Raw genomic sequence first — 57,671 nt, 5'->3', positions numbered from 1 at the left:
TGCGATAAGGTAAGGATAACTTATGCAGTTAGCAGGGCTTCGATTTCCGCCTTTCAGTAAGAATATCTTTCGATATATTGACGCTACGGGTGATATGATGACTACAGATAACAAGTCTCCTTCCAAGCGAATAGAATGCGAGGAAACCGGGATACTGACGGAACGGGCGGATTTGCCCAATTCGAAACCAGGTGCCAAGGATAAGGCAGAGCATCAGGCCCTGTTGCCGCATGAGCGCGACGAGACAACTCGGCCAACCGGCACGAGCCACCGGGGGAACGAGCATACACGCGAAGTAATCGGACAGGCACATGAAGATACGAAGCAGGGTCTGAAGGACACAGACCGGCGTGGAATACCATCCGATATAGTTGATTCTGATATCCCGGCTGCAGATGATATTCCCGGAGTCTCCCCCGACAGAAACGTAAAGAAACATTGAGAAACATTAATATGCTTGCATTTTGTGCTCATGCAACAGCAGATGAGCAGAACAGGAAAGACAAAAAGCTATCATTTCAGCGTTCTCAACCAGACAAGCTGAAGCCAAGCCTGAGGCAGCTTAATGAAAATTGTTAAACACATTCTCGCAGCTGCAATTGTATTTGTGCTCGCAAGTATTGTTTCAAGTCCTGGCTTTGCTCAAGCAGGATCAGATTCATCCTCTACTCCTGCTGCGCTCCCACCTGTGCAATCACAAGGCCAGACCGAATATCTGACAGGAGGGATCGGAGCGGATGAGTCGGAGGCAATATTGAAGGAAGCACGCACCTGGCCCCTGGTGCTTCAACTTGTCCAGAATGGCCCGACTCGTGCTGCCTACATCAGCGATGTTCGCGTTACGATCAAGGACGGGTCTGGCACTATGATTCTGGATACAGTTACCGAAGGTCCCTTTCTGCTTGTCAGGCTCGTACCCGGAAAATATTCGATCGATGCTTCGTATGAATCGAAGACGCTTCATCGTGATGTGAGCATAGGGAAAGGGGGCAGCAACAAAATAATGTTGCTATGGCCTGCTCCCGGGAATGAGGAAGACAGGTAATGGTAAGTTCAGAGGATGCCATTAGGGATTTATCACCAAGGATCCTGGAGAGTACACCCCTTAACCCATGAACGGCAGAAGCTACGGGCAAAGCCTATAACCTAGTTTGTTCAAGCGGTTCTGAATGTCGGTAGAGGCAATGGCGGCATGTGCCGCAGCAACACTGATCTGATTCAGTTCATCAACCACATCTCCCACCGCATATACCCCGGCCACAGTGGTACGCTGGTGCCGGTCGACAATCAGTTTTCCTTGCCTGTTGCAGCGCGCCCCGAGCTGAACCGCGAGCTGGGATCTGGGGCTCTCGCCCAGCATGGGGTAGATTACATCGAACTGAAGCTCTTCTCCATTTGAAAGGCGTACCGAAGGTTTCGATTCTCCCGTTATATGGAGGCTGCCGAGCGCGTCCTCAATCACCTCGACATTGACCTTACGAAGCCTTCTTTTTTCGGCACTCGTCAGTTCAGCCTTGGCCTGATAGAGCAGTGTCACGTTCCGGCTGTATGTTCGCAGAAACAGCGCGTGCTTTACACCCTCCCGAGGGGAAGAGGATATCAGGGCGATGTTCTGACCCTTCGCTTCGTAAGCGTCACAAACGGGGCACAGGCGAATAAGCCCTTTTTGTATGCACGTTTTCCAGTGCTTCGTATCCAGTCTCAAGTCAGCAGTTCCCGTTGCCAGCAATATCGTAATGGCACGGATTATCGACATTCCGCCACTCCCACCCTCACCCCTATGGCGGCTAGTTCCGCTGTTGGCACTATTGCTCACATGTGCCTCAAAAAAATTTTCAACCTGCTTGAGTCGCATGACCTCACCGGCCTGTACTTCAACGCCGTACTGCGCCGCCTGTAAGCGCAGCCGATTCAGAAATTCCTTTCCCGAGATACCCATGGGAAAGCCGGGGCAGTTATGGGTGGTAGGGATGAGCGCTGCGCGGCTGAATCCACTGTCAACAATTGCAATATTGCGCCGAAAGCGAGCGAGATAAATTGCTGCGGTAAGTCCACCCGGACCAGCCCCGATGATCAAGCAATCGACTACTCCAGGTGATTTCAGGTTGCTAAACTCCATGGCGCGTTTTAGCGGAAACTCAGACCGCTATTTATTTTTGGGTGTGGAGAATAAGAACACCATTTCAATACTTTCGAAACAGTACCGCTGGATTCTTTTCGGTTCGGTTCGTGACAACACATAGCGGATGCAAATGAAGGGGCTTGACCCATGCTGCGACATTCTGCAGTGGAAGAAAAATTAGCTTATGTATGATGGCGTACCGAAAAAAGCCTCGTGAGGCTTCACTATGGATCATCAGTCTAATTCAGGGGGACTAGTGATGGGAACGAGTAACGAAAAGGACAATAAATCTACCATTGGGGGACCCGCTAACCCGACTGGTTCACCGGCGAACGATTTCACCAGAAAGCTCTCCGCTACTGACGAACTCGCATCGGCAATACCTTATAACGCCAACAAGGCCGGAGAACATGGAGAAGCTTCCACTTCTCCCGAGAAGGGCCAAACGGTAGCGCCTTCCGATCCATTTGTTACTGGGAGTACGTTAACTGAAACAGTTGCGTCACCGAAAGTCGGGTCGGGTGAACCTCGGCTACGTTTCAACGCCGGCAACGAACCGTTGGACCGTGTAAGAGCGGATTCGAGTAATCAGACTCTTACCACCAACCAAGGTGTTCCTGTCGGTGATAACCAGAACTCGCTGAAGGCGGGTTATCGTGGTCCGGCGCTGCTGGAAGATTTTATTCTGCGTGAAAAGATCACGCATTTCGACCATGAACGCATACCTGAGCGTGTGGTTCACGCCCGCGGATCTGCTGCGCACGGTTATTTCGAATGTTACGAATCACTTGCCCAGTATACGTGTGCTTCCCTGTTTGCCGAGGCGGGGAAGCGCACTCCTGTTTTCGTCCGTTTCTCCACAGTGATCGGGGAGCGGGGCTCTGCAGACACTGCGCGCGATGCCCGAGGCTTCGCAACCAAGTTTTATACAGACGAAGGCAACTGGGATCTGGTAGGAAATAACATTCCCGTATTTTTTATACAGGATGCCATCAAGTTTCCCGATCTGGTGCACGCAGCCAAACCTGAACCGCATTTTGCAGTTCCACAAGCTTCCACGGCGCATGACACATTCTGGGATTTTGTCTCGCTCATGCCCGAATCCACGCACATGCTGATGTGGTTAATGTCCGATCGGGCTATTCCACGTAGTTTCCGAACAATGCAGGGTTTTGGCGTCAATACATTTCGCTTGGTAACAGCGGAGGGCGAGTCGCGATTCGTCAAGTTTCACTGGCAGCCACTCGCAGGAACCCATTCTTTGGATTGGGATGAGGCGGTTAAAATATCGGGCGCCGATCCTGATTTTCACCGACGCGACTTATGGGAAGCAATAGAGTGTGGCGCATACCCTGAATACGAGTTGGGCATGCAGATTTTTACCGAGGAACAAGCGGAACAATTCAGCTTTGACGTACTCGATGCGACGAAGATTGTTCCGGAGGAACTGGTCCCGGTCAAGCCGGTGGGGCGTATGATTCTCAATCGAAATCCCGACAATTTTTTTGCAGAAACGGAGCAGGTAGCCTTTTGCGCGGCGCATATCGTTCCCGGGTTGGATTTCAGTAATGACCCCCTCCTTGCGGGACGCATTCATTCCTATGTCGACACCCAATTGACACGCTTGGGCGGGCCGAATTTTCACGAGATTCCAATCAATTCGCCCATTGCACAAGTTCACAATAACCAGCGGGACGGGATGCATCGCCAGAGCATCAATAGAGGCCGGGTTTCATACGAGCCGAATTCCCTTGCGGGAGGTTGCCCCTTTCAAGCGGGTGCGGCCGGCTTCAGGTCATTTTCCGAACCTGTGAAGGGAGATAAGGTACGCGGTAAACCTGAGCGGTTTGCAGACCACTACACGCAGGCGACCCTGTTCTGGAACAGCCAAAGCGCTGTGGAAAAGGCGCATATCATTCGTGCCTTTCGTTTCGAACTCACTCGCGTCCAATCCCCCGCCATAAGGCAGCGGGTGGTGGCAATGCTCGAAAATGTTGCAAGCGATCTGGCAGAGTCTGTTGCTCGCGGGTTGGGCATGGATGCTTTGCCGCCACCCCTACTCAAAGCCCTGGAGAAAGATGTTATGCCCGAGGTTTCTTCATCTCCCGCTCTGTCACTTTTTGCTCGTCCCGGCGATGGTGGCATCCGTATGAGAAGAATAGCGATTCTCGTTGCGGATGGCATAGATGGAAGGATTGCGACATTGCGTGCCCGCCTGCTGGGAGAACAAGCGGTGCCGCGCTTCGTTGGGGTACGGCTGGGTTCAATCCGGACCACAGAGGGAAAAATGGAGGTGGATGTAACGCTGGAGGCCATGCCGTCAGTCCTTTTCGACGCTTTGGTAGTGCCTGGTGGAGGCGAGGGTATAGACGCGCTCACTCGTCTGGGTCAGGCGCTGGAATTCGTCAAGGAGCAATATCGCCATTGTAAACCCATACTGGTGCTGGGCGATGGCAGGAAATTGATCGAAGCTTCCGGTATAAAATGGACATTGCAGTCAGGCGGACAGGATGGCGGGCTTCTCCACTTCGAAGATGAAGATATTGGAAACGCGTCAACCCGCTTCATTGAGGCTATAGCAGCACATCGTCATTTTGAAAGGGAAATGGACCCTTCGCCTGTTTAGGGCGCTTATTTATTTTATTTTGGCCGGAAGGCCGAAATCCTTACGGCGAGTCTTGTAGCTTTATAGAATGTCGTCGTCGGAACAAGCAATTCGAATTGTTGTTCCTGCCTCCCTGCATCATCAATTGTATCCATAGCCGACCAATGTTCGATCGACTTGATCGACGTTGCAAACCAACACCGTTTTACCATGTCACTGAACAAAATCCTTACCTTTGTGGCAATCGGTATGCTGCTGCCGATTATTTCAGTAAATCAGGCTGGGGCGGAAGAACAAGCCACCCAATCCACACTTACTCCCGCTCAAGCCAGGCGGACGCTATCGATTCTTCAGGACGATGCAAAGCGTGCGGAGCTCGAACAGACGTTAAGGGCAATCGCACAAGCGACGGCGGAAGCGCCACTGGCAAACACATCAGACGAAGTTTCCGCACCCGCTGCAACTTCTGATTCCGACCAATCTCCTGCTGCCGTACAAACCAATGGAGCCTCGTCCTCCGGTGTTCCACCGGCAGGGGGTGTTCCTATCGAAATCGCCAAGGGTGGACTTGTCGCCCAGGTATTCGATCTCATCGGCGAGCGACTGCACATCGTTGTGAATCAGTTACGGGCAGCCGTTCAAACACTTCTCCAGATAAGAACGGTGGGCGATTGGTGGCAGAACAATCTGGGTGTGCCGGAACGCCGTGCCATTGTCCTGGAGGCATTATTGGAGGTTGCTCTCATACTTGGCGGGGGGCTATTTACCGAATGGGTACTGAGACGGGCCCTGCGGCACCCGCGGAGAATGATTGAAGACCGTGCGGCAGTCCGCCAAAACACGATTGATCGACAAAAGGACGACGAGGAAAGGGCGAAAGAAAAAGTGGGGCCGGAGAAGGAGGTGAACCAGGCTGCTCCTCATCTTCAATCTGCAACGAGCATGCATGTTGCCCCTGGCCCTGGTCCTGGTACGGGCAGGACAACGGCTGTCGACAGGTATTGGAGCCTGTTGCGTCGCTTTCCATTTGCTCTGGGTTATTGGTTGCTCGAATTGGTTCCAGTGGGGGGGTTCGTGGCAGGAGCCACTTTGCTCCTGACTGCCTTTGGCGGAAGATCGTCAATATTCTACACAACCACGATTCCGCTCATCAGCGCTTATGCTACTACGCGAATCGCGTTAAGTATCGGTCACCTCATGGCATCGCCAATCGGGCAGCGCTTGCGCCTGATGCATATCAGTGACGAGGCGGCAAATTTCCTGAATCTCTGGTTGCGACGCATTGTTATCGTCGCTGTTTTTGGTACTGCCATTGCTGATATCGCCCTTGAAACTGGAGCGACCCTCGACACTCATGACGCGCTTTCCAAACTGGTGGCTCTCATTGTCCATATCATGCTGCTGATAATGATTTTTCGCAGTCGCAAGGAAGTGGCAGCAGTGATCCGTGGTTCCGCCGAGAACAGTCAAGTCCTGGCCGGGCTACGGAGACTCCTGGCTGATAGCTGGCTTTTCGTGGCAACGTTTCTTATCGTAGGCGCTTGGCTGTTGTGGTCGATGGGAACGGAAAATGGGTTTCAGCAGGTGCTCCACATCTTTGCGCTATCAGCCGTGGTTATTATCAGCGCGAGCCTTGTGTCGATTTTTGTTCTTGGCGCAATCGACCGCGCATTCATTGCCGACCGGAAAAATACACCGGAGCAGCAAGGACAGCAGCTGTTCGAAGGATCAATCGAAGCTGGAACAAAAAGCCCCTATCACCTCCTGATACATCGTGCGGTCTCATTGTTGATCGCTGTTGTTACCGGGCTCGTATTGCTTTGGGTTTGGGGCGTGGATACTTTGTCCTGGTTTGAAAGCGGATCAGTTGGCCGACGTGTGGCTTCGGCTGTTGTTACAATCACAGTTACCTGTGCTTTGGCACTGGCGGCATGGGAGTCATTGAATACGGCGATCTGCCAACGCATCGATCGTTGGGGGAAGGCTGGCGATATTGCTCGTGCCGCCCGCCTGCGTACCCTCCTGCCTATGCTGCGCACGACCATGTCCGCTGTCTTTATCATGATAGTGCTGCTTGCAGCACTGGATGAGCTCGGCATCACCATTGCGCCCCTGTTGGCCGGCGCCAGTATCATCGGAGTTGCATTGGGTTTTGGTTCACAGAAGCTGGTGCAGGATTTCATCACCGGAATTTTCCTGCTCATGGAAAATGCCATCCAGGTTGGCGACTTCATCACAGTGGCTGATCTTTCAGGATCGGTCGAGCATTTGTCGATTCGCACTGTCCGGTTGCGCGCTCCGGACGGATCACTGCATGTGGTTCCGTTCAGCTCTGTTTCAACCGTCACCAACACCAATCGGGGTCTTGGGAATGCTTCGATCAGGGTCAGCGTGACTGCTGATTCAGATGTCGAAAAGGTATTTGCTGCCATCAGGAGTGTGGTCGATGATATGCGAACCGATCCACGTTTCAAGGACCTCATCCTGTCGGAAGCTGATATCTGGGGCGTCGACCAGATGGATGGGTTCATGATTACCATTCTTGGACAGATACGGACTCTGGATAAAGGCCGATGGCCAGTACAGCGCGGCTTCAACTTACGGATTCTGGAGCGTTTCCGTGAATCGAACATCCGGTTCGTCAATCCTCAGAAACGGCAGGTTGTGATGGAGAGTAACGAAATCCAAGCTGGCAGCGAGCCATCTAAGCCCATCATTCAAGCCCAATAAACATTCGATTACTTCAAATTTTAGGCTGACGAGATACTGGAATCTCAACCCGTAATTGCCCCTGCTGGAACAGAAGCCATTGTCTTTCCCCGTTTTCCTGCTGCCCTTCCCGATTACAGTAATTTTGCCTTGTTTGATACAATCGCCGCTTTCATTAATAAGCCGCTCGCGGGGAATTTTAGGCGAATAATCAACTAAAGGGGGAGTCATGACAAAAAGATATCTGATAGCGGCGCTTTGCCTTCTGCTATCAGCTTGCGCGTCAACAACGAAGCTCGTAAGTGAGCGTGAATCTGCCATAAAGAGTGTGAGTTTTGACAAAAATGTGCAGATTCCGGAAAAAGCACACTACCATGGGCCGGCACAAACGGCAGGCGGCGTTCTATTTGGACCGTTAGGCTACCTGGTGGCACATGCGATGATGACCAACGACAAGCTGATAATGGATCACATGAAAAATCATGAGATCAATATTGGGGCTATCGTTCTTGAAGAGTTTGAGAGACAAGTAAAAACGCACCCCAAATTTCTCAACAAACAGTTTACTTCTGACCCTGCTTATTCTGATGCCAAGTTCGTAGTAGAGGTACGAATATACGGCTTCACCCAGAAGCATGGATATTCCAGTGAGTATCGCCCTGTTCTGGGCGTTGCTGCTCGACTGGTTTCAGCAAAAGAGGAAAAATTATGGGAACGCTACGACTACATTACAGCCATGAATGACGGTGTTCCAGGTCGTCCATTTGAGGAATACTTTCAAGATGCGAATACTATGCGCGAAGCATATGCGGTTATATCCAAGCATGTGGTAGCGCTATTGATGGAAAACCTTTGACTCGCGCTGACAGCAGTTTCCCAAAGTTGGACGAACATTAGCTCTCCCTATTCCTTTTGAAGCTTTCGACAAAGGGTAGCACAAGCAAGGGATAGTTCAGCATGAGTGCGTTACCGAACAGAGAGGAATGCCTGTTATTTTTAAAATAACTTCTAAATTGATTAAGTTGAGAAAGATGCAAGAGAGATATCAATCTAGCAGGAGAATAGCATGAGCTATGAACGGTATGAACATAACGCGCAGGGGTTGAACAAAGTTATAGATGGCACGGGCCCTATGCCCCGGTTTATGGGTGCGACATGGCCAATAGGAGAGGACGTCTACAATAACAAAGGCGAGAAACTGGGTGATATCAAGGAAGTCATGCTGGACGTGGAAGAGGGCCGTGTGGCCTACGCTGTCTTATCTTTCGGAGGATTCCTCGGAGTCGGCGACAAGCTCTTCGCCGTGCCCTGGAATGTCCTGACATTGAAGCTGGAAACGCTGGACAAGCGTTTCATACTCGACGTGGAGAAGGAACGTCTGGAATCAGCACCCGGTTTCGACAAGGACAACTGGCCGGATATGGCTGATGAATCGTGGAACAGCCAGATTAACGCATATTATGATAATCAGCGCGTTGGATGAGGGAAATTCTGGCAGCGTTTGCTCTTCACTTGCAGCAGTAAATAGTGAGGGATTACATGAAAAATAATAGGGGTATCCTGGGGCGGGCCGTAATATCCGGAACGGTAAGCGGTCTTGCAACAGCAGGTGTCGCTTCGTTCGCCGGAAAATATGAAAATGGCTCTTATGCGGCACCTCTAAACGCAACGAGCCATATTATCTGGGGGGAGGAGGCCGCCTACCATGACCGCCCATCGCTAAAATATACCCTGACGGGTTTTCTCTTGAATCACGCATCCACCATTTTCTGGGCGTCATTTTACGAGAAACTGTCTGGCAGCCACGGTGCCAGGCAGCGCATGGGAAGACTTCCTTTCACTGTATCCCCTGGACCAGTGTCTCTCGTCAAACCCGTTTGCCGCGGAGCCGCAGTAGCAGCTGCGGCTTACATTATTGATTATCACCTCATTCCAAAGCGGTTTACGCCAGGATTCGAAAAGCGGGTTTCAGGAAAATCTTTAACCGCAATTTTCGCCGCGCTTGCGGTCGGCCTTGCTGCGCGCGACGTGATCGATGCGGGAGTCGAATTTCATAAACGGCACTGATTTAAGAATCTCTCAAATCTCTCGCAAGACGAATTCCGGAAAACTGCCAGCATGTATCCGCGGGGAAGAAGTTGCGAAAACTTGCCCGTATCCGCTCTTTTGGATTCGCGCATGACCCGCCGCGCAGCACATACTGGTTCACCATAGACCGACTGTTATATTCGCCTACCGCCTCATCCCAGACAAAGGACATCGGTTCGTTCTCGTTAGGTTTTGCAGGATTGTAACCCGGATATGGGGAATAGCTCGACTGCGTCCATTCCCAGGCATCACCATAGAGTTGAGCGAGGCCTCCGGCATTTGCAGATGGGGTAGCCTCGCCTGCGGAGGAGGGATGAAAACGGTTGTTATCAGCGAAGCAACCTTCTATCTCCTGTTGAGAAGCAGCATTTTCCCATTCGGCTTCCGTGGGGAGCCTGGCGCCTGCCCATCGCCCAAAGGCATCGGCTTCGTAGAAGGACACATGAATGACCGGCAGATTCAGGTCCAGTGGCATGGGACCACTGAGGGTGAATTCCTCCCATCCCTGATCGCTTTCCCGCCAGTAAAGAGGATGCGACCGGCGGTTGGCTTTCATCCAGTCCCATCCTTCGGAAAGCCACAGCTCAGGATTGTCATATCCGCCGGCCTTCATGAATTCGAGGTATTCGCGATTGGTGACAAGCCGGGATGCGAGCTGGTAGGGTTCCAGGTATTGCTTGTGACGGGGCGATTCATTGTCGTAGCTGAACTCGTCTCCCTTATAGCCTATTTCAACGAGACCCCCGTCAAAACGACACCATTCGAGGGGCGGGGGGACAGGGGAATCAAGGAGCGGATTCCTATTATAGGAAGGGTTCAAAGGGCTTTGGGAAAGCAGATGCTTGACGTCGGCCAGCATAAGTTCCTGGTGCTGCTGCTCATGATGCATTCCCAGCACCGCGAGCATGCGCAGCATTTCGTCTCCTTCCGAGCGTTTCAGGACCTGCTCCATACGTTCGTTGACGTTATTGCGGTATTCTCGAGTCAAGGACAAGGACGGGCGGGTGAACAGCCCGCGTTTCGGATCAGGGTGGGTCTGACCGGATTTATTGTACGAGCTGAACATCGTGAGAAAAGCCGGATGAAAAGGCGTGAAGGACTTTTCGTAGTGCTGCAATACAAATTTCTCAAAAAACCATGAAGCATGCCCCAGATGCCACTTTACCGGGCTTGTCTCGGGCATGGATTGTACACAGCAGTCCTCGTCGATCAGTGGCTCGATCAGACTCAAAGTCCGGTCGCGGATCGAGGAATATTTTACGTACAACGGCGTTGTCATGGCAGTCCTCCGAAGGATAGCGATCTACACCCAGAACACTTGGACAGTTCGATGTTCTAATCAGGATGAAAGGGCTTTATTCCCGGCAAGCTTACAAGGGGGATGCTGTAATAGCAATGAGCCAGTTTGTGCAGCTTGCTTGTGAAGTCGCCCAATCGTTTGATGAATCTGCTTCCAGCATAAGGAAATAAATGAGCCAAAGCAATCTTCAGAGGAGTATGCCGAGCGTCACGCTGTCAGATCTGTCCGATGCACGGTTCGATAACCGCTTTGTGCGCGAGCTACCGGGCGATCCGGAAACGCGGAATGTTCCCCGTCAGGTGCTCAATGCCGGTTATACACGTGTGAGTCCTACGCCTGTTCGCTCACCGCGACTCCTCGCCTGGGCGGATGCAGTCGGCGAAATGCTGGGTATTGCCCGCCCGGCATCTCCAGTTTCGCCAGCAGTGGAAGTGCTTGCCGGTAACAGAATCCTTTCGTCCATGCAGCCTTATGCAGCACGTTATGGCGGACACCAGTTCGGACACTGGGCAGGGCAGCTTGGCGACGGGCGTGCCATCACTTTGGGGGAATTGATCAGCCCAAACGATAAGCGCTACGAGCTGCAACTCAAGGGTGCAGGGAAAACGCCCTATTCGCGCACCGCGGATGGACGTGCGGTCCTGCGTTCTTCCGTGCGCGAGTTTTTGTGCAGTGAGGCGATGCACTCCCTTGGGGTGCCTACTACGCGGGCATTAAGCCTGGTTGCGACAGGGGAACCGGTGATACGAGATATGTTTTACGACGGGCATCCGGAGGCGGAACCCGGCGCGATCGTCTGCCGCGTCTCGCCCTCGTTCCTGCGCTTTGGCAATTTCGAGATACTTGCTGCCCAGAAGGAGCCAGAACTTCTCAGGCAGCTCGCCGACTTCGTGATAGGCGAACATTTTCCAGAACTGGCCTCATCCTATCGGGCACCTGAAGTTTATGCGAAATGGTTCGAGGAGGTTTGTCGCCGCACAGGTATCCTCATCGCGCACTGGATGCGTGTCGGTTTCGTCCACGGTGTGATGAATACCGATAATATGTCCATATTGGGGCTGACGATAGACTATGGTCCTTATGGGTGGCTCGAAGGTTTCGATCTGCACTGGACGCCTAATACCACTGATGCACAGGGGCGGCGTTATTGCTATGGTAACCAGCCCAAGATCGCGCAATGGAATCTGACTCGCCTGGCCGGCGCGTTGACGTCACTGATCGAGGATGACGGTGCGCTGGAGCAGGGGTTGGCAGTCTTTGGTGAAACATTCAATAACACCTGGAGTGGCATGCTGGCCGCCAAGCTGGGGTTGGCCTCACTCGAACACTCCGACGATGACTCGCTTTTGAGCGACCTATTCGAAACGCTGCAACAGGTTGAGACGGATATGACGTTGTTCTTTCGTTGCCTGATGAACATTCCCCTGAATCCGATCTCCGGAGACAGAGCAGCAACCCTCCATGTTCCAGAGAGCCTGGAAAGCGTGGATCAAATGAACGACCATGGACTGGTCGAGCTATTCCGCCCGGCGTTTTACGACGAGCACCAGGCATTTTCTCATGCGCACCTCACACGACTGGCCGGGTGGTTGCGACGCTATATCGCAAGAGCCCGCCAGGAAGGGGAGCCCGCAGATATGCGTTACCATCGCATGAGCCGTGCAAATCCCAAATATGTGCTACGCAACTATCTCGCACAGCAGGCGATAGAAGCACTAGAACGGGGGGACGACTCTGTGATAACGCGATTGATGGAAGTGCTGAAGCACCCCTATGACGAACAGCCTGAGTACGAGGACCTTACGGCAAGACGTCCGGAGTGGGCGCGTAACAAGCCCGGCTGCTCCGCTTTGTCGTGCAGCTCCTGAGCACGTTTATTGGGTGGCGACGTGTTTCTGATGTAGGACCGGGAGTTGCAGTGGAAAGAAGGACATGTGCACTGCCAGCATTTGCACTTCTTTTTTTAAAAAGCACGAAAACCAGCGGGAAGCTTGTGATGTGGCAAGATTGGCAAGATCAGTTTCCATACCTGCTCAATATTCAGCGCTAGCGCTCATCTCATCTGAAATGAATAACAACTAGATCATGAGTGCTGTGCCCGAAAAGCTGCTTCCTGAAAGACTGGAAGGGGGATCAGAGGAAGGTTCTCCCGGCGCTTCCACTCAGGCGATAGATGAGGAAGCTGCGGCGCTTCGCGCTTTACCTCGTTTTGGGACAGCTATCGCACTCTGGATAATCGCACTGGTTGCGCTGCTAGGAGGTCTGCATTTCGCGCAGACCTTTTTTATTCCCTTGCTGTTCGGCATTCTCGTGAGTAACGCGTTAAGTCCTGTAGTTGGTTGGCTCGAGCGCTGCCGCATCCCTCGCGTACTCGGGGCTGCGCTTGTGCTTGTTGTCCTGCTTGGCAGCGTTTCATGGGTAGCCTTATCCTTGAGCGGTGATGCAGCCCTCATAGTGGAAAAACTTCCTGAGGTTGCGCACAAGTTGCGGCATAGTCTGAGAACCCTGCGAGCCGACGGGCCAACCGTATTGCAGCAGGTCGAGAAAGCGGCGAAAGAGCTTGAGAAAGCGGCGGTAGATGCAGGATTGAAATCGCCCGCGGCGGCGGTGGTTATTACAAGCCAGCCGGAAGATGGCGCATGGGTCAAGGATTTTCTACTCAAGCAGTCCGCGTTGTTGGTCTCGTTTGCCGCGCAAATGCCGGTCGTGTTGCTGCTGACCTATTTCCTGCTGGCGGCAGGAACACATTTTCGCCGTAAGCTCATAAAGCTGGTCGGGCATCGCTGACACGCAAGAAGGATGCGGTTCGAATACTGGAGGAAGTGCATTTACAGGTCCAGCGCTACCTGCTTGTCTTGATCATATCGAATACTTTGATCGCCGTACTCACCTGGTGGGCACTCGAATTGTATGGATTGGAACACGCCGGAGTGTGGGGAGTCGCTGCCGGGATATTACGTTTTGTTCCTTATCTCGGGACGATGATTATCCTGCTGGCAAGCGGCATAGCAGGTTTGCTGCAATTTGGTTCCCTTCCGCTTGCCCTCGCGATAGCGGCGACAACAGTTTTCATTTCCGGCTCCATTGGAATGTTGTTCGGCACTTGGTTGCAGGGAAGATTCGCGCGGGTGAATGAGGCTGTGCTGTTCATCGTGCTGTTATTTTTTGGCTGGCTGTGGGGCGTGGCGGGCTTGCTTCTGGGGGCGCCGCTATTGGCCGTTGCAAAAGTGGTTTGCGACGGCATCGAATCGCTCAAGCCTATAGGTGAAATGCTGGGGCGATAGCGTTATGTATCCTCTTTGGAGTTGTTATGGACGGATGGTGGCACGAAATATATAAAACGATAATAGTGGAGTTCTCCGATCTGCCCACTGCTGTCGAATTTACCCGTGTCATCTTGCGCCTCGCGATAGCTGCAATATTGGGTGCGTTGCTCGGCCTGGAGCGGGAACATAGCGGCAAGGCGGCGGGCGTGCGCACCCACATGCTGGTCGCCGTCGGCGCGGCTATCTTCGTGCTCGTCCCGCAGCAAATGCAAATGCCTGATGCGGAGGTGTCGCGTGTAATTCAAGGCGTCATTACGGGTGTCGGATTTCTGGGGGCTGGGACCATTCTTAAAAGCACCAACGAGGAAACAGTAAAAGGACTGACTACGGCGGCAGGCTTATGGTTGACAGCCGCGGTGGGTATCGCGGCAGGTTTAGGGCGCGAGGGTTCGGCTGTTCTCAGCGCTTTTCTTGCATTTGTCATTTTACATCTCGTGCCTAAAATCCTGCCAAAAGGCACACTGCATTAGGTGACCGAGTGGAACCAGATCGATTGGAATACCAGCTATGACCCCATGGCATCGAACCAAAATTGTTTGTACGTTGGGTCCTGCAACGGATGCGCCCGGAGTTATCGAAGGTCTGATCAGCGGAGGAATGGATGTCGCTCGCATCAATGCCTCGCATAGTGATCACATCACGCATTCGCGTCGCGTCGAACAAGTTCGCCGGGCGGCAAGTGAGGCTGGGCAACCGGTAGCTATTCTTGTCGATCTACCCGGTCCAAAGTTCCGTCTTGGCAATCTGCCCAATGACTGTTGCAGGCTAGCTGAAGGCGCTATCGTTACGCTTGTGGAAGAGGGCAGGGCGGTAGAAGCGGGTACTGATGATACGGACGGCAGCCGGTTGCCAGTGCGCAACCCCGAATTACTCCAGGCGCTGCGGGCAGGGGAGCGGGTATTCCTGGCTGACGGATCGGTCGAGCTTTGTGTAGGGGCCAGTGCGCCGGCTCAGCCTGGACTCGATGCAACCCGGGTTCGATGTGAAGTTCTTATCGGCGGCATTGTGCGTTCCGGGTCCGGTATCAATGTTCCTGAATCGGCTCTGCTTGAGCTCGTTCCGACTGCCGATGATCGGCAACATCTTGTCTTTGCGCTTTCCCGGGAGGTGGAATGGATAGGAATTTCCTTTGTTCAGTCAGCTGATGATATCCACCGTGTGCGTGCGTTGCTTCCTTCCACTGGTGGACCGCTCTTGATGGCAAAGATAGAAAAGCGCAAGGCACTCGTCAATCTGGAGGAGATTGTGGAGGCAGCCGATGGGGTAATGGTGGCGCGGGGAGACCTGGGGGTGGAAACCGATCTCGCCGAAATTGCGCTGATACAGAAGCGGATTATATCGGTAGCGAACGCTCGGGCACGTCCCGTAATTACCGCTACCCAGATGCTTGAATCCATGGTGGCGTACGAGCATCCGACACGTGCGGAGGTAACCGATGTGGCCAATGCGGTGCTGGATGGGACAGACGCCGTGATGCTTTCCGCCGAAACGGCAATCGGGCAGTTTCCCGCTGCGGCTGTGAGGGTTCTTCACCGGGTGATTGCCGCTACTGAAGCAAGGCATAACAGATCCGGCAAACTCGAGGATGCGGCCGGATATGACAAGCACGGGCTGAATGAGATGCAGTCCGTCAGTATATCGGGTTCGAAACAGGCTAATCTTGGCTTTTCCGCTTGTGAGCTTGCAGTACGCATGGATGCCCGGGCTGTGGTTGTTTTCGTTCAATCCTTGGCAGCAGCGCTGGAAGTTGCGCGTTTCCGGGCGCAGGTGCCCGTCGTTGCGATCACCGGTTCTGCCACGCTATATCGCAGCCTGGCGCTGGCTCATGCGATTGCACCGCTTTTATGCGCCGAATGCAACGCTACTGCCGAGCCTCGAAGTTTGATAACGAAGGCACGGGCCTGGTTGCTGGCACAAGGATTGGCGCGGCCGGGGGATGAAGTCGTTCTTCTGATGGGGTCACAGATGACTGATGGAAAACTCGATACCTTGCAGATCGTTCAGCTGCCTGCTTGACGCGTCAGTTTTCAGTGTCTGCGTTGCTTCGGAACGGCCGTCATGATTTATCTTTATGGAAGCAGGAATATCTCCGGCTTGGTTCTCTTCTCGCCTGTCCAGAGACACCAGGGATGTTTGCCTGGAAACGTCAACACCGAGCCCTACAATTAATGGAATCAATTTTTAGCGATTCCTGAAGAAGGAAACAGATCAAGGCCGAAAGAATCTACACGGCATCTCCAATGACTATCGCCTAGGCGAACTATAATGAAACAAGTCGTTCCATTGTACGAGGGAAAATAGCAGAGGCAGCGTGCGGCGAGAGAAGCGTGAAAGGAATCCTGAAAATTGCTTTCAAACTCCTTGTCAATGACAAAGGAAAATATGCAGCCTTGCTGGTCGGGATCACCTTCGCGGTTTTCCTGATGGTGCAGATGACCTCCATATTCTCAGGCATTCTCATCAAATCCTCATCGACCGTCATCAATCTGGGAGCAGATATGTGGGTCATGGATCCCGCTGTCAGTAACGTTGCCAGCAGCATCCCTCTCCCCGACTACGTTCTCGATGCGGTGAGAAGCATAGAGGGCGTCAATTATGCAGTCCCTCTGTATTCAGGTGCTGCGTTGGTCAAGCTGAGGAATGGCATTTTTCAGCCGGTAACCATCCTGGGGCTGGACGACAATAGCCTTTTCGGCCGTCCCGAATTGATCGAAGGTGAAATTGAAGACATCTATGCCGAGAACGCCTTCATCGTGGTTCAGGATACGGAGGTGCGCAAGCTCGGGCATCCAACGGTGGGAACCGAGTTCGAGCTCAATGACCACCGTGGGGTGATTGTAGGAATCGCCAAGGTCGGGGCAAGCGGACTGTTCGGCCTTCCGACTCTCTATACGACTTACAGCAAGGCAATCCAGTACATTCCCTCTCCGCGATTCACAATTTCGTACATCCTCGTTGAGCCGAAGAGTCCCGAGGCGGTTACGCATATTGAAAGCGAAGTCCGCCGCCTCGGTTATCTCGCGCTGACGAAGGATGAATTCATGGAGAAGATCGCGAATTTCTATAAATATCAGACGGGTCTGGGCACCAATATCCTTATCATGACCGCAGTGAGTTTCCTGGTTGGTCTCTCCATTTCCGGGCAGACGTTTTATACCTTCATCCTTGAGAATCTTGAAAAATTCGGCGCACTGAAAGCCATCGGGGCCAAGGGGAGAGAGCTCATATACATGATCCTTTTTCAGGCAACGTTCACTGCGTTGGTGGGGTACGGGCTGGGAGTCGGTCTATGTGTCCTGATTATCGTACTGGCAAAGATCAGGGTTCCGGAATATTCAGCTACCGTCACTTTTACCACCCTTGCCTTTGCATTTGTCATGGTCCTGATTATTGCGGCGATTTCGAGCTATATTGGGATAAGAAAGGTGCTGAAGATCGAGCCTTTCGATATCTTCCGGGGTTGAACGCGACCTAGGCCGCCGTGCGTTCCCGGTAGTCTCGATTTAAGGCTCAGCCTGCGGTAGAGGTGGCGTTGTGGATACTGCAATTTCAGCCAAAGAACTGACCAAATGGTTCGGCGAAGGCGATCTTCGGACTTACGCTGTCAAAGAAGTCAGTTTCGATGCCTATTTTGGCGAGATTCTTTTTGTGGTTGGACCGTCGGGGAGCGGGAAAACCACGTTGTTGAGCATGATTTCCGGCATCCTGCGGCCGGATTCAGGAACAGTCAATGTTGATCACGTCGATATCTGGAGTCTCACTCCCGATCAGATCGCCGAATTCCGCCTGAACAAGGTCGGATTCGTATTCCAGGACTACCACCTGTTTCCACGCCTTACCACGGCTGAGAACGTTGCCATTCCCCTCATCCTGAAGAAAAAGGACTGGAATGAATCCATCCGCGACGCTGAACATTACCTTGATGTCGTCGGGCTCAAAAACAAAGCCCAGCTCGCGCCGATGAAATTGAGCGGAGGCGAGCAGCAGCGGGTCGCCATTGCCCGCGCCCTGGTCGCCCAGCCCGATCTGCTGATTTTCGATGAGCCTACCGCTTCGCTGGATGGAGACACCGGGCGGCGCATTATGGAATTCGTGAAGAACCGCATACTCAATGACTCCCGGTGCATCCTGATCGTCACGCACGACAGCCGCATCTTCGAATACGCCGACAGAATGATGAGGATGGAGGATGGCAAGACCGTCGGGATTGAAAAAAGGGCAGATCATTGAGAAATCAGATTCTGATCGCCATTGCCGCCCTCGGTATTCTGGCCGGGGTCGTGAGCGCATTTCTGGCTAGTCAGCAGAAGAAACCCCAACCTCCTGTCTTCAATCCCGCACAGAATCCTTATGCAAAAGGAATTTATTCGAACGGAATCATAGAGAGCTACCAGTCCACGGGGGAAAACATCAATCTATACCCCGAGGTCGCCGGGGTGGTCACGCAAATCATGGTGGCGGAAGGGCAAACCGTAATGCAGGGGCAGCCGTTGCTGAAAATGGATGATTCGATTCAGAGGGCAACCGTGGAGCAGCAGCGTTCCCAAGCCGAAGCTGCGCTGGCACTTCTGGAAGAGCTAAAAGCCCAACCCCGGAGGGAAGTTCTGGATGTTTCCCTGGCACAGCTCGGTTATGCAGCCGCTAGTCTTCAAACGGCGGAAACGCAACTGCAGAAGCAGCAGGCTTCATATGATCTCGACCCGCGCTCGGTTAGCAAGGATACTCTCGACAATGCTATCAATGCGGTGAATGCTGCCCGGGCAAATCTGGAGATCGCCAGCCGCAACTATCAGTTGACGAAGGCCGGCGCGTGGAGCTATGACATTCGCAATCAGGAACGGCAGTATGCCGCCTTTCGAATACCTATCAGGCTGGGCTTGCGTTGCTGCAAAAATATACGATTTACGCGCCTGCCGATGGCGTCATTTTGTCGATCGGCGCTGCCATAGGCAGTTACGTTTCCCCGCAAGGTATCTATGGAACATACACTTCGGGGATGGATCCGGTATTGGTCATGGGAAAGCCGGAAAACGAACTGGCAGTACGATGCTACGTTGACGAAATCCTGGTCCATCGCTTGCCCGATCCATCAAAAATGCACGCGCAGATGTTCATTCGCGGTACGAAGATCCGCATTCCGCTTGAATATGTTCGTGTGCAACCCTATGTTTCGCCAAAGATACAGTTATCGAATCAACGCACGGAGCGCGTGGACGTCCGGGTTTTGCCGGTGCTTTTCCGGTTTCAAAAACCGAAGGGTATCCAGCTCTACCCCGGTCAGCTGGTGGATGTTTACATCGGGGAAGAGGCGAACGCCGGGGAAAAAGCGTTCTCGGGGGAGACGCAGGCAGATGCAACCATGAAAGAGAAGGAGCAGGAAAGAACAGAAAGGAAGCCATAGCAGTCTAAATAGTCAGCAGGATCAAACCGAAGGCAGGACATCATGAATGCACAGCATGTCGCGAGAAGCGGGGTTTGTACAGTCTTGATGCTGGTACTGGGCAGCTGTATGGTGGGACCCGATTTTGTACGCCCGGAGCCGCCTGAGACAGCGCGTTACCTGCCCGGGGAGCCGCTGGAAGGAGCAATTCCTGTAAAGGATCAGGCCCAGTATTTTGACGCAGGGGCTGACCTCATGGCTGACTGGTGGCGGGCGTTCAAGTCGCCCAAGTTGAATGCGCTCGTTACGGAGGGGATCAACAACAACCAGAACCTCAGGGCAGCGCAGGCGGCATTGCGGCAAAGCCAGCATAATCTTCTCGCTGGTTATGGCGTATTTTTCCCCCAGGCGGATGTTGGGGGTTCGGCCGGTCGGCAGCGGTTCTCGTCAGCGCGCTTTGGGGGCAGGACCAGTGCAACATTCAACCTGTTCACATTGTCGACGACAGTCACCTATGCGCTCGATGTATTCGGCGGCCAGCGGCGCGCCGTGGAGAGTCTCAGGGCGCAAAGGGATTTTCAGCGCTATACGGTATTGGCCACTTACCTCACGCTAACGGGCAATATCGTCAATACTGTGGTTGCCAGGGCGGCATACGACGCACAGATCGAGGCAACGAAAGAGCTTATCGCGCTTCAACGGGAGCAAATCGAGATCACCCAGGCCCAAATCCGGGCTGGAATAGTTCCATACATCAGTGGGGTCACGCTGCAAACCCAGCTCGCATCTCTTGAAGCCACACTTCCGGCCCTGGAGCAGGGGCGCGGCCAGGCGGAGCATTTGCTCGACACTCTGATGAATTATGCGCCGGGGGAGGGGCTGACGGCTCAGATCAGCCTCGTCGATCTTTCACTGCCCGAAGATCTGCCTGTTACACTGCCTTCCACGCTGGTGCGCCAGCGCCCTGACATTCTCGCTGCCGAAGCCCAGGTTCATCAATTTATGGCGAACATAGGCGTCGCGACCGCCAATATGCTTCCAAGCTTCACCTTGAGCGGCACCTATGGACAAAACGCCCGGAATCTCATGGATGTTTTCATGAGCAGTGGAAATTTCTGGAGTGCAGGAGCCGCCTTTGCCGCCCCGATATTCCATGGCGGCACGTTATGGCAGCAGCGAAAGGCCGCCATTGACGCGTACAAGCAGTCGCTTGCCAATTATCGTCAAACGGCCCTCAACGCCCTCGCGCAGGTCGCAGACCTGCTTCTCGCGCTGGAGCACGATGCGGAAACGCTTCAGAGTCAACTGCAGCAGCTCAATTCAGCCAGCGAAGCATTGCGCCTCGTCCGGATCAATTATCAGGCGGGCCTCGTCAATGACCTGCAAGTACTGACCACGAACAGTCAGTATCTCCAGGCCAAGCTCGGCTACATCGGGACTTTGGGTCAGCGCTTCCAGGATACTTCGGGATTATTTGTCGCCTTGGGAGGCGGGTGGTGGAATACTGAGGGAGAAGGTGAATTGACGGGGATGGAGGAAGTTTTCTTCAATCCAGACTCACCTGTTCCCTAACCCCTAACAAAGCCCAGAGCAGTCGGTTCCAACTGAAGGCGACGGAAATCAGCGAAGCGATCTTGTTTTGCTGAGCTTGTAGCCCATCGTCCCTCACTTCTCGCTGTGCCCATTGCCTGGTATCAGAGCAGCCCGTGCGTTCAGACAGTAATGAGCGGATGATTGTTGGGCCTCTACATTTCCTTGGTAGTCACCACGCAATTCCGGCCTCTTCTTTTTGCCTCATACATTGCCGCATCTGCCCGCTCAAGCAGTGATTCTCCGGATTCCCCAGGTTTCAGCATTGCCACGCCCAGGCTGATGGTAATGTGGATGTTAAATTTTTTTATGTGAAATGGCGTCTTCATGACTCCCAGGCGTATGCGTTCGGCAATTACCTTCGCCAATTCGAGGTCAGTGTCCGCCATAATGACAACGAATTCCTCCCCGCCGAACCGGCCGATCATGTCGAAGTCGCGCGTCGCGGATTTTATACGCCCCGCCAAATGCCGCAGTACCAGATCACCGACCATGTGGCCGTAGGTATCATTGATTTTCTTGAAGAAATCGAGATCCGACATGATGAGGCACAAAGGGCTGCGTTCGTGCCCTCTGCGCACCGCTCGTTTGATGTGGTGTTCGAGAGACTCCATGAGCTTGCGGTAGCTCATCGTGCCTGTCAGCTCGTCGGTCCAGGCTTTTTGCTGCAAGCGCGATGCTTCCGCGCGCAGTGTGTCCAGTTTTTCTTCCAGCTGGTAGAGCTCCGGAAGGCGATAACCTTCGGCGGAAAGGTACAAGTCAAGTGCAGTGAGATTGAGGATGATGTTCAGAAGTACTCTGTTTTTATCGGCATTAAGATCAGATTTGTCCGACAGACTGGCTATCAGCGCCTGCTGTATCAGAAAGGAAGGAAGCTGCAAGGCTCCCAGTGGGATGTTTGCATGGGCGAAAGCTGCAGCCAGCGCCAATCGCTCTTCAAAATAACCTGGCGTAGTAAAATTTTTGCCAAAGGATTGCAGGCGATATTTCCATTCCTGCCTGAATGGTTCGGTACCGATATCCTTCTCGATCAGTTCAAAACTATCACTGTCCACCATTATGGCAAAGCAGGAATTGATTATTTCATCGACTCTTTCAGGAATGATTTCGGGCAGCAGGCTGCTTGCAGCTACTTTTTCATGAGGCGCGTCCAGTCCCAGCAAGGAAAGCGTCTGCTGGATTCGGTTTTTGTCGAACCCGAGCGCTGCACAATGCGGCGTTGCTTCGGTATTCACTTATTCGCGGACGGTTGTGTGCGAGAAAATCCCGTGGTTGAGCGGTTGCGACATAAAGGATAACGCATTATTCTCCCTCATTGCTATTCTTACTATTGGTCCCCTTGCTTGGCCAGGAGCCAAACCAGCCCTTCTGGAGTTTTTTATGAATATCAGCCGTAGGATAATACTCGGCTCAGTTATTGCTTCTTTTGCACTGGCTGGCTGCACTTCGCCAAAAAAGTCTTTTCTGGGGGCGTCTTTTCCAAGAGTTACCTATAGGGACATCGCCGAGCGGAATGTGCCGCTTCGGCTAAATCTCAGTGTCGAATTTCAGCGCAATGGCAAACACTTTCCCGAAGGCGATATCCCCCTGAAGGATTATGCAAATGCAATACTCAGGGATACGCGGGTAGTGGTGCCAGTGATTGATCGGGCGGAGGGAGAGGTCAGAGTGATCTTGAACAACATCGCTGATAGCGGAACGGTCGCATCGGAGGCTGCACGCACGAGGTACCCGTTGTGGGTAATTGGCAAGACCATTACCGATGCATATGAATTATCCATGTTCATCACGACCAAGGAGGGGGCGATCAGCCGGACAGGAATAAAACAGGCTGTCCATACCGCGATTGGCAATATGAGCATACCGGAGAATGTGATGAGTTTTCCTCAGGACCAGGCCTTCGGAAAAGTGCTGGAACAGATGATTCTGCAGGCCCTGATGGAGATGCAGCAAAGTGGAGAGCTTACATGGTTGAGTTTGCCCGTCATCGTTTTATCGGAAGAAGCAACGCATAGGTATTGGCTTAGTGCCCCGGCAGAACATGTCTTCGAAGCGGCTCGGTAGCCGGCCCCTCGATTACCGCGCCATCAGGGGCGAAACGGCTTCCGTGACAGGGGCAGTCCCAGCTTTTTTCCACCGCGTTCCAGTGCACCCTGCACTTCATATGGGTGCAAACAGGCGAAACGGCAAACAATGTCCCCTCGGTATCTCTGTAAGCAGCAAGCGATTCACTTTCGAATTTGACGATCGCAGCCTTGCCCGGCATGAGTTGGGACAGTGGTATAGCCTCCCGGTCGGTGATGTAGTCCTTGATGAAGGACTTCATTACCGTGATATTTTCCTCGACCATCCCCTTTATGCCTTTCACTGGTTCAAAGCGGCTTGCCTGGACAAGGGGAGCAAAAGCGTTGTCACGCCCCGCAATCTGGTCAGCAATGAGTGAGGCCGCAAGAGTTCCATAGGTGAGGCCATCGGTTTCAAATCCGGTCGCGATGAAGCAATCCGTTGCGTCGCGGCCGATGTATGGCAGACCATCGGCAGCGCTGTAATTCTGGGCTGACCATCGGTAATCAATTTCCTTCATGCCAAGATATTCGCTTGCTGCCGTTTCCAGCCGGTCGATGCTGGTCCTGGTATCCTGCTGGCCGGTTTTATGCTCTTCGCCGACACAGATGAGGTATGTCGCATCCTCGACATCCAGGGTACGCACCGAAAGCCTCTCCAGGCCGCTGCTCCAGAAGATTCCTGCGGGATATGTATCCCTGGTAATGCGCTTGGCAAGGCCGTATTCCCGGTTCACCACCATTTCGGTCTGCACGAGGTGAATACCTTTGGGCGAGTGAGTTGCGAGCACAATTTCCCTGGCGGTTACCGTGCCATTAGCGGTACGTACGACACGCTTATCCGCATCCACTTCCAGAACCATCGAATTTTCGAAAATGCGGCAGCCCTGTTTTGCCGCCTGCTGCGCGAGTTCGCGAACATATGTCTGCGGATGGAACTGAGCCTGGTTATCCAGAACCAGCACTCGTCCATGTGGGGCGGGAAAAGGGTGCGGAAGCTTGTCTTCCAGACGCACCGATAATCCTGCACTGAGCGAACCTTCGTACTCCTGTTGCACGCGATCCTTTCCACCTGCTGAGGTAGCGTAGCGGTATAATGGGCAACGCCGGAATCCGCAGGCGATATTGTATTTTCGCACGCGCTCCTCGATCTGATCCACTGCCTGGCGCCGGGCAGTGGTGACGGCGTGGGCGACATCCCTATCCCATCGCTCGACAATGGGATGAATACCACGGCTTAAGGTTTCGTAGAGGTTGCCAGTGGAGTTTCCTGTGCTGCCGAAACCGCAGTCCCGAGCTTCCAGCAACACCGACGCGACGCCTTGCTCAGCCAGATTCAAGGCCAGGGATACGCCGGTTATCCCGCCACCCACAATCACGACATCCGTAGTGATCTCTTCCTGCAGCATCGGGAAACCAGGAGAGGGTGCTGTGGCACGCCAGACAGAAGTTGTGTCCATCATGAATCCTTTTTATTCGACATTTTCAAGTTATGGGGTATCGGCTTCAAGGAATTACCCCAACCCGTGCTCAACTCCCTAAAGTATTGGCAGTGGCTTTTAAAAGCTCTCTTCCACGGAATAATAGATGTGGAAGATTGATCGTTAGCATTAATGATTTGCTGGGGTTTTTCTGTACGCTATGGCACAAAGCGCCTGCCAGAAATCAATGGCCGGAGTACTCCGGCCATTGATTACACCGGACTAAACAACTAGTTGATGACCTTGTGTACTCTGTAGAGCATTTTGTCGAGTTTATGCGGTAGTTTGATTTTTTGTATCAGTGACTCGGCAATGGTAGGGGTAAATTGATTGGCCAACAATGCAGCGAGAGGTCCAGCGGCGGCTGCTGCGGCAAGCCAAGGCATGCTAATGCCCAACCCAAAGTAAATTCCCACCCCTGGTAGGGCAGCGAGTGCGCTCGTGCCGACAGTGAACAGTTTTGCCAGTTTTTTCTCCTTTGCGATAAGATCAAAGGATTCGGACTCAATAGCATTGTATTGGCTGATCAAGTCCTGGAGTTCGGGTTTCCTGCCATCTACATGCGAAGCAGAGCCAAATTGGCGCAGGATTTCCGCTGTTGCTTTGAGCCGGGAATGGTTGCGCTCCAGAACATCGATGAGTGAATCGATCATTTCATCGGTGAAGACAATCTGTGCCGGGTCCTGGTTGAGGCGTATTTTCAGGGAGGCGATACTGTCCGGGTTCAGAGGCGAATTTTTGTCGAACAGGCAATAAAGCAGCTGGTCGATGAGTTCATCATATTGCGGGTCATCGTGAACAGGGTCCGAGGGGTAGACGTGCAGCCGCATCAGCTCCTTATATTCGTCCGGCATAATATTGTAAGTGGTGCCGAATGAGGCTGTAATCGGTGCGGTGAAATTAAGATGACATATGCGTGCCAGGTGCATGAATTTTGCCATATCCCCGACCGAGTGCCCCGCACGTCCATACGCTTCCGTAAGCTGCTGATTGATCTGATAAGGGAGATAACCTTCCACCGAGCGCAGGTATGCGTAGTGCCAGAAAGTGGCATCCGGGTTCGAGCGCCTGCCCCGAAAATAGCTTTCCTGCACCCGCCGGTCGTTATCCGGCAATCTTGAATAGTCCAGGCAGACGTGCTTGAGTGTTTGCGCTGCCTCGGCATGATAGTTTTCGTATTGCAACGGCTGGCTGGTTTTGTTGCCAGAGCCGATACGTTGGCCGGTTTTGGTAATCGCCGCGTCGAAGATACTTTTGCGTATCGCGCTGCCGAAATACACCGCGTTCGGGGCTTCGGTAAAAATCTGTTCAAGCCTGGCTTGATAGGCCATATGGCCAGCGAGACCATTCTGCAGGTCGGAATCGTAATCCCGCAGATTCAGGTAAATGAATCCTTTCCGTGCGAGCTTGCATAGCGAGGATAGGGATAGACCGAAGGGTGCGGGGGATTTCAGGGTTTCCAGTGTAAGATCGACCGTCAGTTTCGGCTGAGTCATCAGTTGTAGCGGGAGCGGAAGGGAGTCGATCCAGCTTCCCGTTTCGTTGGCAATCGTTCCGAACCCCTTGATCACCGCCGCCATCGTATCCCTGGAAAAATCGGCGAAGTCGGAAATATTCAGGTTCCCGAGCAGTTTTCGAGCCATAGCTGCCTGTGCAGCTTCATGCTGCTGCTGATCATGCCGTTTTATGAGATCATCAGGTGTCATGAGAAGCTTGCCGAAGATATTTATTGGGGTTGGGATGGGTCATTATCGTTCCGATCGCTCATTGTTATTACGTTGGGACAAATATGTTATATGTTTTTTGGTAAAGGATAGGTTTCGAGTTTGATCGGCTTGTAAACTTCCTCTCATCGAGGCTCTCTCCAGTCCTTTCCAGGAAGCGGGAGTTTGATTGAGGGCTCTCCTCCAAAGGATGGAAGCGGAGTGACACACCCGGGCATTGAGTCGAGAATCTCTTCTGGCAGATCGTCTAGCGAAAGAGAAGGTATCTATTTAATCTGAATGGAAAAGAACGGTATGAAACTGGAATCTCTGGCATTGCATTACGGATATAAATCAGAAGCTTCGACGAAGGCTGCGGCGGTACCGATTTATCAGACGACTTCCTACACATTTGACAATACGCAGCATGGAGCTGACCTGTTTGACTTGAAGGTGCCGGGAAATATTTATACACGGATAATGAACCCGACCAATGCGGTGCTGGAGCAGCGTCTGGCAGAGATGGAGGGTGGAGTGGGTGGACTGGCGGTTGCGTCAGGGATGGCGGCAATCACTTATGCCGTCCAGTGCATCGCTAATGCCGGCGACAATATTGTGAGCACCAGCCAACTGTATGGGGGTACGTACAATCTGTTTGCGCACACTTTTCCCAGGCAGGGAATCGAGGCGCACATGGTATCGCACGATGATTTTGATGGAATCGAGCGATGCATAGACGATAAAACCCGGGCAGTTTTTTGTGAATCCATCGGAAACCCCTCGGGAAATGTTGTCGATATCGAGAAGATCGCCGAGATTGCCCACCGGCACGGGGTGCCCCTCATTGTTGACAGTACGGTTTCCACCCCTTATCTATGTCAGCCTTTCAAGCTTGGAGCGGATATCGTGGTGCATTCGCTGACGAAATATATCGGTGGACATGGTACGACGGTCGGAGGAATGATTATCGATTCAGGGCAATTCGACTGGATAAAGCATAAGGACCGCTTCCCCTTGCTGAACGAGCCTGACCCTTCATACCACGACGTTGTTTATACAGAAGCATTTGAAGCCGCGGCTTTTATCGGTCGCTGTAGGGTTGTGCCATTGCGCAACACGGGTGCAGCGCTGGCGCCCCATAGTGCATTTTTGATACTGCAGGGGCTGGAAACACTGGGTTTGAGAATGGAGCGGCACTGCGAGAATGCCTTGAAGGCGGCGCAGTATCTGGAAGCGCATCCCTTGGTAGAGCGTGTTAATTACGCAGGTTTGCCCAGTAGTAAATATTATGACCTCTGTAACAGGATCAGCAAGGGGAAAGCATCCGGCCTGCTGAGTTTTGAGATCAAGGGTGGAGCGGTTGCCGGCAGCGAGTTTATCGATGCGCTGAAGATGATCCTGCGGCTGGTCAATATCGGCGATGCCAAATCGCTCGCCTGTCATCCTGCATCAACCACCCACAGGCAGTTGAGCTCTGAAGAATTGAAGGCTGCGGGGGTTTCACCGGGTCTTGTGAGGATATCGGTTGGGATTGAGCATATTGACGATATCATCGAGGATATCGCGCAGGCACTTGATTCAGTTACCTGACTTTACGCTTTGTTCAACCGGTCTGCCAGGATGCCTCCTGAAGCATCGAGATGGAGCGGTCCAGGAAAAGTTCGATTTTTCGCTTGAGATCAGCTGACATCGTGATTCGCCGGGATCGCTGATCCTGTGGGTCCATTCGCTCGATGAGCAAACCGTGATCAATGGCTGTCTGGATATATTTGATTGCTGTCCGCTGGCTGATGTGCGGCATGAGCTTATATAACTCGGATTTTCGGAAGGTATCGTTCGCTGAACTGTTAATCTTGAGCCACATCTGCGTGAAAAGGTCGTAGTAATTCAGGTCATGGAAAAGCTTGTTCCCCAGCACCTCTATCCAGTATTGATCGAGATCTGTCAGCAGTTGAACGAACTGGCGGCGCTGGGCGTTTGACTGCTCATAAAGTCCGGTCATTTTTCCTTTCTCTTCCTTCCCTTTGTTTTGGAACCGTAGGCTTTATTATATTGGCAGAATAATACACATATACATGCACTTTTACATGTATAATTACTATATCAGATTTGACTTGCCTCTACGGTGGGAGCCTGTGGTTTCCGGCTGACGGGGACGCGAAGACGTAAACTGTTGCGAGCTATAAAACCATGTTCACGAAAATCGAGAAAACATGCTTTCGCTATAAAGGTGGGCTGCTCCCGAGCGTTTCAGCCTTGCTTTATTGTCATTTGAGCTATATGGGAGGCCTCGCGCTTATCCTGTCCCTGCACCCGGTTCTTATGGTGATTGGCACGTTTGCCGTGGCTCACGCTATGGTGATTGCCTCGTACCTGATTCATGAATGCGGGCACAACACGTTGTTCAAATCACCACAGCATAATGCGCTGCTGGGTAGCATGTTGAATTGGTTGACGGGGGGGTGCTACGGCACTTTCGCAGATCTGCGGGAAAAGCATATGCGGCATCATGTCGATAATGCGGATGTGGTCGAGTTCGACTATAGGGATTATCTTGCCCGTCATCCTATCCAGCGTAAATTTGTGGAAGTGCTGGAGTGGCTGTATGTGCCCGCTATAGAGCTTCTTATGCACGCCGTGCTCGTTTTTGCGCCATTCCTTTTTGAAGAGAAGAAAGATCAACGGCTTCGGACAGCGAAGGTTATTCTTGTCCGGTTCAGCTTGCTTGTGATGCTATTCGTGTATTCTCCACTTGCCTATCTGTGTTACCTGATCGCCTATATCATATTTCTGACAATCCTGCGCTTCATGGATGCGCTTCAGCATAATTATGACATTATTATAGGATTCGATAACAATGCGGAACTGATAAAATACCGGGGTGATCGGAATTATGAGCAGTCTCACACATTCAGCAATCCGGTTTCGATCAGACATCCATGGTTGAATCTCATTACTCTGAATTTTGGCTATCATAATGCCCACCACAGCCGGCCGACCACGCCCTGGCACGAGTTGCCGAAGCTGCACAAAGCGCTGTATGGGGCGCAGTATGAGAGCCGGGGGCCGTTTGTCATCCCGTTCCGGAAACAACTCGGGAGCTTCCATAAGAGCAGGGTTGCCCGCGTAATGGGTGATGACAGGGAAGCGCAAGGGAATCTTTTCGCACATCGGCTTCAAAATGGCTCTGCTGTCGGCGCGAACGGCGTATCTTTCCTGACTCCATTCTAAAAACTGCTGCCAGCGCCGCAAGTTTCTTTGCGGCAATGGGCGCTTTCCCTTATCGCTTTATCGCTAAAGTCATCTGCTATGGGCGACAAGAGGTGATCCACGATTAACAGTCAGATCAGAGCATCAGTTTCGCCTTGGCAAGTACCGGTCCAGAAAATCCAGTATGCGATTTTCGTATTCTCTGCCTGCGTAGGTATGCATATTGAAATGTCCTCCGCCCGGAACAATCCATAATTCTTTTGGCTGACGGGCAGCAGTAAACAGCCTTTCGGTTTCTGCTACTGTCGTATGCCGATCGTCAGTCCCTGAAATCAGCAGAAGAGGCGAGCTGAGATTCCCGATGCGGTCGATCGGATTCAACTCGTCGGGATTTACATCGAGACGAAAGGAGAGCTGCCATAGCAGCAAGGGGGAGAAAACCGGCCCGAAGTTTCCAAGGTGAAGTCTGAGGCGGTTGTCCACTGCTTCATCAATGGTAGGATGGAGGGATTCAAGCACCATGGCATCGAGCCGCGGTGGATTTTTCGCGAGTACAATCGCGGCTGCACCAAGCGAGACGCCAATCGCGCCGATTCGTTCGCCCGGAAAAGTATTACGCAGCCAGACGATAGCCGCTTCCACATCTTCAGCTTCCTGGATGCCGAAGGTGATGCGTTCTCCCGGCGTTTCACCGTGCGCCCGAAGATCGATGAGGAGAGCGCCATATCCCTGCCGGTTCAAAAACCGGGCGCGGCTCAGCATTTCCACCCGATTGCTCCTGAGAGAATGAACCAGCAGTACCATGCCACGTCCGCGTACTCCGTGCACCAGCCATCCATGCACGTTTGAGCCTGCTTCGTGGGCATCAGTGTAGACGGGAATCTCCACCGGTTCGACTGGCAGGTCGATCGAGAGCGTATTCACCGCGGTGGGTACTGCTCCGGACAGGAGTTCGCCCACTCCAAGCGCTGCCAGCAAGATGACAGCAATGCAGGAGGAAAAGAAAAAAATCCCGATCAGAATCCAGCGACGCATCTTATAAGAAAATAATGGATCTGTCTCAGACAGGGGGATGCGGCTGTGTCTAGGCTTGCCATAAGTGTCCTATACAAGACTTGCCTCTTCCGTCCATTAAGCTTGATTAATGAGAGAGGGTGGCGTCAGGAGGTTAAGCCCGGTGCCAAAATCGACATATTTAATGGCAGGATCTAGTCTGATACATGCTCTTCGAGAATCTATTTCAAGACGTGCAGGATTGTGCAATTCCACCGAGTATGCTGGATGCAAGTGTCGTACCTTGCACTCGTGCTGCAATTTTCGCAAACGCCGTCTCCCTGGTGGTAGAGATATCATCACAAAAAGGCGAAAAACCGCAATCGTCAGTTGTTCCCAGCTGCTCAACCGGTATGAACTCCGCTGCTTCCACGATAAGGCCACAGATGTGCTCAGGCCTCTCCACTTCCGGGTTGATTGGGGAGGTTACTCCAATAAAAATTTTTTGATCCGGCTTTAGATGAGCCCGAATCATATTAAGGATACGTAGACGGTCTTTCTCACCAGAAAAGGCTATATAAAAGTTTTTTGCCTTCAACTGAAATAACTTTGGCAAGAGCTGAGAATAGTCGATATCGGCACTGTGCGTAGAATCGCGGTCGCCTCCAGGACATGTGTGCACGCCTATTCTGGAAAGCTCATCTGAACTAAATCGGGATAGCGCCATATTATTAAGATCAATAAAACTGTCCAGAAGTCTTCCTGTGGGATCAATTTTCAGTGCCAGTCGCCCCTCGGTAAAATCGATCTGGACTTTGTGCGCCCCTTTATGGAGGCAGCGTCGCACCTCGGTTTCGTGTTCGTTCAATAAATCCTCGATAAACTGATCTCGAGAGTATCCCTCAATTTCTTGGGCGGGGTACATTAAACTTAATGCAGAAGGGGAAATAACAGCCTGTTTTACAGGTAGATTTGTGTAACGCATGGCTGTTTCGAGATAATAATCTGCATATATGCGATACCGGAATGGTCCTTTTTTCAACATTGGCATCCTTCGACTATGTCCCGCGGAGAAGGGGATAACAAAGCCTTCCGGCGTCGTATTTTCCAGTCCATCGACGCAATACGTCCAAAAGTTGTGATATTTACGCTGTTCGCCATCGGTTATAACAGGGGAACCCGTCGCTTCAAATCTTCTGATAGTCTCTATTACTGCCGTTTCATATAGGTGATCAAGTGCGGAATCCATCCCCGGGTGCCAATCCTTGCTCTCAATGGTCCGGATGAGCTCGAGAGGGCGGGGAATGCTTCCGATCGGCTCGGTCGGTATTGTCAACATGATATATTTCAAGTCCCGTTATAGCTGTGTTTTTCAAAAATCCATTAAATTGAGTTTTTCTGACTCCTTCTGGCTTTACGCTGGCGCGCGAAGCCTGAAGTTATGCCATACACTTATTATTATTTGGGGTTCTGGCGTATTTTTCAAGTCCCCGCAGACCTGGAGATTGAGCTATATACGATAGGGGATTAGGCAGAAAAGCGCCTGGGAATGTCAGGAAATGCGGAGAAGAGTCAATGGGAGAAGAGTCCGTTCAAGCGGCGTAAACGGAATTACGTCCCCCTTGGTGATAAAGGAGAGAATTCTTTCTTATATAGAAGCAAAAAAACTTATTGAGCTTCCACCTTCCATGAGAGCTGCGTTATGAGAGGGAGTGGCCGGGCACGAGGGCTGTGACAGCTGCAATCAATTTGAGCGTGTCCAGGGGCTTGATGATATGTTTCTGGTAGCCTGCAATCAGCGCTTTTGTCCGGTCTTCGGGACGTGCAAAGCCGGTAAGCGCAATTGCTGGTGTGGATGAGCCGGCATTTTTTGGCATGCTTCTTACTTCCCGGATAAACTGATATCCATTTTTGCCTGGCATGCTGATATCGCAAATTATCACATCCGGTCTCTTTGCTTTTAGAATTTCCAGGCCTTCTGCGGCATTCCCCGCAATGATTACTGTGCCGCCTTGCGTTGTAAGGGCCTCTTTCGCAAATTCAAGAGAATCTCTCTCATCGTCGATGACCAGAAGCGTGAGGCCAGTGAGCGGGAGGGGTGTGTCGTCGCACTCTAATAGAATACCGGTTTGATTCTCGATTCCAGTCCCAGTATCGCGATGCTGAATCAAAGGAAGGCTGACAGTAAAAACTGAACCTTTACCTTCTCCGTCGCTTTCGGCAATCACGGTGCCTCTGTGAAGCAAGACCAGTTCCTTCACAATGGCAAGTCCCAGACCGAGCCCGATCTGTTGCCGACTGGCAGGAGAATCAGCCTGCCGGAAGCGATCAAAAACGTGGGGCAGAAACTCTCGTTTGATGCCGATTCCCGAATCCTTTACCTTTACTTCAGCGCGAGAACCCACCCTCTGAACATGGATTTCTACTTCCCCTTCCTCCGGGGTAAATTTTATGGCATTAGACAATAAATTCCACAGGACTTGCTGAAATCGGTTTTGGTCGGCCAGGACAACTCCTACCTCAGAATCGATTATTTTTCGTAGCCGAACTTTTTTTGCCTCCGCCACTGGCGCCGCCGAGTCTACAACGACTTCTGTAAGACTTGAAAGATCAATTCTCAGCAGTTCCAAGGTAACCTTTCCGGCATTGATCCTGCTCATTTCGAAAAGATCCTCGATAAGCTTGTTTTGGATCCTAGCGTTTCGCTCGATGGTCTCAATTCCTTTACGAACACTCTCGCTATTCATTGTTCCCTGTAAAATAAGCTGGGACCACCCGAGAATGGCATTGAGCGGGTTCCTCAATTCATGTGACAGCATTGCGAAAAACTCATCTTTGGAGTGATTGACTCGCTCCGCGTCTTTACGCGTTTCCCGCTCTTTTGCAAGAGAGCGCTCCAGTTCTTCGGTTTTCATCTTTGTTTCGTGGATGTCCATACAATATCCTGTCCACATCCAGATCCTGCCGACAGCATCACGAATCGGTACGACGTAGGATGAGTGCCAGCGATAGCTGCCCGTTACGTGTCTGAGCCGATTTTCTACCGAGAATGGCTCGCCGGTTCGTAGGGATTGCTTCCACCGTTTTAAATTCTCTTCTCTGTCCTCGGTGTGAATAAGATCAACCCATGCCCAGCCTACCAACTTCCCCAGGCCAACCCCCGCATATTCGAACCAGCTCTCGTTAAAGTAATCCTTGGTGCCATCGACCCGCGCAGTGAATATTTTTAGAGGAGTTTTTTCAGCGACAACGCACGTCCGACATGCGGCTTTCCGCTTGTATGCTTCCTGGTATAGGTGTACAGGCATTTTCCTGAACTCCAACCTCTCCTTTTCGATGGTACTTGTAGCACGAAGAATGGTGAGCGAATGATCCAATTGTCTAGTTTTATCTTGCAAATCTAATTTTGCTTGTTCAAGAACTCGCTCGGCCTGGAGACGAGCTCTCAGAATTGTCTGAGCAGTTTGCAAAGCAACCGATCGCAGTAAAGCCTCTTCATTATCTTTTTTTGACATCGGCTATCCTTTCCTAGAGATGCTGATCGCACTACGATCGGGAATCGCTAAATGAAGCTACAGGCCCCGGCTTCGAGGTACGGCGGCGGGAGATTGAACAGAACGGGTGTAACGGTTCAAGTGAAATGAAATGGGGTGCAATGCTACTGAGCAAAGAGGAAGCTGTTGCAGATTGTTCTTGCAATGCAGCTAGGATTCGTTGCATAACATGTACTGTACCACGTCACGCGGGCAAACGTGGAAATACTGTAGAAGTCGCCGCGCCGATATAATCGGAGTTGGTCTGGGATATTAGACCCAGAGCCACGTCCCTTCCGCATCAACTCGCATGACTAAGTATTTATTTACCCGCCCGCGCTAGCTACTCGCTGTTTTTGCTCGCGCCATCAGACTTTCGATGGAAGCGATCAGTTCTTTTGATTCCACAGGTTTGGAGAGGTGCACTTGATAACCCGCCATTCTTGCAAGGGCACGATCTTCCGAATGCGCAAACGCGCTCAGTGCAATCGCCGGTGTCTCCCCTCCTTGGATTGCGGGAAGCCTTCTCACTTCGCGAATAAACTGGTAGCCGTCTTTTCCCGGCATGCCGATATCGCTGATCATCACATCCGGCATCTGGCTCTTCAGTATCAACAGTCCTTCCATGGCGTTTGCTGCAGTGATGATCTCAGCCTGGTGCTGCGCGAGCACCTTATGGATGAGCTCACGCGCGTCTCGATCGTCGTCAATGACGAGAATCCTCATGCCGGAGAGGAGGGAACTGCCATCCCTCTTGACGGAAAATGTGGCGGCAGGCAGCTGTTGTTTCTCTTTGTCGTCCTCGACCGGGGCAAGCGGCAACGTGACGATAAATGAGGCTCCGTGACCTTCTCCCTCGCTCTCTGCGCGAACTGTTCCGCCATGCAGTTCCACAAGTTGCTTCACGATGGCCAGTCCCAAGCCCAGACCTCCATGATTTCGCGTGATGGAAGAGTCAGCCTGCCGGAAACGATCAAAAACGTAAGCAAGGAATTCGGTTTTGATACCCACTCCGGAATCTTTTACGATAATCTCAAGCTGCGACGCGGCAGGTTGTACGGTAACCTCTATAGTGCCGCCTTTAGGCGTAAATTTGACAGCATTGGAAAGAAGGTTCCAGATTATCTGCTGAAGACGATGGTTGTCACCTAGAACTCGTCCTGCAGTGGCATCGATCGTTTCTCGGATACATATTCCTTTAGCTTCGGCTGCGGGTGCAACGGATTCGACTGCTGCTTCGATTATTGCACTTAAGTCCAGTTCCTGTACATCCAATCGAATCTTGCCAGAGATGATGCTGCTCATTTCGAGAAGATCTTCGATAAGCTTGTTCTGTGCCCGCGCGTTTCGCTCGATGGCCTCCAGACCACGCTGAATATCTTCCTTTTTCATTGTTCCCTGCAAGATGAGCTGCGACCACCCGAGGATGGCATTAAGGGGTGTTCTGAGTTCGTGGGACAGGGTTGCAAGGAAATCATCCTTGATGCGGTTCGCGTGCTCAGCTTCGCTTCGTGCAATCCGTTCGTTTTCAAGAAGCTGTTTCTTTTCATCGTTCGCGCGCTTGAGCGTATCGATATCCGTGTTTGAACCGACCCACATGGATATATACCCTTTTGCATCGCGCCGAGCCTGTGCCTGAAGCAGGTGCCAGCGATAAGTGCCATTTGCCTGGCGGAAACGGCATTCCATGTGGAGGGGCTCGCCGGTGTTGAGCGAGTGTTGCCAGCGCTGCACGCCCTCCACCACGTCCCCTGCGTGGATGAGCTTGGTCCATTCCCAGCCCTGCATTTTCTCAGGGGCAAGACCGGTATAATCCTTCCATTGCTGATTGAAATAATCCACCGCCCCATCCGCTCGCGCAGTAAATACTTTCTGCGGCATAGCCTCAGCCATGAAGCGCAAACGCTCGGTACTTTCCTGCAGCGCTTCTTCGGCATGCTTGCGCGCCGTGATATCTCTAAAGCTCCATACACGGCCTACGCATAAACCCTCCAAATACTGAATCTTGGAAAACCGTTCAAACACCCTGCCATCGGTCAATTCCAGCAAATCATAAGTTTCCGCAGGCCAGGTTGCGTATATTTCTTCTATTCTTTCAAAGTATTGCTTCGGGTCCGCCAAGTACCTGCAGCTGAGCTTCTGCAGTTGCCTGTGCTCACGCACTTCAACGAGATCAGGGAGTTGAATCTGCCACATCTGCAGATACCGTTCGTTGTAGCGAAGCATATGGCCATACTCATCGGTAACCAGAATTCCATCGGCAGTGGATTCTATGGTTGCTCGCAGGATAGATAGCGATTCATCAAGCTGCTTCGTCTTATCCTCAAGAGCCCTTTTAACCTGCTGGAGCTCATGCTCGACCCGTTGGCCGGCCTGAAGTACGGCGTTCGTATGCAAGGCAACTGAGTGCGGCAGGTTTTCATCATTATTATCCATTATCTGTTTCATTCCCCTTTATGAGGTTTGTCCAAGCCAGGGTAGTTTTACAGCAAGCGGTAATCACGAGCAGCAGACACACGTGTAAACTGATCTGTTCAAGAATTTGACATTCATATATGGAGGAGGTTTTACTTATTGGGTTTCTGCAAACTCAAGACTGACTCTGACAGCCGGCCGTCATGGGTGATTCAAACAGGACTTGAGGGAGATTCTGCCTTGTTGATGTCGTGGTTGTGCGGCAGCAAGGAGGGGAAATGTGTTCCTTGTATATGGTGTGGCGAGAATTGGAGCATTTTACCGGACATTCGCATTAGAGCAGAGCGTCTCCAGAGCATATTGAAGTCAGTCAGGAGTCGGAAATTTGGAGAGCTTCGTTCAGGTTCCGGAGCATGAGTTATGCTAGGCTTTGAATAGGATTCTCTGCAATGCGTAATATCAATATTGTGTCAGAAAGAGGAGGGGATGAACGAGCGGGAAACCACAAACTCAGCGGAATTGCCCGAGTGGCTTCGAGGGAGCGAAATGGGTGAACTGATTTTTGCCTATGATTGGATTGATTCGGGTCTTGGACCTATATCGGCATGGTCGCCTGCTCTTCGATTCACAGTCAGCATGATGTTGCTGATGCCTTCGGCCGTCCTGTTACTGTGGGGACCGAAACTGATACAGATCTATAACGATGGTTATCGCAATCTGATGGCTGCCAAACATCCGGATGGATTGGGGCAACCCGTTCCGGAGTGTTGGCCGGAGGTATGGCATTTTCTGGCCCCCATCTGTGAGGGGGTGATGGAGCGGTGCGAGTCCTTCAGCTTTGATGATCAACCGCTCATCATTAATCGAACCGGAAACCCTGAAGAGGCTTTTTTCAAACTCACCTACAGTCCCATCCCCGATATCAAGGACAGCTTTTCCAGGGGTGCCTCCCAGGATGCGAAGCAAACTGGGGTGTCGGGCGTGCTGGTGACGGTAACCGAGACAACGGAGCTTGTCCGGGCACGTGCTCATAAAGTGGAGAAAATCAGGTTCAAGGAGGCATTGGCTGAGCAGGCGCTTCGTGAGAGCGAGCAGCGCTTCCGGCAGGCACTCGAGATTGAGACGGTTGGAATTATTTTCTTCAATAGCGAAAATCGGATTACTGAAGCGAACGACGCCTTCCTGGAGATGAGCGGCTTCAGCCGGGAAGATGAGCGGGCAGGGGTGCTGCAATGCGATGAGCTAACTCCGCCGGAGTGGCAAATGACTACTTCCCGGGCTGCAGAGGAACTCAAGGCAACAGGACGTGCCGTCCCTCATGAGAAGGAGTTATTTCGCAAGGATGGGTCCCGCTGGTGGGCGTTAATCGCGATGAAGCAACTCAACGGCAACGAGGCGGTAGCATATGTGGTCGACATAACGGAACGCAAACGCGTCGAACGTAGCCTGCGCGAGAGCGAGGCAAGATTCCGTGCGCTGGCCGAGGCTTCCCCAGCATTCATCTGGCAGGTGGATCCACAAGGAAATGCGGTTTATCTTAACCAGCGCTACCAGTACATGTTTGGGAGGAGCCTGGAAGAGCTGATGCCGACCGGATGGCGCCGACTTCTCCATCCTGACGATGCACCGGCGTATCTTGCCGCATTCGAGCGGGCGCTGCATGACCGTGCGCGTTTAAGACATCGGGTCCGGGTCAGGACGGCCGAGGGAGAGTGGCGCTGGCTGAAATCGTATGCCTTGCCGTGGTTCACCGCCAGAGATGAGTATGCGGGGCATGTGGGCATATCGATAGACATTACTGAAGCAGTAGCTGCGGAAACCGCTCTGCTGGAGGCCGACCGCCGCAAGGATGAGTTTCTGGCTACGCTGGCGCATGAATTGCGTAATCCCCTTGCACCGATTGTCAGCGCCCTGACAATCATTGCACGCCCCCATGGAGCGGCCGAAATACCTCGTCTGTTGCCCGTTATCAGCCGGCAGGTCAACTACATGGTTCGACTGGTTGATGATCTCCTGGAGATATCGCGCATCACCAGCGGAAAGGTTGAATTGCGCCAGAAACCCACTGATCTGGCCATTGCCTTGCACAATGCAGTCGAGGCCAGTATGGATCAGATAAGGGAGAAGGAGCTCGAATTGAGCGTATCCATCACCGATACACCTTTGATTGTATATGGGGACATGGTGCGCCTGGAGCAGATCTTCGCGAATCTGCTCAACAATGCTGTCCGTTACACCGGAAAGGGCGGCCAGATATGGCTTACTGCCCGCCAGGAAGACTACAAAGCTGTCGTGTCCGTGAAGGACAATGGTATAGGAATATTACCGGGAATGCTGCCGCGTTTATTCGATATGTTTGCGCAGGAGCGGCGCAGCGGCATGGGCGCTCAAGAGGGATTGGGCATCGGTCTCAATCTGGTGGACCGCCTTGTCCAGATGCACGGCGGCAGTGTCGAAGCCTGGAGCGAAGGGAAGGATAAAGGCAGCGAATTTACAGTGCGCCTGCCTTTGTCCGAGATCACTGCAGACGGAAAAAGCGGCCAATCCCCGAAGGCGGCTTTCGCACCGCATGAACTACGCGTGCTGGTAGTCGATGACAATCAGGACGCCGCGGAGGTCCTGTGTATGTTGTTGCAATCAATGGGGGTGGATGTCAAAGCAGTGGATAGCGGAGCTGTCGCACTTGCCACGATTCCCCATTACCTGCCTGATGTGGTTCTGATGGATATCGGGATGCCCGGGATGGATGGTAACGAAGTGGCACGACGTATCCGCGCACAGCCGCAGTTCAACAATATAAAGCTCATTGCGCTGACCGGCTGGGGTCAGGAAAAAGACCGACAGCTGTCGCACGAGAGCGGCTTCGACCATCATCTGACCAAACCGGTAAACTTCAAAGTCCTGACAGAACTGATTGCTTCGATCTAACCGTGCGTTTTGTCTTCCAGGTTGTCCGGCTGGTCTCGATTCGGGTGACCGAACTGTTTATCGTCATGCTAAGCTTCCTTGGCCCAATCACCTGAAAGTTTACCTGAGCCTGAACTTTGTGAATCCCGCCTTTCGAGCTATTTCATCACCTATGGCTCGACACACTCCCGTTAAGGAGTGGCAAGCACTCTTACCCCCGTGGATTCCGGATGCCCGCTATGTGCGATTCTGTACAGTCGAAATACGCGCCAGCTTCTAGTCTTGATACAGTTACCTGGTTTTTCCCATGTCATTTTTTCAAGGTGAGAATCATGCAAACTTCTCTTAAACCTCTCGACCAGCAAGTGGTTGTGATTACTGGGGCATCAAGCGGCATAGGCCTTGCTACAGCAATGCTTGCAGCAGAACGGGGGGCAAAGCTCGTTCTTATTGCCCGTAGTGCTAAAACACTCAAGGAACTGGTTTCAAGGATAGCAAACGCGGGAGGGACGGCTATCGATGTTGTCGCGGATGTTGCCGATCGGGAAAAAATGCATCTCGCGGCACAAGCCGCGGTCGACCGTTTTGGTCGCATCGATACCTGGATCAATAACGCAGGTGTAGCAATTTATGGACGTCTCGACGAAGTCAACGAAGCCGACAGCCGGCGTCTTTTCGATACCAACTTCTGGGGTATCGTCAATGGTTCACTTGCTGCCTTGCCTTACCTGAAAAAGTATGGCGGCGCGCTCATAAATGTAGGCAGCGAAACTTCCGAGGCTATCGTGCCTCTTCTGGGAATGTATTCCGCATCCAAGCATGCGGTGAAAGGTTTCACTGATGCATTACGTGTAGAAGTCCAGGAATTCGATAAGGCACCGGTAGTGATTACGCTGATTCAGCCGTCCGCCGTGAATACACCTTTTCCGCAGCATGCCAAGAATTATATGGATAAGGAGCCAAAATTGCCCCCTCCTCTGATCAATCCCGAGCAGGTTGCTGAAGCGATACTGAAAGCAGCTACCGAAGGAGGACGTGACGTAAAAGTCGGTGCAATGGCAGTCGTCAACACGACGATATCCAAGCTGGCGCCGAGCCTCGGAGACAAGATGTCCGCCAAGCGCGGGAGCGGTCAGCGGGAAAGAATCCCACCGCTACATCCAAAAGGCACTTTATATGAACCAGGAGAATCGGGATCGGCACACGGTCATGCATCATCATGAGTTCCATGATGTCAGGAAGCTGTTACGCATCCTTCTTTAATCCCGAGCTTACAAGCCGCTTGATTTTTGGGTTATGTGGGACTCCGTACATAAAACAGCAGATATGGCAATTAAGATGAAATTTGTCTCTGCACCGGAACTGTCTCTGCACCGGAACTCTTCACAGGTCCTTAAATAGCCAGAGATATAGCAAAGATAAGGCTTCCGAAGACATGACAGAACCTCTGGGAGGTAAGCAGATGTTCAACGGGAATTCTCAATATTTTGTACAAGGAGATAAACATGCCTTCATCAAAAAGCGGGGGTGGCAATACCAGCAAGCGGGGTTTCGCTTCCATGGATCAGGAGAAACAACGGGAAATCGCAAGTAAAGGCGGAAAAGCGGCTCATGCGAAAGGCACTGCTCATGAGTTCTCTTCGGAAGAGGCCCGCGAAGCCGGACGGAAAGGTGGCGAAGCATCTCATGGAGGTGGAAGAGGCAGCTCTTCAAGCCGTGGCAATTCATCCAAGCAGCATGGCAAGGCAGGTAACTGAAACGACAAGATCATTAGGTAGGGCTTGCTCAGAGATTCCTTAAATGAAAAGGTGAGTCCATTTACCTTTTTTCCTTCTGAAGTTTATTCTCAGGAGATTTCATGAAACAGTTTTGGACGCTGAAGAAAGCGATTATCTCATCTATAGCGACAACGGCATTTGCTCTAGCAGGGGCAGGGTTGGTGCACGCACAGACGGGTGCCGGGGCGACGACCGGGACACCGAGCCAGGGAGCATCGGGCATGCAGGCGGCGCCGGGTCCATATGACGCCGGCTCGGGAGAAAAAGGTCAATATGATAAAGGCCAGTATGGCCAGAAAGGCGACTGGTCCAAAAAAGGCACCGATATGGATCGGCGGGGAGACGACAGTAGTACGGATTACAGGTCAGGTGGTAGCTCTGCTGGGGGTTCGGGCGGTGGTATAGGGGGTACTGGTAGCGGTTCGGGTGGTAGTTACGGGAGTGGCTCTGGTGGGCACTCGGGTGGTGGCGGCAGCAAGTACTAAAATTACTCAGTGTCAAGGCCAAGTTACGCCAACGCTAACCCGACCAACGCTAATTGGGATTCTGCCCGTTAAGCCAGAGGAAAAACATGTCAAAACGTCTCAACTCAGCTTCATGGCTATGGTGATGGAGGAGGCTGCGATTGCCACTTAATTTAGGATTGCCAAGGGTGGGGATACGGTTTGGGATTACGGCGTGTTCTCCTCAAAGTGTATTGGTTACAGATGGATTCTATTTGCTGTAAGCCAAACCCTTTGTGTATTCGCTGCTTCTTATATGCCAAAAGCACATCTATATGCTTTGTGCGTAAACGAACGGAACATATTAAAAGCTGGAGTAGGATGCTGATACAGCGATTTTGCTGTATTGATATGAAGGAGTAATAAATGAAACACACTTCCATTCTAAAAAACGCTACTTCGTCCATCCTTATGGCCGGCTTGCTATCAGGGTTGGTTGGCTTTGCTCATGCGCAGACTAGCGGGTCTAGTGGCTCCGGCCAAGCGGGTGGCGCAATGTCCGGGCAGGGCGGTTCGACATCCGGAGAAGCGATTACGGGACAAAGGAACCCACAGGGTGACGGCACCACGGACAATACCGGGAAAGGCACATCGGGACAGGATGATTCCTACTCTATGTCTACGAGAAAGAAAGGATCCGGATCAACTGGCCAACAAAGAGGGTCGGGTTCATCTGGATCTGGTTCTGGCGGATCGCAGGGTTCTGGTGGTTCCGGAGGATCGGCTGGCGGTGGCGGATATTAAGAGCTTTGGTTGGGGGGCAGGAATGCTCCCCCTTGAAGAGTTTTGCATTTGCTGTTGATTACGATGGATTTTGGCCTTGCCGGCTTTCCTTATACTCATTTGTCACGCCTTTCTCCGCTCTTCCGCACATCATCAAATACACTCAAACTCCTTCCTGGTTATTCATAGCATCGTGATTACTGCGCGTGGATCTGCAGGCCCCTTATCCGTTGCTGGTAGACGTACACGCGGGCCGGCCTGGGATGGATCAAGTTCTTCCCAAAGTGATTACGATTAAGAGCTGCTATTTTGTTAAGGCGTAAACACGACCCGCACACATCCATCCTCTTTTTTTTGAACATCTCATAACCGCGTGGGAGCGACATCCAATGCAGAAATTCGTCAGGATACTCCTCCACAATTCGGGCGTCCCATTCAAGGCTTTGACCAAGCGGCACGCTAACCCTCCAGTGCTGGCGGTCCTCGCCCATCGTGCTGACTTCGCGAAGTGTTCCATGATCCGCCGCAGATTCTTCGGATCGCGCTAGGAGCGATAGAGTTCAGCCGCGAACTTCCCGATAGTAATGGAGCATCCTACCTCTGGTGCATCCGTGGGAAGCGCCTCGATTTGCGGTGCTTCGGAGCTTTCCACCGTGCTTAGGTCTTGCGATTGTTCATTTATGGTTAAGATCTCATAAGAGCTTTGATTCAGCTACTGCTGCTTAAGGTGATTGTCCTGACCCACATCGTGAACCTGAAGTAACATCGCTCTGTTTATCGAAAAGATCGCAGGCAGCACAATTAGTCATTAACAATAGGGTCCTGGGGGAATGAGATACTGGCTCTTCGCTCAAACATCTCCCCTTCGACCGGGAATGTTCGTCGTAGCCCCAGATATCAGTCTGCGCATTTGTTTTACAGTAGCATCCCAAGAGCTGGTCGATACAATGTTCCGCATTGCTTGAACTTTATCCCGTCGCACCTGTGGTGTTTCCTTCAGCGCGCTTTCGCAAGCGCCAATAAATTCCTCGATGCCGGAAGCGAGGGAAACCGCTCTCCCATAAAGTTCGACAACATCCGCAACGTTCGTGCTTACTATTGGCAGTTCCGCCACCATATATTCCAAGGTTTTGGTAGGGCTGATGAAGCGAGTGGATTCGTTGATCGCGAACGGGAGAAGAGCTACATCCCAACTTGCGAGGAATTGCGGCAGTTCCTCGTAAGGCCGCTGCCCCAGATAATGAATATTTTGACGCTGAGGAAGGGCAGCTGGGTCAATTTCACGACCGGACCAACCATCACTATTTGCCACTCCGCATGTGTATCGGCGATCGCCGCAACAAGGTTCATATCGACCCGCTCATCTATCACCCCGTAATATCCTAGGCGGGGATAAGGCATAGCCTCGTGCGTGCTGTGCCCTTTTCCAGGATCAAGGGCTTGAGAGAAGTGGTTGATATCTACGCTGCTAGGGAAACAGTGAATGTTTGGATGTCGGCCCTGCTTTGCCCGGAAAAGGCTAGGTCCCCCCGTGAACACGATATTGGCGACCTTGAACAAAGCGTTTTCTCGTTGCAATAGCTGCTTCGGTGAGTTCTTGAACGAAGCCAGTTCATCCATGCAGTCGTATACAACGAGGCGCGGGGTTAGCCCATCTATTAAAGGGAGCGCCATCGGGGTATAAAACCACACAATGTAGTCGCTACAGTCAGACACCAATTGGTGGAATAAAGGCTTTAGATAAGGCAGCTGATCGTCATGAAACCCTGCGGCCTTGATCGGAGTACGAGGTTTCCACACCACCACGTTTGGGTGAGGAGTGGAAATCACCGCTAGATGTTCTTTTGGATGGAATACCGGCTCTTCGAAGAAAAAGATTTGATAGTGCTCAGCCAGTCGGGACAATATATGCTGGGGGCGTTGGTATACAAAATCCCAACGCAGGTGTGACAGTACAACAATTGTTTCCATAGTATTTCCCTGGATGGAGTCACCGCTTCGGTATCTTCAGTTATTCCTCCGTCAGGATGGCTTTACGTTCGGCGATTTCAGAGCCGATTTCTTCAAAGTCCATCTTCGCTTTTTCCACCTTAGGGAATATTTCATTCTCTTCTTCTATGTGGTGGTTGACATACTCACCCCGCACAGTGACGGTTGCATCAAACAGGGGATCGAAAACATCATGGATTGGAGCTGGGCGATAAGCTCCTTTGCTACTCCATGTTCCACGGCGGCTTTATTTAACGATCGGTCATCGTCTAGCACATCGCGGGAACTCATTGTGAGTGGTAACTTAACCCCAAGGTCATCATTGTTCTGTTCGCCAAGGCACATTCAGCTTTCCTCCTCCCCCGGATCTTTCAGAATGAATGGGTGATATCAGTAGCACCAATATTTGGAATACTCAAAGGCTTCCCTTTTTGCTCAAGTATTCGAATTTTCTCAATGTATGGTCCCGAACAGAGCGTAAGAATTTAGCGGAGTAGCCTTTGCTATCCGCTCTTGAGAAGGAGAATAAGCGATCGCGAAGCAACCGCATGAGGTTTGGCCGGAAGCAGAGGCTCTCAGGACCAGGTTAACGTGATTGCGAGCAAATTTTCCTTGCTCATCATTTCCTGATTTACTCTCATCAATCTTAGCCAGATGGCCTGAACGGCCTTTACCCCTGTCTTACGCGCTAATTGCGCAGAGGAGAACAAAATGGCACTCAATCTGTTTGAAGACAAAGGTTGTCCGCTGGACAGACAGCGATTTACGTGGAAAGAGCTGGTGCAACCCCCGATCAGCAAGCTCGACGACGACGCTTTCACGCGTGTGCGAGTCATCCTGATGAACGGCATCGAGATGGAAGCGATACGTTTTTCCCATGGATGCGCCCGGATGAACAAGGAATTGCAGCTTCCCCTGGCACAAGTTCGCATCGTGGAACAGCACCAGGCCACGATGGTGAACGGGCTGATAGGCGCGGATCACTCCACGCTCGAAACAACCATAGGGTACGAGCAGGTGGCGATCGAGGTCACCGCGGTTGTCGCTCAGAATGAGCCTGATCCCTACCTTGCCCAGGTGTACCGGTTCGGCATGCTGGAGGATTTCGACCACATGTACCGGTACAGCGCCATGCTGGATCGGCTGGAAGGCAAGGACGCAAACAACATTACGCAATGCTACACGGATATTGTTCCGGGACGTCCCACCATTGTGGAGCATCGTGCACCGCAGGACAACCTGCGGGAACACTACGACCGTGTGCGTGCAGCGCCGATCACGAAATTGAACGCGCTGACCATCATGTCGGCCGAGCAGCAAACGCAGAATTTCTACCTCAACGTTGCGCCGATGTATGCGGACCCGGTAGTGCGGCAGTTGTATGTGGAAATCGCATCCATCGAGGAACAGCACGTGACGCAGTACGAATCCATTATCGACCCGCATGAAACCTGGCTCGAGAAATGGCTGTTGCATGAAGCCAACGAAGTCTACAACTATTACAGCTGTGTGCAGCAGGAATCCAATCCGCGCATCAAGGCCATCTGGGAGCGGTGCCTCGACTATGAGCTGGGACATTTGCAGGTGGCGATGAACATGTTCAAGCAATACGAGCGGCGTGATCCGGCCGAGGTATTGCCGGGGGAATTGCCCGAGCCGATCAAATACGAAAGTCAGCGCGAATTCGTGCGACAGGTACTCAACCAGGAGGTCGATTTGAGGGCGCTCGGTACGCAGTTCGTGGATAAATCACAGGAGGGTGAGGCGTCGCAACAATACCGGGCTCAGCTGAATTCCTCGGGCTCGCCAACCGATACGGTTTCCGCGGGCTACCAATGGTGGCCGGGTACGGAGCTTGTTCGCGGCAAGGAAATGGCTTTTAAAGAGGAATACGCCGCCGCCGATACGAAGACCATCCGGTAATTTTCCGGAGACAGACATCAGGAGGTCAGCATGGAAAAAACGACAGTTTTAGGAAAAAATCGAACCGGCATCGATATGTCCCCCATCGACGCCAAGGAAATGATTGCGCTCGCCAAAATCACCCCACCTTCCTCTAGGGGCGATGAACAGGCGATTGCGGAAATGCGGAGCCAGTATATTCGCGAAGCTGAAGTTATTGGTTCGATTCCCCCGCCAGGTACTCTGAAAGGCATGGCCAGCACTGCCCTGGAAAAGTTGACAGGCAAGAATCCGGAGGCGTTCATTGACAAGCTTGGCTGCAGGCTTGCTTTCGAGCGGGCGGGAGTCAGGCTCTACGATGCGCTCATCACCAAGTGTGCGGCTTCACCTGACAGTTCCATTGTTCCCATCGAGAGGCTGCGTGAATTCCGCAACGAGGAACTGGAGCATTTCAAGCTGGTGGAAAGAGCCCTTCGTTCGATTGGCGCTGACCCGACAGCACAAACCCCTTCCGCTGACGTAGATGGAATGGCTTCGATCGGGCTCGTTCAGGTCCTGACTGATCCACGCACGTCGGTCGCTCATTGCCTGGAAGCAATACTTATTGCGGAGCTTGCGGATAATGATGCATGGCAGCTGCTCATTGCGCTCACGGAAAAGATGGGCATGGAGGATATGGCACAGGATTTCCAGCATGCGCTGCGCGAGGAGGATGAGCATCTTGCTCATATCCGTCAGTGGTTCAAGCAGATGGTGATGGAGGATGCGGCGGTCACATCCTGACCTCATTGGGGATAGAAGGACCGGTCCACTCCTCTGGCCGACCGAGTCAATTGTAGAGCGCTTGGTTTGAGAGGCAGTGGTTAATGCAATCGAACGATATCCATTTCCCATCAAACACGCATGCTGGCGCAGCCTCGCGCCTGCACTATATTCACATTGGTCCGCACTTTGAATTGTTCAGCGTAGGCGCAGACTGTACCGAAGTGCGAGTCCATTACTAAAGTATCAACATGGATACGGATAAGAGTTTAACTCCCTGTAGTAATACAGGTAAAAGGCGAGATTGCTAGGGGACGTGTAGATGGGGGAGCAGGATAACAGGCTTTTCGAAGAGTTGGCGCTATGGGGCGGCCTGGAATGCACGGTGAATCGTGTTTCGGATGAGTATTTCAGTCAAATGGAACGCAACGGCCATGCTGAACGGTTATGCGACCTGGAGAGATTCGCCTCATTGGGGATTCGGGCGATACGCTACCCGGTTCTATGGGAGCATCTGGCGCCCCAGGGGCTTGACCAGATCGACTGGGCGTGGCCGGATGTCCGACTGGTCGAATTGCGGGAGCGAGGCATTACTCCAATTGCAGGTCTCGTCCACCACGGTAGCGGCCCGCAATATACCAGCCTGGTCGATCCCGAGTTTGCGGACAAGCTCGCTGCTTTTGCGGGTGCCGTAGCCCGGCGTTACCCCTGGATCGAGTACTACACACCTATTAATGAGCCGCTGACAACCGCCCGTTTCAGCGGTTTATACGGGGTGTGGTATCCGCATGGATGTGATGACCGGACGTTTATCGAGGCACTATTGAATCAGTGCCGCGCGATTGTTTTATCCATGCGGGCTATTCGCCAGATCAACCCCGATGCAAAGCTCGTACAGACGGACGACCTGGGAAAAACCTATAGCACTCCCGAACTAGCGGAACTCGCTGAGTTTTATAACTACCGCCGATGGTTGGCCTGGGATCTGCTATGCGGAAAAATTGGGCAAGAGCATCCGCTGTGGAACTATCTCATCAGTACAGGAATCGAGCCATCCCAATTTTTGTGGTTCAAGGATAACGTCTGCAAACCCAATATCATTGGTGTCAATTATTACATTACTAGCGAGCGCTGGCTGGATCATCGCATTGAAAAGTATCCAGGATGGCATATTACGCATTATGCCGGCCACCGTTTTGCTGATCTTGAACCTGTACGGGTTCTGGCGACGCCTACAGCGGGGATTGGACCGCTGCTTGCGGAAGCATGGGAACGATATCGGTTGCCGCTCGCCGTGACCGAAGCGCATATGGGCGCGGGCCGTGAAGACCAGATGCGGTGGTTGCTTGAGATCTGGAAAGCGGCCAAGAGCGCCCGCCACGACGGCATCGACATTTGCGCAGTAACGGTATGGGCCTTACTGGGCTCCTACGATTGGAACTGCCTTGTCACTGCATGCAAGGGATATTACGAGCCGGGCCCTTTCGATGTTCGCTCATCTGTTCCGCGTCCAACGGCGGTTGCCACCCTTGTAAAGGAACTGGGCGCAGGTGTGCAGCCTGCTCACCCCGTTCTGAAAGGGCAGGGCTGGTGGCGGCGCCCCAGCCGTTTCCTCTACAAGCCAGTGGCGACCCAAGCTGCTGTTGCCTCTCTTTATCCCGAGCACCAGGACGCAAGAAATGGCAACATGCAGCCAATCCTTGTTACCGGGGCGACCGGAACGCTCGGGCGTGCGTTCGCAACCATCTGTGAGCAGCGCAATCTTGCCTGCAGATTGCTCAACCGGCAGGAAATGGACATTGCCGAGCGCACCTCGGTCGAGGCAGCTGTTGCGCGTTACCAGCCATGGGCAATCATCAATGCGAGCGGCTACGTCAATGTTGATAAGGCTGAAAATGATATGGATCGCTGCTTCCGGGAGAATACGATTGGGCCGTCCGTCCTCGCCGATATCTGCCAGAAGGAGGGCGTTCAACTGCTGACGTTCTCTAGCGATCTCGTATTCGATGGCGGGAGGACATCTCCCTACCTTGAAAGCGATGCAGTCGTTCCATTAAATTGCTATGGCCGGAGCAAAGCGGAGGCGGAGCGCAAGGTACTTGATCGCTATCCTGAAGCCCTGGTCGTACGCACCAGCGCATTCTTCGGGCCGTGGGACATCTACAATTTTGTTACGCTTGCCTTGAAGACCCTCATAGCCCGCAGGAGGTTTGTTGCCTCGACAGACATTACGGTATCGCCCACCTACGTTCCCGACCTCGTGAGTGTGTGCCTTGACCTGCTTATCGATAAGGAAGCCGGGGTATGGCATCTGACGAACGGCGAGCCTATCACATGGCTCGGGCTTGCTCTCAGGGCGGCCGAAAAAGCGGGTGGTATTGATACGAGCAACTTGGACGGACGCACGCGGGATAAACTGGGCTACATAGCCATTCGCCCTTTTTATAGTGCGTTGTCGAGTGAGCGGGGAATTCTTTTGCCTACGCTGGATGATGCGCTTGATCGTTACATAGAATTCAGGCGTACACAGGCTTCGATGGAATTGGGGCAGATTAAAGCGACACTGTAAACGGTCGAATATTGATATTAATTGCGCCGGTTGAGCCTCTTTGAGATCGCCACGTCGCAAAATACCTATAACTTAGGAAAAAGAAACTCATTTCCTTTACCCGATCCGGCGTAACTTCAATCAGTAGTTCATATTAAAGCACAATCGAGTCTCCCAGCCGCCCTCTGATCAGTTACTCCCTTAATCTCTTCCAAACCTCAAAGGCGCATTATGTTTGCATTTTTCGAGCAACGTATTCGGCCTACTGCCATACCTGAAAAATCTCCGCCTCCAGGTTTATTGCCGTTCTACTGGCACTTCGTCAGCCAGACCAAGGGCCTCTACGGAGCGTTACTTGCAACCGGCCTGGCAGTGGCGCTCATAGACACCCTGATTCCCGTCTTTATCGGACATCTCGTCGATTTGATGGAAGCAACCGATCGGGCCGCGGAATTGCAGAAAGCCGCGCCCACGCTGGTCGCCATGGTTCTGCTGGTGCTGGTTGGGCGGCCCGCCATTATCTTAATAGACAGCCTCATACGCCACAATGCCGTCGTGCCCGGTGTGACCAGCCTGATTCGCTGGCAGAGCCACTGGCACGTGATACGCCAAAGCTGGTCACTCTTTCAGAATGACTTTGCGGGACGTATTGCCAATCGGGTGATGCACACATGCGATGCAATGCGGGAGTGCGTAGTGGCTGGAATCCATGCAGTTTGGTACATCACAGTATACGGCTTTTCCGCTTTACTGCTGATGGCAGATGCGGACTGGCGATTGGGGGCTCCGACTGCGGTATGGTTGGTGGCGTATGTATTTTTCTTGCGCTACTTTGTCCCGCGGATGCGGGATCTCTCCCGGACCAGCAGCGAGCGGCACTCGTTGCTGATGGGCCGGGTGGTCGACAGCTATACCAATATTCTCACTGTGAAGCTGTTCTCGCGCGCCAGCGACGAAGATGCGTATGTCCGCGAGGCGGTCGATGACCACACCGCAGCTATCGCCACGCACATGCGTTTGATTACCAAGTTTACCACGACATTATCATTACTTAACGCTCTTCTGCTGATAACGACATCGGCTATCGGCATCATGCTTTGGGCACGTGGAGACCTTGAGGCGGGGGTGGTGGCAATGGCGATTCCCCTTGCGTGGACGATCGCCAATACCGCGGGATGGGTGAGCTGGGAAATGAACAGGGCTTTTGAGAACATGGGGACTGTACAGGATGGGATGCAAACCATTGCGGTAACGGACGCGGTGGTTGATATGCCGACAGCGGTTTCCCTGGATGCGAATCAGGTGCGAGGTGAAATCCGTTTTGAAAGGCTAACCTTTACTTATGGCCGCAGTGATGGCCGGACGGTGCTGGACAGCCTTAACTTCGTCATTCGTCCTGGGGAACGGGTGGGACTGGTAGGCAGCTCGGGTGCCGGCAAATCGACATTGATCAACCTGTTAATGCGTTTTTACGAGATCGAGACCGGGAACATCCGGATAGATGGTAATGATATTCGAGAGGTGACGCAGGAGAGTCTGCGGCGCGCAATAGGCGTTGTGGCGCAGGACACTTCCCTGCTTCACCGCTCAGTCGCGGAAAACATTGCTTATGGCACCCCAGGCGCAACACAGACGCAGATAGAGGAGGCTGCACGGCGGGCGCAAGCACATGATTTCATTATTACCCAACGGGACTGGATCGGACGTACCGGCTACGATGTCCATGTTGGCGAACGGGGCGTCAAGCTCAGCGCGGGTCAGCGGCAACGCATCGCTATTGCACGCGTCATACTTAAAAACGCTCCCATCCTGATACTGGACGAGGCGACCTCCGCGCTGGATAGCGAGGTGGAGCTGGCGATTCAGGATCAGTTGATGGGGCTGATGGAAGGCAAGACGGTAATTGCAATCGCACACCGGTTATCCACAATTGCATGTCTGGACCGATTGCTCGTCTTGAACGAAGGCCGCATCGTCGAACAGGGAACGCATGACGAGTTGCTTCAGCTTGGTGGCCAATATGCAATGCTATGGCGGCATCAGTCAGGTGGGTTTCTGTGAGAGCTCAGATGTAAGCTGCCAGCCATCGGAATATTATTCAGTTTTCACTATGCGTTTCTCTACTCGACAGTAATACCCTCTCTCCATTTCCTTCCTTCTTTATGCTTTTGATCGTGAGGCTGCTTTGTCTTCAGTAGCCTAAAAAAGTATCTTCTCCGTAAACTTGTAATGTGCCTGGTCGTTATAGCCCGCTGAACGGCGAGTGCTTATGAAACATTCGCTATTGCGGGAACAGAAATCAAAACGTCCCTGAATTCGATCTATTGCCGAATTGCGCCTCGGGTAATCTGCTCGCCGTTACACAACCCGTAAAAAACGCTTTCTTACGCTTTTCCGAGATTTAAATGACGACCAAAACGATGTTCAGGCCTCGGGTTTGCAGAGATGCGAAATTGATTCCAATCCGCAATGCCTGACCCCTAGTCAGACTCTGTGCCTTTTCCTTTTTCCACTTTGAGGTTTTTACATGTTCGCTTTTTTTGAGCAGCGCGTTCGGCCCACTGTCGTCCCTAAAAAATCCCCACCCTCGGAGCTGCTAGCATTTTATTGGCACTTTATCAGCCAGACGAAAGGTTTATATGCGGCCCTGTTTGCTACCGGATTAGCCGTAGCTCTCATCGACACGCTAATTCCCGTTTTCATTGGACGCCTTGTAGAGGTGATGGAGGCGACCGCGAGAGTTGCCGCATTGCGGGATGCAACTTCAATGCTATTCGGCATGGCATTGCTGGTGCTGATCGCCAGGCCGCTCGCGATTCTGATCGATAGTCTTGTGCGTCACAACGCCGTAGTGCCTGGAGTAACCAGCATGATCCGCTGGCAGAGTCACTGGCACGTCATCCGGCAGAGCTGGTCGCTCTTTCAGAACGATTTTGCTGGACGCATGGCAAACCGTGTAATGCACATGGGGGATGCGGTGCGCGAATGTGTGGTGTCGAGCATTCACGCGATCTGGTACATCGCGGTGTATGGTGTTTCTTCGTTGTGGCTGATGAGCGAGGCGGACTGGCGGCTTGCGATCCCCACGGTGTTATGGTTCATCGCATACGTATTTTTTCTGCGGTACTTCGTGCCGCGCATGCGCGACCTGGCAAGAAGCAGCAGCGAGCGACGTTCTGCGGTAATGGGGCGTGTGGTGGATAGCTATAGCAACATTCTCACCGTTAAGCTGTTCTCGCGTGCGAGCGACGAAGACGCTTACGTGCGCGAAGCAATCGAACATCATACGATGGCCATTGCCGCTCACATGCGTATGATCACAAAATTTTCCACCACATTATCCCTGCTCAATGCGCTTCTGCTAGCAGGCACGACCGCGATCGGCATCATGTTGTGGTCCCAAGGAAGGCTTGACGCGGCTGCAGTAGCTATGGCTGTGCCGTTGGCCTGGACGATCGCCAGTGCGGCGGGATGGGTCAGCTGGGAACTGAATCGGGCTTTTGAACACATGGGCGTGGTCCAGGAGGGCATGCAAACCGTTGCCGTGACGAACGCTCTGGCCGACAAGCCCGATGCGCATGAACTGGATGCCAGCGAAGTACGTGGAGAAATCCGTTTCGAGAGATTGACCTTCACATTCGGCCGGAGCGACGGCCGCAAGGTGCTTGACAGTCTCAATTGTGTCATTCGTCCGGGTGAGCGCGTGGGGCTGGTAGGCAGTTCGGGCGCTGGCAAATCCACGTTGATCAATTTGCTGTTGCGCTTCTACGAGATGGAGTCAGGCAGTATCCGGGTCGATGGACAGGATATCCGCGAAGTGACGCAGGAGAGCCTACGTCGTTGCATCGGCGTCGTAGCGCAGGATGTGTCCCTTCTGAATCGCTCCATTGCCGAAAATATTGCCTATGGCAGCCCGGGAGCAACCTGGGAACAGATTGAGGCGGCCGCCCAGCGCGCCCAAGCGCACGACTTCATCATGAGCCAGAGGGATTGGCTGGGACGCACCGGCTACGACGCGCACGTAGGCGAGCGTGGCGTCAAGCTCAGCGGCGGGCAGAAACAGCGTATTGCCATCGCCCGCGTCATGCTCAAGGACGCTCCGATCCTGATACTGGATGAAGCTACCTCGGCCCTCGATAGTGAAGTGGAGCTTGCGATTCAGGATCAGTTGATGGGGCTGATGGAAGGCAAGACAGTGATTGCGATTGCACACCGCTTATCTACCATTGCTTGCCTAGACCGATTGCTGGTGCTCAAGGATGGATCTATCGTCGAGGAGGGCACGCACGAGGAGCTTCTCAGGCAGGGTGGCCAGTACGCCATGCTCTGGCGACATCAGTCGGGAGGGTTTCTTTGATTTGTGGAAACGGGATGGTATTGATGAAAGGTTTTCGCTGCTATCTGCTTTTTCTTGTTATATAAATATACAAAACGCGCTTCGCCCCTTGATTCCCTTCTTTCAATTGAAACCCGTTTCCCGATAAGAGTTTCGAAGGTGAAGGGGAGGAAGCGCCAAGCAGACAGATGGTTCAGGATTTCGTATCCTCACCTTACTTATCCCCACGAAGCGGTTTTTAGGTAACGCTGGAAGCCGCTTCCAATCCACATACTCAAATTCTGGGCAGGTGGTCATAGACTTTTCCACAGCGACGCTCGCAGCTCCCTATTATATATAGGGCAAGAGCGTGCGGCGCGGTGGAAAAGCGATCTGATTTTATCGCATCAGCCTGAAACGATCTTCAAAGAGAACGGCGAACTGATTCATGGCCTGTTATGGCCTGTTTCCAGTCGGGGGCAGCACGCCTCAATCTGCAGTAATATTGCGCAGCGCCAGAAAGATCAGCTTTGTAGCTGCCTCATCACTTGGGAAATGGCTGGGCGTCTTGATGATCCTGCGCAGTCTGGCATGTACGCTCTCGATAGCGTTGGTCGTGTAGATGACGTGGCGGATTTGCGGCGGAAAGGCAAAGAATGGAATGACGTGTGTCCATGCTCTTCGCCAGTTTGCTGCCACGGTCGGGAATTTCTGCCCCCACGGCCCTTGCTCGAACACGTCCAGGCCATATTACTATTGCCGCCAATGAAACCAATATTCATGGTGATTTGTGTCTGCGAATCTGTCCGAAAAATTGGGATATAACTTTTAGAACTCGGCATGGACTCTAAGCCCATAAATATTCACAGGGCCGCGATCGGCATTGAAACCAGGGTTGGTAATATGCTGATAGTCGGCGGTCACCCAAAGAGAACCTAGCACATTGACGCTATAGAAAATGTCCACTACGTCCTCCACGTGTGCCTTGATCCGGCCATCCCCGATAAATCCGTCGATGCCTCCCATATTCAAGTACTTGGCATGCTGGCTCGAAATCCAGCCCGCGGCGAATCCAATGCCAAGCAAATCTCTGTCCCGCCCCCAACGGAAGCCGTTAACCAGAGCGCCAAGTGAAATCGATCTGTCGGTAGAGGTATAGGAATACACTTCAGTTTTGCCGTCGCTGTACATTCCGCGAAAGAATAAACCGACGCCGTCCAGCACTTGCTGCTCAATATTGATCCCTATGCCTATCTTGTCGTTCGGTTTGCGCGCCCAGCATAAATCCGGTGCTCCTGCATTACCTGATCCGTAATTGAAGCCCGTACAGGTGGTGGCATTTTTATTGGGATCGAAACGGAAGGCAGCAATGGCGTCGCTAAATTTACCCATGTTTTCATGATTGCGGTAAGCCAGTACTCTGACAGCACCGGGATGGCCATTCAACAAATGGCGGCGTTCAACTTCAACCTGCTGTCCGTAATATTTGAATACCCTCATATCGAGAGGGAGTTGATTGGGATTGATGGAGGTGGCTACATGGGCGAAGCGTATCGTCCAATCATCATAAAAATATTCTGCTGCCCCACCCCAGGTATATCCCCGTGCATCTGCCGCAAAATCGAAGGCTGCATAGGTCATGAAGGCCATGTTTAAAAATTGCCGGCGAAGGTCGCCCGAGTATGAATTCTTGTCGAAGAAATCGATCACGCTGAAATTGCCGAATCTGACGACGAGGCGCCTGCTATCCACCGTTGTTCCTAGCTGCATCGGTTCGGAAGTGAGTTGTATGCGATCTCCCCCAAACCCGAAGGTCTGCTTGAAAAACAGCCGCGACTGGTAATAGATTGGGGTTTCGGAGCCGCCTTTTTGCAGTTCGAAATTCTGTATGACTCCACCCAGCCCTTTCAAGTCCGATAAGGGCCGCATGGATATCAGCTCTGGCACATAATAAATCTCCCCACCATGCCATGTCTTGAGCCCCAGGTACAGCGTGGCTGTTCCGGTAAAGCTTCTTTCGCTTCCCGGCAATAATGAGTTGATACTTCCGTTCAGGTTGGTATACGAAGCCGGAAATCCACTTTTCCAACTGGAAATGTAGGTGAACTGGCCATAAGCATTCCAGCGCTCGTCTTTCAGGTCGTGGAGTCCTTTTTTCGCCAGTACATTCATAAAATCTAACTCGTCCTCAAAGCGCGGCTCCGGTTCAGTAACCCCGGCTTGTACCTGCACGACCGAAAATAGCAGATAGCAGAGAAGAGATATTTTGAATAAAAGCGATGTTGCTCCGAAGTTCCTCGAACCTAGAATAGTGCGCCAATCTGCCTTGTATATAATCGACGGTTGGCATAGAATTTTTTTGCAGGATATCATTGCCCCTATCGCTCCACAGCAATTTATAATTTTAATTATGCTGGCTAATGTAGCTATCAGATCAGATGAGCATCGATTAATTGCAGCACTGGCCGAGGGCCCTTGGAACCATTCGTTGGTAAGCAGTTGGATAGCCTGGCAGGGTGAAATGGAGCCAAATTGAAAATCCGAGTTTGCTGATCAATGGCGCATAAGAGTGCCATAGGGGCGCTATTCCTCCCATTTGCATATTTTCAGCTTTTTTTCTGACTTATTTTTGCTAGGTTCAGGACTCATTAATTGAGATAGAAGATGACGGTTGCGGCAATGCAGATGGCTGAGAAGAAGGTATGGGCGCAGCGGTCGTAGCGCATGGCGATCCTGCGCCAGTCCTTGAGCCGCCCGAACATGTTCTCGATCCTGGGCCTTTGCGTGTAGAGGGTCTTGTCGTATTCGATCTGAATTTTGCGGTTCCTTTTTGCCGGTATGCAGGGCGTTATGCCTTTGGTCCGCAACGCTGCCCGGAACCAGTCGGCCTCATAGCCGCGGGCTGCAATCAGGGTTTTGGCCTTGGGCAATGACGGCAGCAGCACGCGTGCTCCCTTGTAATCGCTCATCTGCCCTTCGGACAGGAACATGGCCACAGGCTTGCCCTGAGCGTTGCAGACCACATGAAGCTTCGAGTTCAGGCCGCCCTTGGCGCGACCGATACGGCGGGGAATATCCCCTTTTTTAGCAGGCTGGCTGCCGTGCGGTGAGCCTTCAGATGGGTGGCGTCGATATCAACTGCCCGGCCTTCTCCTCTTTACCGGCCAGTTCCGCAAAGATGCGGTTGAACACGCCCAGTCGGCTCCAGCGCGCGAAACGGTTATACAGCGTCTTGTGCGGCCCGTATTCCTGGGTGCATCCTTCCATTGCAGACCATTGCGGATGACGTAGATGATTCCGCTGATCACCCGCAGATCGTCAACCGGGCAACCCCGTGGGACAAGGGAAAATAAGGCTTTATACGGTTGAACTGTGTTTCGGACAGGTAAAACAGATCCTCATGGCGAACCTCCACCATAAGTGAATCACAACCAGCCCCGTTCGTGAATCCTCAAATTAATAGGTCCTGAACCTAGATAGTGTAGTCACGAGTCTCCGCACATGAGAGACTTGGCGAGTCAGGAAAGGAGACTCGTATGAAGGATTCGAAGCCCGCATACTGCCGCCACGATATATCCGATGAGACCTGGACCTTGCTGGAGCCATGGGGCGGCATTGCCGAGGACAATCGCCGTTTCATCGATGCTGTATTCTGGATATTACGAACAGGAGCGCCTTGGCGGGATCTTCCGTTGGAGTACGGAGGGTGGAGCAACACGCACCGCC

General features: G+C 52.5%; 45 protein-coding genes and 2 pseudogenes. 31 read left to right on the top strand and 16 right to left on the bottom strand.

Annotated elements, in window-relative coordinates; genetic code table 11:
- Positions 1-94 precede the first annotated feature (94 nt).
- Positions 95-442, top strand: coding sequence for a hypothetical protein (locus AC52W5_RS14550; RefSeq protein ID WP_133669392.1), 348 nt, complete (start codon positions 95-97; stop codon positions 440-442).
- 123 nt (positions 443-565) lie between these two features.
- A complete protein-coding gene (locus AC52W5_RS14545) occupies positions 566-1,045 on the top strand; it encodes a collagen-binding protein (RefSeq protein WP_074974559.1) in 480 nt (159 codons plus the stop codon).
- Between the two features lie 81 nt (positions 1,046-1,126).
- On the opposite strand, the gene AC52W5_RS14540 is transcribed toward AC52W5_RS14545, so the two are convergent.
- Positions 1,127-2,119 carry an NAD(P)/FAD-dependent oxidoreductase gene (locus AC52W5_RS14540; RefSeq protein WP_495671528.1) on the bottom strand — a complete coding sequence of 331 codons (993 nt, stop codon included), beginning with the start codon at positions 2,117-2,119 and terminating at the stop codon, positions 1,127-1,129.
- A 262-nt stretch (positions 2,120-2,381) separates the two neighbouring features.
- Here AC52W5_RS14540 and AC52W5_RS14535 point away from each other — a divergent pair, with 262 nt between their 5' ends.
- The 5 genes from AC52W5_RS14535 to AC52W5_RS14515 all read left to right on the top strand — a co-directional run bounded on the left by AC52W5_RS14535 (position 2,382) and on the right by AC52W5_RS14515 (position 9,503).
- Positions 2,382-4,748, top strand: coding sequence for a catalase (locus tag AC52W5_RS14535; RefSeq protein WP_495671527.1), 2,367 nt, complete (start codon positions 2,382-2,384; stop codon positions 4,746-4,748).
- A 189-nt stretch (positions 4,749-4,937) separates the two neighbouring features.
- Entirely contained in the window at positions 4,938-7,457 is a 2,520-nt protein-coding gene (locus AC52W5_RS14530) for a mechanosensitive ion channel family protein (RefSeq protein WP_495671526.1), read from the top strand.
- Positions 7,458-7,665: 208 nt separating this feature from the next.
- Entirely contained in the window at positions 7,666-8,292 is a 627-nt protein-coding gene (locus tag AC52W5_RS14525; RefSeq protein ID WP_074974563.1) for a hypothetical protein, read from the top strand.
- Between the two features lie 210 nt (positions 8,293-8,502).
- Complete coding sequence (locus AC52W5_RS14520) at positions 8,503-8,919, top strand: PRC-barrel domain-containing protein (RefSeq protein ID WP_074974564.1); 417 nt, start codon at positions 8,503-8,505, stop codon at positions 8,917-8,919.
- 56 nt (positions 8,920-8,975) lie between these two features.
- Entirely contained in the window at positions 8,976-9,503 is a 528-nt protein-coding gene (locus AC52W5_RS14515; RefSeq protein ID WP_074974565.1) for a hypothetical protein, read from the top strand.
- A gap of 1 nt (position 9,504) precedes the next feature.
- Here AC52W5_RS14515 and egtB read toward each other — a convergent pair whose 3' ends face one another.
- Complete coding sequence (egtB, locus tag AC52W5_RS14510; protein WP_495671525.1) at positions 9,505-10,803, bottom strand: ergothioneine biosynthesis protein EgtB; 1,299 nt, start codon at positions 10,801-10,803, stop codon at positions 9,505-9,507.
- A 191-nt stretch (positions 10,804-10,994) separates the two neighbouring features.
- Here egtB and AC52W5_RS14505 point away from each other — a divergent pair, with 191 nt between their 5' ends.
- From AC52W5_RS14505 to AC52W5_RS14460, 10 genes are all read left to right on the top strand, one after another.
- Positions 10,995-12,692: a protein adenylyltransferase SelO gene (locus AC52W5_RS14505; protein ID WP_495671524.1), complete on the top strand. Its 1,698-nt coding sequence runs from the start codon at positions 10,995-10,997 to the stop codon at positions 12,690-12,692.
- A gap of 217 nt (positions 12,693-12,909) precedes the next feature.
- Complete coding sequence (locus AC52W5_RS14500) at positions 12,910-13,611, top strand: AI-2E family transporter (protein ID WP_495671523.1); 702 nt, start codon at positions 12,910-12,912, stop codon at positions 13,609-13,611.
- A gap of 35 nt (positions 13,612-13,646) precedes the next feature.
- Entirely contained in the window at positions 13,647-14,108 is a 462-nt protein-coding gene (locus tag AC52W5_RS14495; RefSeq protein WP_495671522.1) for an AI-2E family transporter, read from the top strand.
- Between the two features lie 26 nt (positions 14,109-14,134).
- Positions 14,135-14,620: an MgtC/SapB family protein gene (locus AC52W5_RS14490; protein WP_074974568.1), complete on the top strand. Its 486-nt coding sequence runs from the start codon at positions 14,135-14,137 to the stop codon at positions 14,618-14,620.
- Between the two features lie 37 nt (positions 14,621-14,657).
- Complete coding sequence (gene pyk, locus AC52W5_RS14485; protein WP_495671521.1) at positions 14,658-16,166, top strand: pyruvate kinase; 1,509 nt, start codon at positions 14,658-14,660, stop codon at positions 16,164-16,166.
- A gap of 311 nt (positions 16,167-16,477) precedes the next feature.
- A complete protein-coding gene (locus AC52W5_RS14480; RefSeq protein WP_074974570.1) occupies positions 16,478-17,614 on the top strand; it encodes an ABC transporter permease in 1,137 nt (378 codons plus the stop codon).
- Between the two features lie 70 nt (positions 17,615-17,684).
- Complete coding sequence (locus AC52W5_RS14475) at positions 17,685-18,380, top strand: ABC transporter ATP-binding protein (protein WP_074974571.1); 696 nt, start codon at positions 17,685-17,687, stop codon at positions 18,378-18,380.
- Complete coding sequence (locus tag AC52W5_RS14470) at positions 18,377-19,099, top strand: HlyD family secretion protein (RefSeq protein ID WP_495671520.1); 723 nt, start codon at positions 18,377-18,379, stop codon at positions 19,097-19,099. Before AC52W5_RS14475 ends, AC52W5_RS14470 begins: the two co-directional genes overlap by 4 nt.
- Entirely contained in the window at positions 19,078-19,551 is a 474-nt protein-coding gene (locus tag AC52W5_RS14465; RefSeq protein WP_495671519.1) for a hypothetical protein, read from the top strand. Before AC52W5_RS14470 ends, AC52W5_RS14465 begins: the two co-directional genes overlap by 22 nt.
- Positions 19,552-19,593: 42 nt before the next feature.
- Positions 19,594-21,102 (top strand): efflux transporter outer membrane subunit, encoded by a 1,509-nt coding sequence (locus AC52W5_RS14460; protein WP_495671518.1) that lies wholly within the window; start codon positions 19,594-19,596, stop codon positions 21,100-21,102.
- A 173-nt stretch (positions 21,103-21,275) separates the two neighbouring features.
- Here the strand turns inward: AC52W5_RS14460 and AC52W5_RS14455 are convergent, their stop codons facing one another.
- Positions 21,276-22,355 (bottom strand): GGDEF domain-containing protein, encoded by a 1,080-nt coding sequence (locus AC52W5_RS14455; RefSeq protein ID WP_495671517.1) that lies wholly within the window; start codon positions 22,353-22,355, stop codon positions 21,276-21,278.
- A 145-nt stretch (positions 22,356-22,500) separates the two neighbouring features.
- Here AC52W5_RS14455 and AC52W5_RS14450 point away from each other — a divergent pair, with 145 nt between their 5' ends.
- The gene (locus AC52W5_RS14450) at positions 22,501-23,184 is read left to right on the top strand and encodes a hypothetical protein (protein ID WP_495671516.1); all 684 of its coding nucleotides are present in this window, start codon (positions 22,501-22,503) and stop codon (positions 23,182-23,184) included.
- Here AC52W5_RS14450 and AC52W5_RS14445 read toward each other — a convergent pair.
- Both AC52W5_RS14445 and AC52W5_RS14440 read right to left on the bottom strand, forming a co-directional pair.
- Positions 23,144-24,646 (bottom strand): FAD-dependent oxidoreductase, encoded by a 1,503-nt coding sequence (locus AC52W5_RS14445; RefSeq protein ID WP_495671515.1) that lies wholly within the window; start codon positions 24,644-24,646, stop codon positions 23,144-23,146. The genes AC52W5_RS14450 and AC52W5_RS14445 overlap by 41 nt on opposite strands.
- 248 nt (positions 24,647-24,894) lie before the next feature.
- Positions 24,895-26,370, bottom strand: coding sequence for a hypothetical protein (locus AC52W5_RS14440; RefSeq protein WP_495671514.1), 1,476 nt, complete (start codon positions 26,368-26,370; stop codon positions 24,895-24,897).
- Between the two features lie 312 nt (positions 26,371-26,682).
- Here AC52W5_RS14440 and AC52W5_RS14435 point away from each other — a divergent pair, with 312 nt between their 5' ends.
- Positions 26,683-27,957: an O-acetylhomoserine aminocarboxypropyltransferase/cysteine synthase family protein gene (locus AC52W5_RS14435; protein WP_495671513.1), complete on the top strand. Its 1,275-nt coding sequence runs from the start codon at positions 26,683-26,685 to the stop codon at positions 27,955-27,957.
- Between the two features lie 13 nt (positions 27,958-27,970).
- Here AC52W5_RS14435 and AC52W5_RS14430 read toward each other — a convergent pair whose 3' ends face one another.
- A complete protein-coding gene (locus AC52W5_RS14430; RefSeq protein ID WP_495671512.1) occupies positions 27,971-28,369 on the bottom strand; it encodes a MarR family transcriptional regulator in 399 nt (132 codons plus the stop codon).
- Positions 28,370-28,557: 188 nt separating this feature from the next.
- Between AC52W5_RS14430 and AC52W5_RS14425 the strand changes: the two genes are divergently transcribed.
- Positions 28,558-29,598, top strand: coding sequence for a fatty acid desaturase family protein (locus AC52W5_RS14425; protein WP_495671511.1), 1,041 nt, complete (start codon positions 28,558-28,560; stop codon positions 29,596-29,598).
- Positions 29,599-29,721: 123 nt separating this feature from the next.
- On the opposite strand, the gene AC52W5_RS14420 is transcribed toward AC52W5_RS14425, so the two are convergent.
- The 4 genes from AC52W5_RS14420 to AC52W5_RS14405 all read right to left on the bottom strand — a co-directional run bounded on the left by AC52W5_RS14420 (position 29,722) and on the right by AC52W5_RS14405 (position 36,539).
- The gene (locus tag AC52W5_RS14420) at positions 29,722-30,612 is read right to left on the bottom strand and encodes an alpha/beta hydrolase (protein ID WP_074974581.1); all 891 of its coding nucleotides are present in this window, start codon (positions 30,610-30,612) and stop codon (positions 29,722-29,724) included.
- A gap of 205 nt (positions 30,613-30,817) precedes the next feature.
- A complete protein-coding gene (locus tag AC52W5_RS14415) occupies positions 30,818-31,909 on the bottom strand; it encodes a uroporphyrinogen decarboxylase/cobalamine-independent methonine synthase family protein (protein ID WP_495671510.1) in 1,092 nt (363 codons plus the stop codon).
- Positions 31,910-32,270: 361 nt separating this feature from the next.
- Positions 32,271-33,878 carry a hybrid sensor histidine kinase/response regulator gene (locus tag AC52W5_RS14410; RefSeq protein ID WP_495671509.1) on the bottom strand — a complete coding sequence of 536 codons (1,608 nt, stop codon included), beginning with the start codon at positions 33,876-33,878 and terminating at the stop codon, positions 32,271-32,273.
- Positions 33,879-34,442: 564 nt separating this feature from the next.
- Positions 34,443-36,539: a PAS domain-containing hybrid sensor histidine kinase/response regulator gene (locus AC52W5_RS14405; protein WP_495671508.1), complete on the bottom strand. Its 2,097-nt coding sequence runs from the start codon at positions 36,537-36,539 to the stop codon at positions 34,443-34,445.
- Positions 36,540-37,004: 465 nt separating this feature from the next.
- Between AC52W5_RS14405 and AC52W5_RS14400 the strand changes: the two genes are divergently transcribed.
- From AC52W5_RS14400 to AC52W5_RS14385, 4 genes are all read left to right on the top strand, one after another.
- Positions 37,005-39,446 (top strand): PAS domain-containing hybrid sensor histidine kinase/response regulator, encoded by a 2,442-nt coding sequence (locus tag AC52W5_RS14400; protein WP_495671507.1) that lies wholly within the window; start codon positions 37,005-37,007, stop codon positions 39,444-39,446.
- Positions 39,447-39,757: 311 nt separating this feature from the next.
- Complete coding sequence (locus AC52W5_RS14395) at positions 39,758-40,648, top strand: SDR family oxidoreductase (protein WP_495671506.1); 891 nt, start codon at positions 39,758-39,760, stop codon at positions 40,646-40,648.
- Positions 40,649-40,930: 282 nt separating this feature from the next.
- On the top strand, positions 40,931-41,182 hold the full coding sequence (locus tag AC52W5_RS14390) for a KGG domain-containing protein (protein WP_495671505.1): 252 nt from the start codon (positions 40,931-40,933) through the stop codon (positions 41,180-41,182).
- Between the two features lie 101 nt (positions 41,183-41,283).
- Positions 41,284-41,688, top strand: a complete 405-nt coding sequence (locus AC52W5_RS14385; protein ID WP_495671504.1) for a hypothetical protein — start codon at positions 41,284-41,286, stop codon at positions 41,686-41,688.
- A 1,591-nt stretch (positions 41,689-43,279) separates the two neighbouring features.
- On the opposite strand, the gene AC52W5_RS14380 is transcribed toward AC52W5_RS14385, so the two are convergent.
- The 3 genes from AC52W5_RS14380 to AC52W5_RS14370 are packed head-to-tail and all read right to left on the bottom strand — an operon-like array spanning position 43,280 to position 44,575.
- Positions 43,280-43,666, bottom strand: coding sequence for a glycosyltransferase (locus AC52W5_RS14380; RefSeq protein ID WP_495671606.1), 387 nt, complete (start codon positions 43,664-43,666; stop codon positions 43,280-43,282).
- A complete protein-coding gene (locus tag AC52W5_RS14375) occupies positions 43,612-44,400 on the bottom strand; it encodes a glycosyltransferase family protein (protein ID WP_495671608.1) in 789 nt (262 codons plus the stop codon). The genes AC52W5_RS14380 and AC52W5_RS14375 overlap by 55 nt, the downstream gene beginning before the upstream one ends.
- 40 nt (positions 44,401-44,440) lie before the next feature.
- A complete protein-coding gene (locus AC52W5_RS14370) occupies positions 44,441-44,575 on the bottom strand; it encodes a hypothetical protein (protein ID WP_495671503.1) in 135 nt (44 codons plus the stop codon).
- Positions 44,576-45,129: 554 nt separating this feature from the next.
- Here AC52W5_RS14370 and AC52W5_RS14365 point away from each other — a divergent pair.
- From AC52W5_RS14365 to AC52W5_RS14345, 5 genes are all read left to right on the top strand, one after another.
- Positions 45,130-46,341: a hypothetical protein gene (locus tag AC52W5_RS14365; protein WP_495671502.1), complete on the top strand. Its 1,212-nt coding sequence runs from the start codon at positions 45,130-45,132 to the stop codon at positions 46,339-46,341.
- 30 nt (positions 46,342-46,371) lie between these two features.
- Positions 46,372-47,103, top strand: coding sequence for a ferritin-like domain-containing protein (locus AC52W5_RS14360; protein WP_495671501.1), 732 nt, complete (start codon positions 46,372-46,374; stop codon positions 47,101-47,103).
- Between the two features lie 301 nt (positions 47,104-47,404).
- Positions 47,405-49,651, top strand: coding sequence for a sugar nucleotide-binding protein (locus AC52W5_RS14355; RefSeq protein WP_495671500.1), 2,247 nt, complete (start codon positions 47,405-47,407; stop codon positions 49,649-49,651).
- Positions 49,652-49,861: 210 nt separating this feature from the next.
- On the top strand, positions 49,862-51,691 hold the full coding sequence (locus AC52W5_RS14350) for an ABC transporter ATP-binding protein (RefSeq protein ID WP_495671499.1): 1,830 nt from the start codon (positions 49,862-49,864) through the stop codon (positions 51,689-51,691).
- Positions 51,692-52,157: 466 nt separating this feature from the next.
- Positions 52,158-53,987 (top strand): ABC transporter ATP-binding protein, encoded by a 1,830-nt coding sequence (locus AC52W5_RS14345; protein WP_495671498.1) that lies wholly within the window; start codon positions 52,158-52,160, stop codon positions 53,985-53,987.
- Between the two features lie 357 nt (positions 53,988-54,344).
- On the opposite strand, the pseudogene AC52W5_RS14340 reads toward AC52W5_RS14345, so the two are convergent.
- Together AC52W5_RS14340 and AC52W5_RS14335 are read right to left on the bottom strand one after the other, a co-directional pair.
- A pseudogene (locus tag AC52W5_RS14340) lies at positions 54,345-54,689 on the bottom strand (transposase); the annotation flags it as partial.
- A gap of 84 nt (positions 54,690-54,773) precedes the next feature.
- Entirely contained in the window at positions 54,774-56,117 is a 1,344-nt protein-coding gene (locus tag AC52W5_RS14335) for a carbohydrate porin (protein ID WP_495671497.1), read from the bottom strand.
- Positions 56,118-56,211: 94 nt separating this feature from the next.
- Between AC52W5_RS14335 and AC52W5_RS14330 the strand changes: the two genes are divergently transcribed.
- Positions 56,212-56,481: a hypothetical protein gene (locus AC52W5_RS14330; protein ID WP_495671496.1), complete on the top strand. Its 270-nt coding sequence runs from the start codon at positions 56,212-56,214 to the stop codon at positions 56,479-56,481.
- 112 nt (positions 56,482-56,593) lie between these two features.
- On the opposite strand, the pseudogene AC52W5_RS14325 reads toward AC52W5_RS14330, so the two are convergent.
- Positions 56,594-57,363 (bottom strand): annotated as a pseudogene (locus tag AC52W5_RS14325) (IS5 family transposase).
- A gap of 118 nt (positions 57,364-57,481) precedes the next feature.
- Between AC52W5_RS14325 and AC52W5_RS14320 the strand changes: the two are divergent.
- On the top strand, positions 57,482-57,671 hold a 190-nt coding region (locus tag AC52W5_RS14320), incomplete at its 3' end, for a transposase (RefSeq protein ID WP_495671495.1).

The sequence above is a fragment of the Nitrosospira sp. CT genome (assembly GCF_059489795.1).
This window is presented reverse-complemented; position numbering and strand designations above follow the sequence as displayed.

What these genes read in the sequence shown, in the direction of transcription:
- AC52W5_RS14530 (WP_495671526.1), top strand. Translation starts at nt 4,938, where the DNA reads ATGTCACTGAACAAAATCCTTACCTTTGTGGCAATCGGTATGCTGCTG.
- AC52W5_RS14365 (WP_495671502.1), top strand. Translation starts at nt 45,130, where the DNA reads ATGGCACTCAATCTGTTTGAAGACAAAGGTTGTCCGCTGGACAGACAG.
- AC52W5_RS14410 (WP_495671509.1), bottom strand. Translation starts at nt 33,878, where the DNA reads ATGCCTGTACACCTATACCAGGAAGCATACAAGCGGAAAGCCGCATGT.
- AC52W5_RS14450 (WP_495671516.1), top strand. Translation starts at nt 22,501, where the DNA reads ATGAATATCAGCCGTAGGATAATACTCGGCTCAGTTATTGCTTCTTTT.
- AC52W5_RS14505 (WP_495671524.1), top strand. Translation starts at nt 10,995, where the DNA reads ATGAGCCAAAGCAATCTTCAGAGGAGTATGCCGAGCGTCACGCTGTCA.
- AC52W5_RS14440 (WP_495671514.1), bottom strand. Translation starts at nt 26,370, where the DNA reads ATGACACCTGATGATCTCATAAAACGGCATGATCAGCAGCAGCATGAA.
- AC52W5_RS14490 (WP_074974568.1), top strand. Translation starts at nt 14,135, where the DNA reads ATGGACGGATGGTGGCACGAAATATATAAAACGATAATAGTGGAGTTC.
- AC52W5_RS14405 (WP_495671508.1), bottom strand. Translation starts at nt 36,539, where the DNA reads ATGGATAATAATGATGAAAACCTGCCGCACTCAGTTGCCTTGCATACG.
- AC52W5_RS14520 (WP_074974564.1), top strand. Translation starts at nt 8,503, where the DNA reads ATGAGCTATGAACGGTATGAACATAACGCGCAGGGGTTGAACAAAGTT.
- AC52W5_RS14425 (WP_495671511.1), top strand. Translation starts at nt 28,558, where the DNA reads ATGTTCACGAAAATCGAGAAAACATGCTTTCGCTATAAAGGTGGGCTG.
- AC52W5_RS14545 (WP_074974559.1), top strand. Translation starts at nt 566, where the DNA reads ATGAAAATTGTTAAACACATTCTCGCAGCTGCAATTGTATTTGTGCTC.
- AC52W5_RS14430 (WP_495671512.1), bottom strand. Translation starts at nt 28,369, where the DNA reads ATGACCGGACTTTATGAGCAGTCAAACGCCCAGCGCCGCCAGTTCGTT.
- AC52W5_RS14525 (WP_074974563.1), top strand. Translation starts at nt 7,666, where the DNA reads ATGACAAAAAGATATCTGATAGCGGCGCTTTGCCTTCTGCTATCAGCT.
- AC52W5_RS14395 (WP_495671506.1), top strand. Translation starts at nt 39,758, where the DNA reads ATGCAAACTTCTCTTAAACCTCTCGACCAGCAAGTGGTTGTGATTACT.
- AC52W5_RS14350 (WP_495671499.1), top strand. Translation starts at nt 49,862, where the DNA reads ATGTTTGCATTTTTCGAGCAACGTATTCGGCCTACTGCCATACCTGAA.
- AC52W5_RS14535 (WP_495671527.1), top strand. Translation starts at nt 2,382, where the DNA reads ATGGGAACGAGTAACGAAAAGGACAATAAATCTACCATTGGGGGACCC.
- AC52W5_RS14335 (WP_495671497.1), bottom strand. Translation starts at nt 56,117, where the DNA reads ATGAATGTACTGGCGAAAAAAGGACTCCACGACCTGAAAGACGAGCGC.
- AC52W5_RS14360 (WP_495671501.1), top strand. Translation starts at nt 46,372, where the DNA reads ATGGAAAAAACGACAGTTTTAGGAAAAAATCGAACCGGCATCGATATG.
- AC52W5_RS14345 (WP_495671498.1), top strand. Translation starts at nt 52,158, where the DNA reads ATGTTCGCTTTTTTTGAGCAGCGCGTTCGGCCCACTGTCGTCCCTAAA.
- AC52W5_RS14500 (WP_495671523.1), top strand. Translation starts at nt 12,910, where the DNA reads ATGAGTGCTGTGCCCGAAAAGCTGCTTCCTGAAAGACTGGAAGGGGGA.
- AC52W5_RS14515 (WP_074974565.1), top strand. Translation starts at nt 8,976, where the DNA reads ATGAAAAATAATAGGGGTATCCTGGGGCGGGCCGTAATATCCGGAACG.
- AC52W5_RS14390 (WP_495671505.1), top strand. Translation starts at nt 40,931, where the DNA reads ATGCCTTCATCAAAAAGCGGGGGTGGCAATACCAGCAAGCGGGGTTTC.
- AC52W5_RS14540 (WP_495671528.1), bottom strand. Translation starts at nt 2,119, where the DNA reads ATGGAGTTTAGCAACCTGAAATCACCTGGAGTAGTCGATTGCTTGATC.
- AC52W5_RS14400 (WP_495671507.1), top strand. Translation starts at nt 37,005, where the DNA reads ATGAACGAGCGGGAAACCACAAACTCAGCGGAATTGCCCGAGTGGCTT.
- egtB (WP_495671525.1), bottom strand. Translation starts at nt 10,803, where the DNA reads ATGACAACGCCGTTGTACGTAAAATATTCCTCGATCCGCGACCGGACT.
- AC52W5_RS14445 (WP_495671515.1), bottom strand. Translation starts at nt 24,646, where the DNA reads ATGATGGACACAACTTCTGTCTGGCGTGCCACAGCACCCTCTCCTGGT.
- AC52W5_RS14550 (WP_133669392.1), top strand. Translation starts at nt 95, where the DNA reads ATGATGACTACAGATAACAAGTCTCCTTCCAAGCGAATAGAATGCGAG.
- pyk (WP_495671521.1), top strand. Translation starts at nt 14,658, where the DNA reads ATGACCCCATGGCATCGAACCAAAATTGTTTGTACGTTGGGTCCTGCA.
- AC52W5_RS14435 (WP_495671513.1), top strand. Translation starts at nt 26,683, where the DNA reads ATGAAACTGGAATCTCTGGCATTGCATTACGGATATAAATCAGAAGCT.
- AC52W5_RS14355 (WP_495671500.1), top strand. Translation starts at nt 47,405, where the DNA reads ATGGGGGAGCAGGATAACAGGCTTTTCGAAGAGTTGGCGCTATGGGGC.
- AC52W5_RS14385 (WP_495671504.1), top strand. Translation starts at nt 41,284, where the DNA reads ATGAAACAGTTTTGGACGCTGAAGAAAGCGATTATCTCATCTATAGCG.
- AC52W5_RS14420 (WP_074974581.1), bottom strand. Translation starts at nt 30,612, where the DNA reads ATGCGTCGCTGGATTCTGATCGGGATTTTTTTCTTTTCCTCCTGCATT.
- AC52W5_RS14415 (WP_495671510.1), bottom strand. Translation starts at nt 31,909, where the DNA reads ATGTTGACAATACCGACCGAGCCGATCGGAAGCATTCCCCGCCCTCTC.
- AC52W5_RS14460 (WP_495671518.1), top strand. Translation starts at nt 19,594, where the DNA reads ATGAATGCACAGCATGTCGCGAGAAGCGGGGTTTGTACAGTCTTGATG.
- AC52W5_RS14375 (WP_495671608.1), bottom strand. Translation starts at nt 44,400, where the DNA reads ATGGAAACAATTGTTGTACTGTCACACCTGCGTTGGGATTTTGTATAC.